Genomic DNA, 57327 nt, shown 5'->3' with positions numbered 1-57327 from the left:
CATGAAAGCGTCGCCCCTGAATGACGCCCCCGCATCCGATCCCATCGAGGAAGCGAACTGGCGCGAGCGAGCGCTCTTCGCCGAGCAGCAATTGCGCACATTCCGGGAAAAGAACAGTTCGTTGTCACGAACGGTTGCCGACCTGCTCGGTCAGCTCCGCGACCCTGATGGGACGTGGGTCGAAGATGACAGGGAACAACTGCGACAGCAGAACGAGACGTTGCGTGCCGCCCTGGCCGCAGAGCGGCTTGCTCGTTCTGAAGCTGAGCGACGACTCGAAGCGTCTCGGTCCAACGTCCGAAATCTGCGCCAGAGAGAAGCCGGCAAGCTCCTCAATGGAATCAACTAGAACTATCGGACCTGTTTGACCTGCTTGTTTGTAAGCTGGACCAGTACGGAGGTGAGGCAGCGGTGACGGAGACCAGCGAGGGTGTTGCCCCTACGCTTTTTCAAGCCGGCCCGGAGCAGATCAAGAACCGCAACCGCGTGCGGGATCTCGCCGAGGTCTACACCCACCACCGTGAGGTCACCGCGATGCTTGACCTCGTACCGGACATGTTCCCCAGCGAGGAAGCTCCCGACAACCTCGACAAAACCTTCCTCGAGCCGGCCGCAGGCCACGGCAACTTCCTGGTCGAGATCTTGCGCCGCAAACTGGCAGCGGTGGCTCCTGCCCGGTATCGCGGCGAGGAGTACGAGCACCGGATCCTTCGCTGTCTGGCCTCGATCTATGGCATCGATATCGACCCCGAAAACGTGACCGACTCCCGCCGGCATATGCGCTCCGTCATCGCCACTCACATTGGCGACCCGGCATCCCGAACCGCCGGATTCTGGTCGGCCGTCGACGCAATCCTCACCACCAACATCGTGCGCGCCGACACCCTCGCCGATGCCCAGGTGATCGAACTGGTCTCCTACCAGCCGGGCGCGGCCGGCACCTTCTTGCGGAAGTGGTCAACCCTGGAGGAGCCGGCGCTGGACTCGCAGCTCGATCTGTTCGATGTGCTGCCAGATGAGCCGCAACGTGACGAGATTCCGGTGCACTACGCGCAACTGGCTGCCAATCCGAAGCCGTTGGCGGCTAAGGGGAAGAGGCGATGACAGAGGTCCTGCACCGGCGATTCGGCAACCATGTGCCAGACATTCTCGACTGCCTGGCGCAACTGTCCAACGACGAGGTTCCCACCCCACCCAGGGTGGCGCGTGCGATGCTCGACATCCTTCCGGCCCACGTGTGGAGCGAGCCCAATTACCGCTGGCTCGACCCGTGCTGTAAGTCCGGGGTGTTCCTCCGCGAGATCGCCTCCCGCCTTCTCGCCGGGCTCGAGGAGTGGGAACCCGACTTCGACAAGCGTCGCAAGCACATCTACCGCGACATGCTTTTCGGTACGTCGATCACCCAGATGACCGGGATGATTTCGCGGCGCAGCGTGTACTGCGCTCGCGACGCCTCTAGCGAGCTGTCGGTGGTTCGTTTCGACGACCCGGACGGGAATTTGCCTTTCGTCGCGGCTCCGCACAGGTTCATCCGAGGCCGCTGCACCGTGTGCGGTGCGCCGGAAAGCCTTGAGCGCGAAGCTCGCGAGAACCATGCGTATTCGTTCATCCACGACGCGTACCCGACGAAAGAAATGAAGGACATGAAGTTCGACATCATCGTCACCAACCCCCCATACCAACTTTCCACCGAAGGCTACGGCGCAACCGCCTCGACGATTTACCACCGATTCGTTGAGATGGCCATCTCGATGAACCCCCGCTACCTGCTGATGATCACACCGTCGCGCTGGTTCGCCGGCGGCAAGGGGCTCGATGAGTTCCGCGACAAGATGATTGCCGATCGTCACCTCGCCAAGTTGGTCGACAACCCCAAGTTGTTTGACTGCTTTCCCGGCGTCGAGATCAAAGGCGGTGTTTCCTACTTTCTCTGGGACCGCGAGCACGACGGCGACTGCGAATTCTCCACGCGGATAGATGGCGTGATCCTCTCCACGCTGGTGCGTGATCTTCGTGCAGGTGATGGTGTTCTCGTCCGGGACAACCGCGCCATGTCCATCGTCGACAAGGTTCGGGCGAAGACGAGCAAAACCGTCGCCGAGGTGTGCTCGGTCCGAAAGCCTTTCGGGTTGAATATGTTCTCGAACTATGCGGGAAGCGTTCCCGAGCCTTTCCCCGGCGGTATCCCACTGATCTACAGCAACCGGGTCGGATACAGCAGGCCCGATCAGATTGAGCGTAACCACCAATGGATCGACCGCTGGAAAGTATTGATCCCCAAAGCGGGCGACGGCCACGGCCGTGATGTCTCCTACGTTCTGGGCGAGCCGATTGCAGTCGCTCCCGGGTCGGCGTGCACCCAGACATACTTGATCGCCGGGATGTTCGACACCGCCGACGAGACGGCGAACTTCGCCTACTACCTGGCGGGCAAGTTCGCGCGTTTCCTCGTGCTGCAGCGGAAAGTTACCCAGGACGTCACGCCGGACAGATTCAAGTTCGTCCCGATGCTTGATATGAAGCAGCGGTGGACCGACGAGGATCTGTACAACAATTTCGGGCTCACCGACGACGAGCGCGACTACATCGACCGAACCATCCACCCGCGGGAGCCGATTCTCTCCCTGGACTCCCCGATCCCCGCTTCCCACCGCCCTGGCGGCGTGAAGTATCGAATAGCTGACGAAGGCACCTCCGAGGACGAGGAGTGACCGCCGCCGAGGAGACGACGCTGCCGCCGGAAGAGGTCGAGACCGTCGGCTCGGGCAGTGTCGCCCGCCGGATCTACGCCTACACGCTGCCCGGTAAGGATGCCCAGCGGTGGGAACGCACGGTCGGCGGCACCCACTCCAGCGGAACGGGTCTGATCAAAGTCGGCGATACAACGAAAGCCGAAGTGCTACAGCGCATCAAGCAGCAGCTTGGCACCGCTTTCCCGCACCTTGAAGGGGTGACGCTGCTGCTGGACATAGAGGCCCGGCGCAACGATGGCAGCGCCTTCCGTGACCACGACGTCCACCGGGCCCTGGTCGCTAAAGGGATCCGCAAGGATGCCGAATGGTTCGAGGCAACCCCCGAAGAGGTCCAGGCCGCCATCGTCGCAGTGCGCAACGGCAAGCCCTATGACGGCACCCGCACCGCGGACTTCGGAATGCGGCCCGAGCAGGAGGAGGCCGTTGCCCAGACCGCCGGTTACTTCCGCTCACACGCCGAAGACGCCCACGCCCCGCGGTTCCTGTGGAATGCCAAGATGCGCTTCGGTAAGACCTTCACCACCTACCAACTCGCCCGTGAAATGGGTTGGAAGCGCATCCTGGTGCTCACTTACAAACCTGTGGTCCAGACCGCGTGGAAAGAGGACCTGCTCACCCACGTCGATTTCGAGGGCTGGCGATTCGTGGACCGGGAGTCCTCGCCGGAGGACCGCGACGGCGCGGCCGACGCCCCCGAGACGGTGGTCTGGTTCGCCTCGTTCCAGGACATGCGCGGCAGAACCGCGGACGGGAACATCAAGCAGCACAACGAGGTAATCCACCTCATCGACTGGGATGTCATCGTCCTTGACGAATATCACTTTGGAGCCTGGCGCGATTCGGCTCGCGAGCTGTACGACCCGACCGACGCCGAGATCGCCGAGGCCGAGGAGCCCGACGACTCGGTCACTGAGGACGATCTGGGTCTGTCTAGCCACCACTACCTGTACCTGTCGGGAACCCCGTTTCGCGCGATCACCAACGGTGAGTTCACCGAGGATCAGATCTTCAACTGGACCTACGTCGACGAGCAGCGCGAGAAGGAACGCTGGGACATTGCTGCCGAATCCAATCCCTACATCGACCTGCCGGGGATGCAGATCTTCAGCTACGACATCGGCGGGGACGCCGAAAGGTGGGCTGCCGACGGGGAATTCGACGGCTTCTCCCTCAACGAATACTTCAGGGCCAAGAAGGTCGTACCGAGATCCACCTCCACCGCTCCTGGGGCCTATTTGTTCGAGGATCCCAACCGGGTGTTCGAGTTCCTCGAGATGCTGCGCGGGACGCTGCCCGAGCAGATGAAGCTGCAGATCGTCGGCGGGCAGAAGCCGCCGTTCCCCTACCAGGCGCCGGTGTTTGCACGCGCCATCACGCATTCGGTCTGGTATCTCAACGACGTGGCCGCGTGCTTCGCCATGCGCGACGCCCTGCAGAAGCACCCGTATTTCTCTACTTTCGAGGTCGTGGTGGCCGCCGGCAGCGGGGTCGGAATGGGGAAGGAGGCCAAGCCCCCTGTGACCGACGCCATCAACCGTGCTGCCAAGACCGGCACTGGGTCGATCACCCTGACTTGCGGCAAGCTGATGACCGGGGTGACGGTGCGCGAATGGGGCGCGATCCTCATGCTGCGCTCGCTTAGGTCCCCGGAAACCTATTTCCAGGCCGCGTTCCGGGTGCAGTCGCCGTGGTCAAAGCGCCTCCCGGACGGCACCGTGGAGGTGCTCAAGGACCCGGTGTACGTCTTCGAGTTCGATCCGAACCGGGCCCTGACCCTGGTCGGCGAGTACGGCATGCGGTTGGGCGCCCTCGGGGATACGACACCGCAGGAAGCTATCGGCCAGCTGCTGAACTATCTGCCAATCTTCGCCTTCGCTGGCGGCATGATGACCGAACTCGACGCCGCCGACGTGCTGAACTGGGCCACCACCGGCATCGGCGCGACCGCGCTCGCGCAGCGGTGGAACTCGCCCCTGCTGGTCAACATCAACGAGCAGACCCTCACCAAGCTGCTCGACCACCCCGATCTGCTGGAGGCCCTCGGCCGGATCGAGGATTTCCGCAACCTGGCGCAGACCGCGGAGCAGGTCGTCACCTCCTCGAAGCTGCTTAAGAAGGCCAAACGGGAAAGCGACGACGGCAAGCTCAACCGTGAACAGAAACGGGAGCAGTCCGAGACCGCCAAGCGCCGCAAGGAGATCCGCGAGAAGCTTCAGAAGCTGCTCGCCAAGATCCCGGTGTTCATGTACGTCACCCAGGTCCGGGAGCAGGCACTCAAGGACATCATCCTCGGCGTGGACGGCCTGTTGTTCGAGCGGGTCACCGGCCTGAGCGTCGAGGACTTCAAGCTGCTCAACCAGATCGGGGTGTTCAATCCGATTCACATGAACGCCGCCATCTACCAGTTCAAAGCCTTCGAGGACTCCAGCCTCGAATACGCCGACAATCCCAACGTTGCGCGCGAAGAGCGCCCGATAGGGCTCTGGGACACCGTCATGCAGCCGCACGAGACGATCGAGGACGTCCTGGAGCGCGTCGCCGAAGAAGATGCTGCTGGATGACGCGATGCCCGACTAGCGAACTCGCCGCGATCAGATCAACGACGCTTCGCTCGTCGATAGTTGGCGTAACCAACTGCCCAGCAATAATTTTGGCGAATACTGAGAATGTCGTTACGTGACCGGCTAAAGGTCCGTGAACCGGAGACGTTCTCGCTGTACGTAGCGGGAATCCGCGGCTTCAATTCGTCGATGCTGTATCTGCCCACGAAAGGCAAGATCGGCGATTCTCACGGCGGCGGCGACTTCGGTTGAGCGGGTACAGGTGCGGGGGACGCCGGCACTGTGCTCACCACGGTCGTGGTCATCGTGGGTCCGTGCGGTAAAGGTATCGCAGCCTTATCGGCAGTGAACGCTGCGGTGACGGCCACTCCGACACCGAGTAACAGCATTGCGCTGTAAAAAGGGGCGATCGACCACGACGTCCACACCTCCCGAGGGGGGAGGTACTTGTCGCGCAACACCTTCCATTTCGCTGCGGCAGGCGCATCGCCGCATTGCGGCTCGTGGGCGTCCGTTGGGTCGAGCGTGAATCGCGGAACCATGCGTTCGGAGCGGCTTACCGCGTTGTAAAGAGCGCGGTAAGCCTTCTCGCTGCGGAGGTAATTCGCGTCGATGTAGGCGAACACGGCAATCAAGAACATTCCCAGCAGGGCGAGCAGCCACACGTGCTGGGTGAGTGCGAACCCGAAAAGTGCAGTGACAACAGGAAGCAGCCACCCCTTCGCGGACGCTGAGGCCGCCGACTGTCGAGTCACCACAGCTTGGATGTAGTCGAGGTGCTTGCGTCGGTCCTCCGGTGACACCTCCGGCTCGACGGGTTTGAGAGAAGACACCGCCGATTTGACCCGGTTGAGCACATCGTCCTTGCGGTCCTCGGAATAGTCCGTCTCTTGCGGCCAGATAGGCCCCATCGCGTCCGCATCGTTCCTAGGGACGAGATGGACGTGTAGGTGGGAAACCGTCTGTGTAGCGGCCGCTCCGTTGGACTGGATGATGTTGAAGCCCTCGGGGACGACCGCCGCCCGAATCGCTTCAGCGAGTCGTAGGACGGCCGCGGAGAGCTGCGCGGCCTCCTCGGTGCGCAAGCTCCAGATATCCGGAACGTGGCGACGCGGGATCACCAGTGTGTGGCCTAGTACTGCGGGGTCGGTCGGGAAGAAGGCGACCACATTCGCGTCGCGGTATACCTCGCGCACGTCAGGATCGCTGCGGTCGACGATCTCGCAGAACGGGCATTCCGCTGGAGGCACTACGCGCGTGCTCTCGCCTGGTCCACCCAGCTAGGCAAGTTGGCAGCGAGGTAGGCGTAGGTGGCCTTGGTGTCGATCCGGCCTAGATAGTCATGCTTGGTGGGGTCGAAGACCGGCACGCTCGTGACGCCAGCGACTGCGTCGAACGGGTTAGCCCCCTTGGTGTCGGTGAGCCCCATAGATGACAGCCCGTGGATGTGAACGCCGACGAGGGGCTTCTTGTTGTTCCATGCCTTCTCGATCTCGTACTTGACCCAGGGGCGGTTCGCAGTCTGCTGTCCGATAAGGACGACCACAGCTCGCTTGTACGCCATCTGCTTGTCGATCCAGCTGACTACCGCCTGCCGGCTGTTGCGCCGGACGGTTTCCCACTCTTGCGATCCGAGAGCGGGGCTTCCGTCTACGGCGCCGATATTCCTCACCAGCTGGACGCGGTGAACGTCACGGTCGTAGTGGAACGAATAGAACACCGTCCGTGTACCCAATGCCAAACTCCTGCCGTGATGCGGACCCTTTCTGGCCGCGGTTGAGGGTACCGGCCGGCTCCGACAGTCACTTGGTGTCATATCGAAGATCAACTTTTCGGATGCGCAGGCGAGCTCGACCAGCCCCTTGCGGTGGTCGGCACGCGCTCCCGTCATCACCAGCAAACACGGCGTTTTCTGCTCCAGTCGAACTTTGGGGTGGATTCCGTTGACCCACAGGTAGACGTTAGTCGCTGCCGGCCAGGTCACGGAGCCGGTGGGAGATCGGCTCGACTGGCACCATGTCGGTCAATACCCTAGCAAGCCAGCGGTCCGATCTAATCGGGTAGTTACGCCGTACCCGCGTCGTGTGGCTTACATGTGCGCGACGCATTCCCGCACGATCCGCGGCCCGGTTCCGTGAGTCCGATCAGTAAAGTCGACGAGGCGCACCGGACTGCGGGGCTCAAGGGCAAGCCGTTCGCCGCCGCGCTTGATGACAGGCTGATCCCCGCGGCGCATCGGCTGTTCTTCACCGCGACACCGAAGGTGCACAGTGGTCCGCGCACTCGCGGGGGCAAGCCGCGACGGCGTTCGGTGGCCTCCATGGATGACCCTGAGTTGTACGGACGGCAGGTCTTCACCTTGCCCACCCGGGCCGCTATCGAGCAAGGGATTCTGTCACCGTTCAAGGTCGCGGTCATTGCGGTGGCTGATAGCGCGGTGTCGTCAGCGCTCAAGGATCTGCGGATGATCAGTTTGGCGGCCGGCGAGGATGGTGCAGCCCGCGCCGATCATGTCGCCTCCTCGATCGCGCTGACCCAGGCTGCCGCTGATTACGGGTTGTCCAGCGTGCTGGCGTTTCACAATACGATTGCCGCAAGTTCAGAGTTTGCAGCCACTTTTCGCCGCACTCACGCGCTGTTGACGGCCAGGGGCCTTGTCCGTGACGGTCGCGCCGCGAAGGTCATCCATATCGACGGCTCCACCAAGCTCAGTGATCGGCTGGCCGCCACGCAGACGTTGGCTATTCACGACCCTGCGCGGTGGAACATGGTCACCAACGCCCGCTGTTTGACCGAGGGCATCAATATCCCGGCTCTGGATGCCGTGTTCTTCGCCGAGCCGCGATCGTCGGAGGTTGATGTGGCCCAAGCGGTCGGCAGAGCTATCCGCAAGAACCCCAATCATGACCGGCCCGCCCTCATCGTCCTGGCCGTCACAGTCGATGACAGCCAGGACGCCGAAACGGTCATCGACATAAGCGAATTCAAACGCGTGCGCCAGGTCCTTGCTGCGCTGCAGAGCCACGATCCGACACTGAACCGCGATCTCGGACTGGTCCGGCAGCGCCTGGCTGACGGTCCTAGCGCCGATGATGTCACCGACATCGAGACCGATATCCTAGATATCCACCTCCCCGCGAAATTGCCGAAGAAGCTTGCCGCACAGTTTTTTAGCGCTTTCAGCGTTCACACCGTCGACTCGCTGACTCGGCAGTGGGACCAGCATTACCAGGCCGCTCGGGCATTCGCCGCCGAACACGGTCACTCCAACGTGCCCCGCCGGCACCTGGCCCCGTCTGGCGCCGATCTCGGCACCTGGATTCAGCATCAGCGCACCCGGTATTCTCAGGGCCGTCTTCTTGCCCACCGCGTCGAACTTCTCGAGAGCCTGCCTGGATGGGCATGGAACCAGCATGAAGCCATTTGGAACCAGCGATTCAACGCGCTCACGGACTTCATCAAGGCCCATGGCCACCCGTACCCGGACTATAAGTACCGCACGCCCGCTGGGGATGCGCTGGGCATATGGGTCCAAAATCAGCGCGCCGCCTACAAATTGGGGCGTATGCCAGCGCGCCGCGTAGAACTGTTCGAGTCGCTGCCGGGTTGGACGTGGGATCCGCTCACAGATCAGCAGTGGGAGGCCAACTTCGCTGCGTTAGTCCAGTATGGGGCCGAGCACGGACACACCCGCCCACCCGCGGCGTACCGGGTTGGCGATTTCGCGGTCGGCAATTGGGTGGGGATGCAACGCAGACTTCACAACAACGGAAAGCTGCCCGCTGCACGCGCGAGGCGCCTTGCCGGGCTACCCGGGTGGTCGTGGAAGGCACTTGATGACCAATGGGACATCAATTTCGGGGACTTGGCCGTCTATGCCGCCCAGCACGGACATGCCCGGCCGCCGCAGGCCTACTATGCCGAGTCCGGACTTGCTCTGGGGCACTGGGTTTCCGATCAGCGTCGCCGACGAGCGAAGTTGTCCGATGAGCGCCGCGCGCGGCTGGAATCGCTGCCCGGCTGGGCGTGGAACCCCGCTGAGGCACAGTGGGAAGAGAACCTAGCCGCTCTGACGGCGTTCGCGGTCGAGCACGGGCACGCCTATCCGCCGCGTGACACAGGGGATCCCAGGTTGTTCAAGCTCAACAGTTGGGTGGTCACGCTGCGCCGTCCCGGGCGCCGGGACAGAATGGATCCGCAGCGACGCAAACAGCTCGAAGCGGTGCCAGGCTGGTCGTGGGATCTCCGCCAGGCATCAACGTGGGATGACTCTTTCGCTGCGCTAGCGGCATTCGCGGCCGAGCACGGCCACGCCGACCCACCCGCTGATTACCACTCGCCGGACGGCATTAATGTGAGCGACTGGGTGCGCCAGATGCGTCGGCCTTCGCGCCGCCGAAAGCTGCACCCTCGTCGGCGCGATCAGCTTGAAGCGTTACCAGGATGGCACTGGGGCATCGCCGAGACTGGACCTGCGCTCGGCGCGAACTCATCGGGGCTTGCGGCCGGGTCATCGGTCGAGTCCGAGGATGAGGGCCACGGACTTCTCGATGTGGCTCATCGTGGGTCTGTTGAGCGTTCCGAGGTGGCGCAGTAGTCGTCCTCGGGCGATGCCTCGGACTGCCCGGCAGACTGCGACGCTGTTGGTGTCGACGCCTTCATCGGGGGTGATCGGTGGCCGGAGGCTTGTCGGTGTGCGCGAACTCGACACCGGTATCACCACGACGAGTTCGGTGGGATCTGGATCGCCGGTGAGGAGTTCGTCAGCCGACACGATGACGGCGGGCCGGTGTTTGGCGGGTTCGCCGGGGCGGCCGGCGCCGAAGGCGACCAGCCACAGTTCGCCCCGGCGGGGATTAGTCGATTCCATCGGCGTCGGCCTGTTCCCAGTCGCGGTCCTCCTCGATGACGGCTGGGTTGGCGGCTTCTGCGCGGGTGGCGGCGCGTTCCTCGGCGAAGGCGGCGTCCCTTTCGGCGCGGTGGGACCATTCGTCGAGGAGTGCGACGACGGAGATGCCGCGGTCGCGGGCTTGTGCATTGAGGCGATCACGAGTGGTAACCGGTACGCGGATCGTTGTTGTAGGTGTAGACATGATCCCAGAATAAACTGTAGACAACTGTATCTACAGGGCTGTTTGGTCTCTTCGGTCCAGCGATCCCGGAACTTAGGGCATGGCGAGGATGGAGTTGCGTCGAACGCGGCATGGCTGGGAGGAGCCGCCGCCCCCTCTGTACTGCGTAAATGGGCATCCACTACGGGGTGGCGCCGGACGTGTGCTGATCGGAACGCAGCACTGCCAGACGTGTGGCATTCACCGTTCGATCTGCTGTCAGAAATGGGAAGAATTGCGTTTGATGCAACAACTGCGCGCCAGAGGAGTGTCAGCATCGCGGCATCTGGGAGGCCGCTGAATAATCGGCGTGCCTTCGTGGTGGGGTTGGTGTGAGCTGGGATAATAGGCTACGCGTCCAACAACTCCCGATCCGGCCGCTCCGCACCCTGCACAAACCAAAAACGCGAACATACTGCCCGGCGCCACCAAATGACCCACCAGGATCCTCGAGCTCACCGTCGCCGAACAAGTCCAGGCGATGATCAGCCATGTTTACTTCGGGTAGGGGACGGCCGTCGATCCCGGCGTCGGTGATGGCCTCGGTTCTGGTGTTGCAGACGTTGCAGGACCTGTCGGATCGCGAGACCGCTGAGGCGGTCCGGTGTGATCTGCGGTGGAAGGTCGCTACCGGGATGGCGTTGGACGACAAGGGGTTTGATCCGTCGACGCTGGTGTACTGGCGCAACGACTGGCGAAATCGGAGCGGCCGCAGCGGATCAACGACGCGGTACGCGCGGTGATCACACAGACCGGGGTGATGACTGGTCGGCGTAGGCGGGCGGTGGATTCCACGATTCTGGCTGACGCGGTGGCCACCCAGGACACCATCACCCAGCTGATTTTGGCGATCCGCCGGGTCGGGCGGGTGGTACCCGGGGGCAGCGAGGCCATCGCGGCGGTGTGCACCGGGCATGACTACAGCCGTGCGGGGAAGCCTCAGATCGACTGGGAGGAACCCGGCGCCAAGGACGCGTTGGTCTCGGCGCTGGTCAACGATGCGAACGCCCTGTTGGAGGCACTGGCCGGGATTGACGAGCAGATCGCTGCCGAGGAGATGGTGGCGGCGGCGTTGGCCAAGATGTCGAACCAGCTGAAGGCTCAGACGGCACCGACGGGCGGTGGCGTATCGGCCCGTCGGGTCGCCCCGGACGGGGTGATCTCCCAGGTCGACCCCGACGCCCGCCATACCCGTAAGTCACCTGAGGCACACCGGGATGGGTGTCGGGCGCATGTGGTGGCCGAACCCGAGACTGGGATCATCACCGATGAGGCGTTGACCATGGCCGCCGGAACCGAGAATTCCGATGCCGCGGTCGCCGAGCAGTTCCTGACCGAGGACACCACCACCAGTGGTGGTGGGCGTGAGTGGTATGGCGATTCTGCTTACGGCACAGTCGATTTGCGTGGCGCGATCCGCGATGCCGGCCACGATCTCGAATTCAGTGCGAGGTACATGGTGCAACTCATCATCACCGGCCAAGACGCACTCGAACCTTCGGCGGCCATCGAGGTGACGAGCCGACTCCGCCTCGTCGCGGGCGACAGCACAGCCCGGCCTCCCGAGGGCACGGTGCTGTCTACGCCGGAGGATTCGCGATAGTCACCCTTTCCGAGGGTCAGAATCGCAGCGTGGCTGGGAGCGATCTGGGACCTCGGTACGAGCCCGGGCCCCCGGTGAGGTACGGGCTACAAGCACTCGCTAGGCTCTCCAGCGCGATCTTGGCCCGTTCGCGATCTCTATACACAAGGAAATGCAGCACGATACCGTCCAGGGCAGCCAAGATCAGCCGAGCGGTCTGCTCGATGTCAATACCGCCCGCGGCGACCGTACCCTCGACCGCTGTCCTCAACGCATTGGCGACAAGAGCGCAGTTGCGGTCGTACTGCCGTTGCGCCATCCAGTGCGAGTCAGGGTGGCGCAAACAGTAGATCATGAGCTCAAATTGCATCAGCTGGAAGGACGGATCGTCTTCGACGAGGCTCCAGAAGACAAACAGCGCCTCGCGCACCGCGTTCTCGGGTGTCGAATGTTTCCGAGCCTGCGGGTGTTGCGCATCGCGCCGCAGCGCTTCGACTTGGTCGCCAACGAAATCTATGACTGCGCAGATCAATTCGTCTTTGTCCGTGAACGTGTGGTGCACCGAACTTAACGGGAGGCCGGATTGCTCGGCCACCTTGCGGGTGGTCGTCGCTTCCAACCCCACGTCGGCGATCACCTCTATCGCCGCGTTGATGAGCTGCTGACGACGTTCGAGGGCGCGCTGTGATCGGAGACTCTTTGACACCTGATCAGCCTACCTCTAAGTTGGGTCATGTGACCCCGGGTCACATGACCCAGATATTGTGGGTCGAAGTTGGATCCGCAATGAATCGAGAGGGACTTTCAAAATGGCAGATCACCGCGCGACAGCAGCGACCCAATCGCTGATTCGTCCGCTGGACCTGAGCGAGGAGGTGTACGCCAGCTTTGGCAGCTTCGTCGGATACTGCGTTCGTGCAACTGGGCATATCGATGTCGCGGCGATGACGCGCGCCCTTGCCCAACTGCGATCGTGTTATCCAGTGCTCGCCACCCGAATAGTCCCACTGGGCACCGGGCGGCACGCTATCACCGCAGAAAGAGACGATGCTGACCCCACCTACGTGACCGTCACCTCGGGGCGCGGCTCACCGCCTCTGCGTGGCTTGACGATGCGCCAGCAAGACCAAGTGTGCGCCGTGCACATCGCCGAAGGAGAAGGCGATACTACTGTCGCCTTCTTCACCCACCACAGCGTGGCTGACGGGCAGCATTCTCTGGTCCTTCTCACTCAGCTGTGGTCGATGTACACCGATATCGTTGCCGGACGCCCATCCCCGGCTGTAGCTCCCCACCCGTACCCTGAGTCGGCCGAGGCCCTGCTGCTGGCACGCGGTTATCTTGACGCTACATCGTCGGGCTCAGTTCCGTCGCCCTGCAGTGACATCAGCGACACCACCGTCGCGAACGACGCTGCGTCCGCCGAGTTCATCCGGCTGCGGCTGACGCCGGCGCAGACAACACAGCTCATCTCCAACGCCCGGTCGCAGCACACGACCGTGAATGGCGTCATCTCGGCCGCATTGATTCTCGCCGAAGCACAGGTACGTTCCGTCGACATGGGCGAGATCGCCTACATGTACACCGTCGACCTACGCTCACGTCTGAACCCGCCGGTGGGACTCACCGAGGGCACGAATGTGATAGCCCCGGTGTTTGCGACAGGGGCCGATGTCGCTGGGGACGGAATGTACGAGATGGCCCGCAAACTCAATACCAAGCTCGCAGCGGATCTGGACCGAGGCATGATCGCCGAGCTCTTGGGACTAGTGGCGGCACTATCCAATGACGAGTTCCCCGAACTGCCCGCAGTGCTGACTCCCGGGGAAACACTGAGCAGCACCAACTGGGGGCGGATACCCGAACTCGTTACCCCGCCGAGCGTTTCGCTCATCGATTTTCACCCAGCATCCTATCAACAATGGCAGTCGCCACAGGGACTCGACATCCCCGGCCTGCACATGACAGAAAGCGCGTACATCACCACCTTCAACGGATCCCTGGCCATCGATTTCGCCAGTTCCGACAATCCTGACCTGGCAGCAGCTCGCGCGGCCGCCACGCGACAACTCCTGACCCCAGAGGACGTGCAGAACGTCGTCGACGACGGCGGAGAGTGAGCCCGCTGCTTACCCTTGAGGTGCAGGCGCTCAGACCCTTGTCTCGGTTGCGGTAACCGCGATCACCAGCTGGCGCTCCGGGGTTGGCCGACGCCGACGCCAAGACCCTTCACAGCCCACCAATCCGATCGTGATGCCATGAATCATGCGCCGACCAACCGCAGTCTCGTGGCGCTCGCGATCCCCTCAGCTCACATTCGAACTCCCACTGGAGAACCAACATGCATGACACCCGCCTGAGGTCTGGACAACGTAGATTCCGATCGACTTCGCATCCCACCATCGCCGACAAAAAGGCCGGAACGTTGACGTACGCCGGACGACGCCGCCTACCCCTTCTGCTAACGGTAGCCCTGACGGCCCTCGCGTCGTCGTTGACACTCATCCCCGCGGCGTCCGCCGACCCCTGCCCAGGAGTCGAGGTGGTCTTCGCTCGCGGCACCTTCGAAGCGCCAGGACCCGGGCAAACAGGACAAGCGTTCGTCGACGCACTGCGCGCCCATCTGCCCGATGAGTCCGTAGATCTCTACCCCGTGAATTATCCTGCCTCCCTTGATTTTCCCCGGGCGGCCGACGGGGTTGCCGACGCGAGCACCAGAGTTGCGGCGATCGCCGCGCAATGCCCGGAAACGCAGATCGTGCTCGGCGGGTACTCACAGGGAGCCGCCGTGGCGGCCTACACCACCACCGACGTCGTTCCGCCGGGATACGCTCTGCCGCCCGGAATTACGGGCCCGCTACCACCCGAGATCGCCGATCATGTCGCCGCCGTAGTGTTGTTCGGCAAACCCACGCAAGGCTTTGTGCACATGCTCGTCCAAACAGCCCCACCCATTACCATCGGCTCGCGGTATGCCGACCGGACCATCGACCTCTGTATGGTTGGGGACCCGGTGTGCTCGCCAGACGGCTTTGAACGCTCCGCCCACAGCGCATATCGCACAGCTGGGATGACCACCGAAGCAGCGCAATTCGCTGCCGACAGAGTGCGTCTTCGCGCCTAAGCGGTCCGTTTCACTCCGAGAGTTAGGGCGGCGCAGGCGAAGGAATCTCGGGACGACAGCCACCACCTCGACCGGATTCGATGGTGATTGCCGGTCAGGATTCTCTTCGCCCCGGCTTTGCACCCACCGAACATTGTGGTGGCACTCACATCGCTGTACGGTACGGAGGGTACTGTTAAGTACCCGACGTCGAAAGGGAGAGAAGACATGAACTCGCTCACTACCCCCTCGGCGGCCCGCCTACCGGAGGCGACCAGGCTCCCCGGCCCGGTTTTGCTCGCCGGCTGGATCTATTTCCGCAGACGTCTTCTGACCGGACTTCAGTGCCGCCACGGGTCGACCTTCACCATGAAGATGGCGCCCTACGGGCGCTGCGTCGTGTTGACCACCGCCGATCTGACCAAGGAACTCTTCACCGCCAGTACTGAGATCGCCGGTAACGGGGTCCCCAACCTCGGCAACGTCCTCGGGCCCGGGTCGACGTTCGCACTGGAGGGCGAAGCGCACCGACGCCGACGCAAGCTCCTGGTACCGCCCTTCCACGGCAGACAGATGAGGGCCCACGAGCAGCTCATGATCGAGGAGACCCGCCGCGAGGCCACGACGTGGCGGATGGGCGAGGAGATGGAGTCCGCCGAGCCATTCATGCGCTTGACGCTCAACATCATCCTGCGCGCCGTCCTCGGCGCCGAAGGCGCACACCTGGAGCAGTTGCGACGCATCATGCCGCCGATGGTGGAACTCGGAGCCAAGCTGACCGCCTCACCGTTCGCCGACCCCGACCGCAGATGGGGGGCTTGGGCACGATTCCGCTCGATGCGTGCCGAGTATGACGCAGTGGTGCTCGACCTCATCGCGGCCACGCGCGCCGATCCGACGCTGTCCGAACGCGACGACGTCCTGGCCATGCTGGTGCAGAGCACCTACGAGGACGGCGAAGCGATGACCGACACCGAGATCGCCGATGAGCTTTTCACCCTGCTCGGCGCAGGGCACGAGACCACGGCCAACACACTTGCCTGGGCCGTCGAACGCCTGCGACGCCATCCTGCGCTCCTCGACCGACTCGTCGAGGAGATCGATCGAGGTGGAACCGAGCTGTTGGCAGCCACGGTGCTCGAGGTCCAGCGCACCCGGCCGGTTGTTACCGAGGTCGCGCGGATGATCGCCGGGGAGCCCCTGCAACTGGGCCAGTGGGTGATCCCGCCGGGCTACCAGATTGTGGTCGCGCTCGACCAGGTACAGCTCGACGAGAACGTTTTCCCTGACCCCATGACGTTCCACCCCGACCGGTTCATTGGCGCCAAACCCGGTATGTACTCCTGGATTCCGTTTGGTGGTGGCACCCGCCGGTGCATCGGTGCCGCCTTCGCCGACATGGAGATGAACGTCGTGTTGCGCACCTTGCTGCAGGACTATGAGCTGTCCCCCACGACAGCCCCGGACGAGAAGTGGCGCTCCCGGGGTGTGGCCTGGACCCCGGGCGACGGTGGCCGGGCCGTCTGGCATCGCCGCACTGTGCCGCAGGTCGTCGGCAGGGTCGACGCCGCGGTCGGCGAGGTCGTGGCGTGATGACCGACCCCCGTGAGGAGTTCGCCGATGTCGGCCAAGGGATCACGTTGTGCTTCGAGCAGATCGGTGACGCCGATGCGACGCCACTGCTGCTCGTCGCCGGACTGGGCCAGCAACTGCTGTCCTGGCCGTTACCGCTGTGCGAGGCACTGGCCGGGCGCGGTTTTCGGGTGATTCGCTTCGATAACCGCGACAGCGGCCGGTCGACTCACGCGAGCGCGAAGCCCCCCGGGCTGCTGGCCATGCTCACCGGTCGCTACCCCAGCGATACCTATGGTCTCCACCACCTGGCCCGCGACACCGTAGGGCTGCTGGACGCGCTGGCGATTGAACGGGCCCATGTCTTCGGCGCGTCGATGGGCGGCATGATCGCGCAGGTCGTTGCCAGCCGGTGGCCGCAGCGAGTGGCCAGCCTGACCTCCATGTTCTCCACCACCGGTGCGCCGCGCATCGGACGGCCCGCCTGGTCGACCTGGTTGAGGATGCTCGCCTCGCCACCGTCCTCGGCCCACGAGGCCGCCGACGCCGATGTCGCGACGTACGCTCACATCGGCTCCGTTGGCTTCCCGCAGGACGAAGCCTGGATACGCGACCACGCCGCTGCGGCCTGGCGCCGCGACCCGAGCCCCGACGGAGCCTCCCGGCAGCTTGCGGCGATACTGGCCACCGGCGACCGCACTGCCGAACTCGCTCGCATAATCGCGCCGACACTGGTGATCCACGGAGACCGCGACCGGATGGTCGCCACATCGGGCGGCCGGGCCACCCACCGGGCCATCGGGCATTCGCGACTGTGGGTCGTACCCGGACTGGGCCACGACTACCCTCCTGCGTTCTGGCCGCAGCTCGTTGACGCCGTCGCCGACCAGGCGGGCACCACCGACCTGCCGCCGCAAGTGCGCGGCGATGTCCAGGCTGCGGCCGCCCCAGGCACCTTCAGCTCGACCATCCAGAAACGGAGAAGCGGTGCACCATCAGAGGCCTGATCCGCTCGCCGCCACACTGCGGTCATCACCGGCGCGGCTTCGGGCATAGGGCGGACGATCGAGCAGCGGCTTGCTCGATACGGCTGCCGCCCGATAGGACGTGCGGCGAATCGCTCGGAGCTTCCCCGGGCCACTCGATAAGATCTCGCACGGCAGGCCGATGTTCCACGCCCCGAGAGCTTGGTCTGTAGGGCGACATTCCAAGCAGTCGGCGGGCGAGATGGTCCGCCACGGCCACTCCCCCTTGATCCGACCGAGCGGCCGCATGAGCCAGGACAGCAAGTTCCTCTGCCTGATGTACCCGAGTCCCTTTGTTGGTTGGGCCTGGATCTGCGGCGACGGCAGTGACTCGAACCCTGATCGGGAGGAGGTGGCGAAGCTGATCGACAGGTCATACCGGTTGTGGCCACCAAGAGAATTCATCGCCCAACTCGAGACCCAAGGAGCGTCGTGACATTTGCCAGCCCATACCCTGAGGTCGAGATTCCGGACACCGGTGTCTACGACTACCTGTTCGGCGAATTATCAGACGCCGATGCCAATCGAGTGGCGCTGGTGGACGCCCCGACGGGCACCGAGCTGACCTACCGGGGTCTGATCACCCGGATCGACGCCTTCGCCGCGGGTCTGGCGGACCGCGGAATCGGTGTCGGCAACGTCGTGGGCCTGCTCTCCCCCAACAGCTCGGGCTTCGCAGTCGCGTTCCACGGCATCCTGCGCGCCGGGGCGACGGCCACCACCATCAACGCGCTGTTCACCGCCAAGGACATTGCCACGCAGTTGACCGACGCGCACGCCACGATGCTCATCACCGTCTCCGCACTGCTGCCCCAGGCCGCCGAAGGCGCTGCGCACGCCGGCCTGTCCCCCAGCGAGGTAGTAGTGCTCGACGGCGCCGGCGAAGCCGCTGCGGCCAAGCATCTAAGTGTCGATGATCTGCTGGCCTGCGGCGCCGACGCCCCCATGGTCTCGTTCGACGCCGCGACACATCTGGCGGCCCTGCCCTACAGTTCCGGGACAACGGGCAATCCCAAGGGCGTCATGCTCACCCATCGCAACCTCGTGGCCAACGTCGCACAGTTCAGTTCCATCCAGGGGATCACCGCCGATGACGTGATCATCGCCGTGCTCCCGTTCTTCCACATCTACGGGATGACAGTTCTGCTCAACGCCGCGTTGCGCGCCCGGGCCCGGCTGGTCATCATGCCGTCCTTCGATCTGCAGAAGTTCCTGACCAACATCGAGAACCACCGATGCACCGTTGGCTACATCGCCCCGCCGGTCGCGGTCGCGTTGGCCAAGCACCCAGTCATCGACCAGTTCGATCTGTCGTCACTGAAGGTCGTCATGTCGGGCGCCGCACCCCTGGACGAGGATCTGGGCCATGCCGTCGCCAAGCGGATCAGCTGCCGGGTTGTGCAGGGCTACGGGATGAGTGAACTCTCCCCGGTGAGCCACTGCATGCCCTTCGACGGTGGTGAGCAAAGCGTCGGGGTGACCCCGCCCCTGAGCTCAGTGGGCTGGACCGTGCCGAATGCCGTCAGCAAGATCATCAACCCGGAAACCGGCGCCGAAATCGGCATTCCGGAGTCGGGTCGTAGCGAGGCCGGCGAATTGTGGTTCTCCGGCCCCAATGTGATGGCCGGCTATCTGGGCAACGACAAGGCGACTTCCGAGACCATCGACGGCGACGGGTTCCTGCACACCGGCGACATGGCGTGTGTGGACTCCACTGGTTGCGTGTACATCGTCGACCGGCTCAAGGAACTGATCAAGTACAAGGGGTATCAGGTGCCGCCCGCCGAACTCGAGGCCCTGCTGCTGACCCATCCCGGCATCGCCGATGCCGCCGTCATCGGTGTCACCGATGCTGACGGTGAGGAGATCCCGAAAGCGTTTGTCGTCAAGCAGTCCGGCGCCACCGTCGACGAAGAACAGGTCATGGCGTTCGTGGCCGACAACGTCGCGCCGTACAAGAAGGTGCGCCGGGTGGAGTTCATCGACGCCATACCGAAGTCGGCGTCCGGGAAAATACTGCGCAAGGACCTGCGGGGCTAGCTGCGGCGACCCTCGGTCTGATCACCGCGCCCACGATGACGATTGCACTGAGGCGAGTCTGCGCCGCCGAGCGGCGGCCCAGACTCGCTACAATCCGTCCATGGCTGGCGTCGTAGGGAAAAGGCGCGCAGCGATGAGTCATTCCGCTCCTCTGCCGGGCTCAGTCCCCGTCGACGCGCACGAGCGCCTAATCCGAGCCCTGGCGCAGTCCATCGAAGTCAAGGGCTACCGCAAGACCGCTGTTACCGACGTGGTCAGCCTGGCCAAGGCATCTCGTCGGACCTTCTACCGTGTCTTCGGGACCAAAGACGACGCCCTCTTGGCGCTGATGAAGGATGTCAACGCCAGTCTGATCGCGGATCTGCGTGCGGCGGTAGACCCGCGACTGTCGTGGAAGTCGCAGGTGGACAAGGCGATCCGCGTCTATTTCGCTCATGTCGAACGGTGGCCGGCGGTCCACCTGTGCTCCATTCGCGAACTCCCCTACCTGGGAGAGATCGCCGAGCCGGTGATCCGCCAGAGCAACGACGCCTTCGCCTCCCTCATCACCACCATGACCGACAACGAGCAGTTTCGGCGCGCCGGAATCGAACCCGCCACCCGGCTGCACGCGATGATGGTCCAAGGCGCGCTGAATGAACTCGTCGCCGACATCCTGCAGTCATCCGGCCGGATCGCCGACGGAGTGGATCTGGCGATAGCCAGCACGGCGGCACTGCTGTCACTTGACGTCGACACGCCGCAACCGACCTGAGACTCACACGGTCAGATGCGTCAGTGCCCCGCCTCCACGAGCCACACCCCCACAACGATCACCAAGATGCCGCATGCCATGGTCCGCGTCAGCGGCTCTCGCAGGAACAGCCGTGCGAAGATCGCTGTTAGCGCCACTCCGCACGCCGCCCACACGCCATAGGCGATCCCGATTGGCAGGCCGAGCGACAGGCTACGGGCCAGGCAGGAAAAGGCGATCACGTAACCGAGGATCACGACCAAGTACCACGACGGACGGCCGCGGTCCACGGCGATTTTGAGGCACAGAGTCGCGCTCACCTCGCTGAGGATCGCGAATCCTAGAATCCACCACTGCATCAGAGCTCCTGGCCGATCCGCCGGTGACCAGCCTGCGCGCCCCACTCGACCAGAACGACCCCCACGACGATCAGGGCAATGCCGCCCACCGACGTGCCGGAGAGTGTGTGGCCGAACAGCAGGGCGGCGCACAGGGCGGTCAGGGCGACGCCGCTGGCTGCCCAAATGCCGTACGCCACCCCGACCGCCGTGCCCGACTTCAGAATGCGCACCAGAAGTGCAAACCCGACGCCATACCCGAGGACGACCACCAGATACCACCAGGGGTGTTCCACTGCTGCCTGCATAGCCAGCGACGCCCCCACCTCGGCGGTAATCGCGCAGCTCAGCAAACCCAGAGGAGTTGTCCCCGCCCGCGCCCCCGTGGCCCGGCGCAAACGCCGGGCACCGGGGTTTCCCGGGTATCGCACCCCATCTTCATTCATCAACAAGCCTCTCCGTCCCCGAACAACGTCGCTTGACGCCCATGGGTACTCTAGAGTATCCATGGGGTAGGTACTCCGTAGTACCGACGATCGACTGGGGTCACGCGCCTCGCACGAGCGGAAAAGCGACACGTCACCGCGGCCCGCGTCCGCATCTGGAGAGGAACACCGATGTTCAATCGCAGAACGACACTGACCGGCAGGACCGTGGTCATCACCGGCGCCGGCTCCGGCATCGGCCGGGCGCTGGCGCACCGGCTCTCGACAGCGGGATGTCCCGTCGCAATCGCCGACGTCGACGAGGTCGGCCTCAAGGAGACCTTGTCGATGCTCTCTGGCGCGTGCCTGACCCACGTGGTGGACGTACGCGACGCCGCGGCGGTGGGTGAGTTCGCCGCGCAGGTGGCATCGTGGGCGCCCGCGCCGATCGGAGCGGTCTTCAACAACGCCGGCGTCGCCCTGAGCGCGAGCATCCGCAACGGTGTCAGCGACGACGAGGACTGGCTGCACGAGATCAACTACCGAGGCGTTGTGAACGGCACGCGCGCCTTCCTGCCACAGTTGCTAGGTCAGTCCGCCGGCGCGATCGTCAACACCTCCAGCGTCTACGGTCTCATCGGAGTCGGCAACGAGAGCGCCTACTGCGCCTCGAAGTTCGCCGTGCGTGGATTCACGGAGTCACTGCGTCACGAGTTGCGCGGCACGGGCGTCCGGGCGGTCACCATCCACCCCGGTGGGGTCAAAACCAACATCGCCCGCAACGGCCGTCTCCGTGAGGACACGGAAGGGTGGGGACGAACACCGGATGACATCGCCGAAGAGTTCGAAGCGCTTGCGATGACGACGCCGGAGGCGGCGGCGGACATCATCGTCGAAGGGGTCGAGCGAGGACAGTCGCGGATCCTCGTCGGCATCGACGCCAAGGTCATCGACGCGCTGGTCCGGCTGGCACCGACCCGCTACCCCATCGGCATTGCCGCGGTGCAAGCGGCTCTCAGCTCGCGTGCGGCGAAGCGGCTGGGCACGGTGATGGCCCGATGAGCACCGCGGAGCGACTCGACATCTTGATTGTCGGTGCCGGCCTGTCAGGCATCGGCACCGCCCACCACCTGAAGTCTGCGCATCCGGATCGTAGCTTCGCCATTCTGGAATCACGCCCGCAGATCGGCGGTACGTGGGATCTGTTCCGGTATCCCGGCATCCGCTCGGACTCCGATATGCACACCCTGGGCTACCGGTTCCGGCCGTGGACCGCCGCCAAGTCCATCGCCGACGGCGCTTCCATTCTGGACTACATCAGATCCACGGCAACCGAGAGCGGCATCGACGCCCACATCCGGTTCGGGCACAGGGTCGTGGCCGCCGACTGGTCCGCAGCCACCTCGACCTGGCGGGTCAAGGTGATTGCGGGGGAAACCACCCGGTTCTTCGAGTGCTCATTCCTGGTCATGTGCTCGGGCTACTACTCCTACGATGCCGGCTACACCCCTGAACTGAAGGGCATCGATACCTTTGAGGGTCGGGTAGTCCATCCGCAGCAGTGGCCTGAGGACCTCGATCACTCTGGCCGGGACATCGTGGTCATCGGCAGCGGCGCGACCGCCGTGACGCTGGTGCCCGCCCTCGCGAAGTCCGCGGCTCACGTGACGATGCTGCAACGCTCGCCCACCTACATCATGTCCGTCCCCTCCCAGGACGTCATCGCCAACACCCTGCGTCGGCTCGTGGGTTCACAGTTGTCCTATCGGCTCACGCGATGGAAGAACGTGGCCACGGCCTGGGCCGTGTATGAGTTGAGCCGCCGGTGCCCGAGCATCATCAAAGCAATGGTGCGCAAGAACGTCGCTGAACACTTGCCGGCAGCCGACGTCGATGCGCACTTCACCCCCAGCTACCAGCCGTGGGATCAGCGGCTGTGCGCGGCCCCAGACGGCGACCTGTTCCGATCGCTGAAGTCCGGACGGGCGTCAGTGGTGACCGACACCATCGACACCTTCACCGACGTAGGCATACGGCTGACGTCAGGCACAACACTGCGAGCCGACATCGTGGTCACCGCAACAGGACTGGACCTACTCTTCTTCGGCGGCATCGACCTCCGCGTCAACGGAAATCGGGTGAACGTAGCCGAGGCCTTCGCTTACAAGGGCATGATGCTCAGCGACGTCCCCAACTTCGTGTACACGCTGGGCTACACCAACTCCTCGTGGACCTTGAAGGCCGATCTGGTCAGCCAGTACCTGTGTCGGCTCATCGATTTCATGGACAGCCACGGCTACACCAGCTGCGTGCCGCACCCCGATGACCTGACGATGCCGCGCCGGCCGCTGTTCGACTTCGAGGCCGGCTACGTCAAACGGGCGCTCGACCGCATGCCCAGCAGCGGGCCCCGCGCACCATGGCGACAAGGCATGAACTACATCGAAGACGTCATCACGATGCGACACCGCGCCATCGACGACGGAGTGCTGCAGTTCCACAGGACCGAACACGCGCAGCCCGGACAGGACCCGTCCACTGCGGAAAACCATCGCCCCGACCCCAGCCACTGCGAAACGGGGGGGTCACGTCGTTCGTGAGTATTCGTCCAGGGATGAAATCCACAGCGAGACCCCGCAGCGGGGAGCAAGCCCCTTGAGCAGGCATCGCGCTGACACGTGGAAGAGGCCCGCTTGGGATGTCGCTGAGGACATGGAAAGCCCCGCCAGCATCCTCGACTGCCCGCCGCACCACGGCCTGAGGGCTGCAGCTGCTTCGAAGAACAGCGAGGTCATCGACACCATCGAGGCGCACAACGTCTGGTGCCCGTCGGCCTTCAATCCGCACGAGTTGGGGCATCAGTTGGGTGTGCGGGTCATACCGTCGACAGCCACAGCAGCGGGCGGGCGATGTCATCGACCGGGGTCATGCCATCGTGCCACTCGAAGCACCGCCGTCGTCCGGACCGCTTACTGCAAGGCTCCTTCCACATGTAAAGGCGAGCTGAAATGACAACGACGCGCGACGCATACGAGAGCTCAACGAAGTCCGTTGTCCGAGAGGCTCTTTCCCCGACTCGTGCTGTGAGCGATCATCCGCACCGGAGAACGGCCGACGAGGCCGCCGGCACTGTGGGGGCGTCTGCGCGCTTCGCTGAAGCGGTCCTTCCGCTGGTCAACGACCTTCTCCGCGTGGCCCGCAGGCTGACTCGGAACCACGCCGACGCCGAGGACCTGGTGCAAGAAACCATGCTCAAGGCTTTCGCCGGCTTCTCCACGTTTCAGCCCGGAACAAACATCAAAGCCTGGCTGCTGAGAATCCAGTCCAACACCTGGATCAGTTTTTACCGCGCACGTGCGCGTCGGCCCGAGGAACTGCTCACCGGTGGCCTCAACGATGTGGAATCAACTCGCGGTCAACGCCTCGGGCCATCGGCCCGGTCCGCCGAACAGGCCGCCCTCGACACCGTCGCTGACGACGACGTCAAGAACGCACTAGAAGGACTCACAGAACCGCAACGCCTCGTTCTCTACCTCGCAGACATCGAGGGCTTCCGCTACAAAGAGATAGCCCGAATCGCGGGAGTGCCTCTGGGAACGGTCATGTCGCGACTCCATCGTGCACGCGTCGCTGTCCGCAAACACCTGCTCAGTCTCGGCGACGGCCGTTACGCAGACGGGCGCGGACTCTGAGTATCTCGAGCGCGTCCACCCAACGACGACTCGCTGTCGTCCATCAACTCAGCTACGACAAGGACACGTTATGAACGATTCAATGCGCGCGCAGCGCTTCTACGCCGACACCGGCACAGTGGTCATCGAAGACGTCGCCATCCCCATCGCGGGCCCCGGCGAGGTTTTGGTGAAAGTCGCGTTCTGCGGAATCTGCCATTCTGACCTCAGCCTGCTAGACGGCACGTTCCCCGCCGAACTCCCCGTCATCACCCAGGGGCACGAAGCGTCGGGCACCATCGCTGCCCTCGGACCCGACGTATCGGGCTGGGCGGTGGGCGACCGCGTGGTGGTGGCCGCGGGCCGCACCTGCGGGACATGCGCGAAATGCGCGCGGGGCGACGCCGCGAACTGCCTGAGCCCCAGCATCATGGCCTTCGGCTACGACGGCGGCTGGGCCGAATACACTGTCGCACAAGCTATCGGGCTCACACGAATTCCTGACAACGTCTCGCTCGAGCACGCCGCGATCCTCGCCGATGCAGTGTCAACACCATTCGGCGCCGTAGTACGGACCGCCAACGTGCGCGTCGGGGAGTCCGTCGGCGTCTGGGGTGTCGGCGGGGTCGGTACACACATCGTGCAACTAGCCCGCCTGGTCGGCGCCGCACCCATCATCGCCGTCGACATCAAACCGGCTGTGCTCGACCGCGCGCTGGATCTCGGTGCCGACTATGCCTTCGATGCCCGCGATCCTGAACTGATCTCCAAGATCGCCGCCGCCACTGACGGCGAAAACCTCAACGTCAGCTTCGACGCAGTGGGGGTGACCACGACGTTCGAGCAGGCACTTGCCGCCGTAGCTGTGGGAGGCAAACTCGTGGGTGTCGGTATGAGCGCCGACACTCCCTCCCTCGGGTCGACGTCAGACTTCAACTTCGGGCACCGACAGGTACTCGGACACCTCGGCTACCACAACGAGGACATCGGCACTCTGGCGACACTCGTCTCACGCGGACGCCTCGACCTTTCTCGCTCGATCAGTCAGATCGTGCCGCTGGACGACGTGCAACGAGGCATCGACATGCTCAAGGAACCCGAAGGCAACCCGATCCGCATCCTGGTCAAACCCTGACAGACCCGCAGCGGGCCACAAAGAACGTCTGGCGCGGTACTTCCCCGCGATAGCTCTCACATTATCGACCCGTCGCCACGCCTGAGCCCCCCGCCACGGAAAGGAACCCATCTTGACCACCTCACCTGTTGCTCACTTCGGCTCTATCCCCGAGCCACCAGGACTACCGCTGGTTGGGCACACCTTCAGCGTCCCGCGCGAGAACCCCATGCAGTGGATGATGGCCCAGGCCAAGGAACTGGGACCGATCATGCGGCTGAGGATCGCGAACACCAACACGATCGTCGTCTCGGACGGAGACCTGGTGGCCGAACTCTCGGACACCGCCAGGTTCTGTAAGAGCGTCTACACCGAGCTAGTTCAGCTGCGCGACATCGGCGGCGACGGCCTGTTCACCGCTTTCAACGATGAACCCAACTGGCGCAAGGCCCACAACATTCTGCTCCCCGCGTTCTCGCTCGAGGCTATGAGCCAGTACCACACCACAATGGTCGATGTCGCGCGAAAGCTCCTCGATCGGTGGGACCGTTACGCAGCCGCTGCCTCAGTAGTAGAGATACCGGAGGACATGACGCGGTTGACCTTCGACACCATCGGCCTGTGCGGATTCGGTTTCGACCTGGAATCGTTCCAGCGAGAGACCCCTCATCCCTTTGTCGAAGCCATGAGCCGAGCGCTGCACCACGCGCAAGGTCTGGCGGCGACCCTGCCGATCATGAACGCGTTCAAACGCACAAGCGGCGAGCAGTACGAGCGCGACATCGCTTTGATGCACAACGTGGTGGACGACGTTGTGCGCCAGCGCCTCGAATCTGGCGACAACCACACCGACGACCTGCTCGGCCGCATGCTCAACACTGCTGACAAAGACACCGGGCAACGCCTGGACCCGGAGAACGTCCGCAACCAAGTCATCACCTTCCTGGTCGCCGGACACGAAACCACCAGCGGTGCCATGTCTTTTGCTCTCTACTACCTCGCCAAGAACCCAACGGTGCTGGCCCGCGCCCAAGCTGAAGTCGATACCTTGTGGGGAACCTCGGACGACATCGATCCGTCCTACACCGACATCGGACGGTTGACCTACGTCCAGCAGATCCTCAATGAAACTCTTCGGCTGTGGCCAACAGCTCCCGGCTACGCTGTCGAACCCTTCGAAGACACTGTCATCGGCGGACGCTACGCAGTCAAACGCGGCGACGTTATAACGATCCTCACCCCGCCTCTGCATCGTTCACCCGAATGGGGCGACAGCGTTGAAGCATTCGATCCCGAGCGCTTCAACACCGAAAACGTCAGCACACGACCCATGCACCTCTACAAGCCCTTCGGCAACGGTGAACGCGCCTGTATTGGACGGCAATTCGCGCTCCACGAAGCAACCCTTGTCCTGGCCATGATCATTCACCGGTACCGCCTCAACGACTACTCCAACTATCAACTCAAGATCACCGAAGCCTTGACGATCAAACCGGGCGGCCTGACGCTGAAGCTGGCCCGCCGCCTACCCGCTGATCGCAGCGTTCAGCCGGCCGACACCGGGCGCCACGCCAGCACTGTGGTGGCGCAGCCCGGCAACGCAGTCGAGCTGGGAACCACGCTCACGGTGCTGCACGGGTCCAATTTGGGCACATCGGCACGACTGGCCCGGGATATCACCGACCGCGCCACACAAGCCGGCTACAACGCAACGCTGGGTTCCTTGAACGATGCGGTCGGGCAATTGCGTTCGGACTCGGTGGTACTGGTGGTGGCATCGTCCTACAACGGCAAGCCCACCGACGACGCCGATGAATTCCTGCCCTGGCTGGAATTCGTGACCCCTGGCTCCCTCGACGGACTGCGATACGCAGTCCTCGGAGTCGGTGACCGCAACTGGGCTGCCACGTACCAACACGTCCCCGCCACGATCGACGCACGCTTATCAGCCGCCGGCGGGCACCGGCTCATCGACCGCGGCGCCGCAGACGTCGCCGGCGACTTCACCGGAGAAGTCGAACGCTGGAACACCGACCTGTGGGCGACGATCCTGCCTCGTGACGGCATCACCGCCGAGCCGCCGGATGAACACGACGCCGGCCTCACCATCGAGTCAGCAGTGTGGTCGTTGGACCAGGACCTGCAGAGCAGGCACGGTCTCGAACCGATGACGGTCGTCTCGGCCCATGAACTGGTCGACACCACGCACCCACTGGGGCGATCGAAGATGTTTCTTCGCCTCGAACTACCAGCAGGGACGACGTATCGCACCGCCGATCACCTTGCACTGCTTCCACAGAACCCGGCCGAACTGATCGCACGAGTGCAACGCCGCTTCGGCACCGACCTCACCGAGCTGGTGATCCTCCACCGTCACGGTCGGGTCCCGGATCACATCCCCACCGAACGACCCATCACCTTGGGCGAGGTCTTCAGTCGATACGTGGAACTGCAGAGCCCAGCCACGATCGAGCAGATCGAGACAATGATCGCGCGGTGCTCATGCCCGCCCGAGCGCACCGCGCTACAGAAGCTCGTCGACGACGCCGACGAGTTCGCTGCCAGAATCACGACCGCTCGAGTGTCGCTGCTGGATCTACTCGAAAGCTATCGGTCCGTCGAGCTCGGCGTTGACACCTTCCTCGCTATGCTGCCGGCACTGGCTCCGCGGCGGTACTCCGTGTCGTCGTCACCGGCCGCGCAGCCAGGCCACATCGACTTGATGGTGGCCGCTGTCGATGCCCCTCACCTGTCAGGCGAGGGAACATATCGCGGAACTGCCTCCACCTATGTGCGCCAACTGCAACAAGGAGACACGGTGCTGGGCCGCGTGCTGCCGTGCTCAGATGACTTCCGTCTGGAGAATGATCAACCGGCAATCGTCATCAGCGCTGGCACCGGACTGGCACCGTTTCGTGGCGTGATCCAGGACCGGGCCCACAGCGCAGACGCCGCGCCGCTACTCTGCTACTTCGGTTGCGACCACCCGGACGTCGACTTCCTTCACCGAGAGGAACTTGAGGAAGCAGAATCCAACGGGGTAGTTGATCTACGGCCCACATACTTCGCTGCACCCGAAGACAACTGCGCCTTCGTTCAGGATCGCATCAGGAAGGACGCCCGCGAAGTCTGGCGCATGATCGAAGAAGAACAGAGGCACCTGCGAGTGTGCGGAGACGGGGCCCGATTAGTTCCCGGGGTCAACCGAGCCCTGCTTGATGTCTACCGCACCCAATCGGGTAACGACGACGAAGATCAAGCCCTCGCCTGGCTCGAAGAGCTCACTGCCAGCGGCAGACTCGTCATTGATGCCTGGTCTTCCAAGTAGTGCCACAGTGTGCCCGTCGGACTCGCCGCGCCAACGTGGCCGCGCGAGTCTGACGGATACACTCCCAGACGCTCCTAGCGGAGCGACGACACAACCAGCGCCTCGACCAACTCCGGCAAACACCCCAACCGTGACAACCGAAAAGGAATGCGCAACGCATGCCCGCTCACCCGCACGCCGAAGCGTCAATGAAACCGCATTTCGAAGACATTCAGGCCCACTACGACCTTTCTGATGACTTCTTCGGCGTCTTCCAGGACCCCACCCGCAAGTACAGCTGCGGCTTCTTCACCGGACCGAACTGCACACTGTCCGAGGCGCAAGTCGCCAACGTCGATCAGCATCTGCAACGGCTTAACCTCAGGCCAGGTATGACCTTGCTTGATATCGGCTGCGGCTGGGGCCTGACCCTGCAGCGCGCCATGGAGAATTACGACGTCAACGTGATCGGTCTGACATTGAGCAGAAATCAGCAGGCCTACTGCACACAACTGCTGTCCGACATCAATTCCGAGCGCAGCTTCGACATCCGTCTCCAAGGCTGGGAGCAGTTCTGCGAACCGGTTGATCGGATCGTGTCAATCGAGGCGTTCGAGCACTTTGGGTTCGAGCGCTACGACGACTTCTTCACGATGTGCCGGACCGTGCTCCCTGACGATGGCCGGATGACTATCCAAAGCAGCGTCGGCTATCACCCCCACGACCTGCGGGCCCGCGGCAAGAAGCTGACCTTCGAACTTGCCCGATTCGTCAGGTTCATGATCACCGAGATTTTCCCCGGAGGCCGGATCCCGACCACCGCAATGATGGTCGAGCACGGTGAACGTGCCGGCTTCACCGTGCTCGAAACACTGTCTCTGCGTAACCACTACATCAAGACCCTCGGTATCTGGGCTGAACGACTCGAGCGCAACCGAGCCGCCGCAGTGGCCGCCACGGATGAGGAGAACTTCGACCGATACATGCGGTATCTCACCGGTGCCCAGTACTACTTCGTCGACGAGTCGATCGACTCGAGTCTGATCGTCTACCAGACCGCAGGCGCTCAGAACGCCGCCGATCCAAGTCCTGATACCGTCAGTCATGAGGCGCGAGGGTAGCCGCAGCAACCCGCAGAGGCACAACTCGTCGATAGAGTCGATGATCGCCCTGTGTGGGGCGGCTTCCAGGGCAAAGCGGCTGTGCGCCACCGGTGATCCTATAGCTGTTGATGACACCAGCGCGGTGAGCAGCCATAAGGTTGTTGGTGGTGTCACCCACGGTGAGCACGTCACGGATATCGACTGTGCTGGCGCGCAAGAACGCCGTCAGAATCAGATCTGGTGCGGGTCGACCCCGGGGTACGTCGTCACCGCTGAGGGTGAAATCCGCAATGTCTGTCCACCCGAGGCTGCGTAGCAATAGGTCGAACGTCTCGCGGTCCAGACCTGTGGTCAGTACGGTGGTGATCCTGCGTCGGCGAAATGCGGAAAGGACTCTCAATGAAGATGTCAAGCCGCCGATTCGGTGATTTGGGGTGAATCGGGTTGCCAGGTGCGGTTGTCGCGGATAAGTGCGTAGAGGACGTTTGTGCGGCGTCTGGCCAGGCAGATCGTGGCTTGGATGGGCCGTTTACCCTCATCTCGTTTGCGCTGGTAGTAGGCCCGAGATTGCGGGTCGCAGCGGATTGCGGTCAGGGCGGACATGTACATCACCCGACGCAGTCGTCGGCTGTGGCGCTGCGGAGTGTGCAGCCGTCCGGTGCGTTTCCCCGAATCGCGGGGAACGGGGGCCAGTCCGGCCCAGGCGGCGAGTTGGTCGGCCGAGCCGATCAGTGTCGGGTCGCCGAAGGCGGCGAGGAATTCGGCGCCGAGTCGGAAGCCGATGCCAGGCATGCTGGTAATCACCTCGGCGAATGGATGTCGGCGAAATCGGCCCTCGATGTCAGCGTCAGTAGATTGGATGCGTTCATCGAGGGAGATCACCCCCTGCGCCAGTTCGGCGACCAGCGCGGCGGCGACCTCTTCGCCGGGCAGCCGCACGGTCTGGGTCTTCGCAGCGGCGACGGCGGCTTCGGCGATGGAGGATGCATTGCGTACCCCCCGGCCTCGGTCAGGTTCTTCGTGATGCGCGAAAGTCCGCTCTGCCGAATGGATTTCGTGCGCTAGTAGCGCGACAGCAGAACCACCCATCCACGGTCCTGGGTCAGTTGGGCGACTCGCTCGAGGGGGCGGGGCACACCGCCATGAGTTGCTGGTGCAGTCGGTTGATGGTGCGGGTGCGATCGGCCACCAGGCCCGCCCGACGAGCGGTCAGCATCCGCAGTTCGGTGATCAGGTCATCGTGGGTGTGCAGAACCGGCAGATCGGTGCCGCGCATCCGCGATTGATCGGCGATCACTCGCGGCGTCCTTGGCGTCGGTCTTGGCTTCGCCACCGCGGTAGGTCCCCGAGGCCTGCCACACCGCACGGCCAGCCAGGTACCGCACCGACTTGCCGGCGTCGGCCAACACCGTCAACAACAGGCTGGCATACACCGTGGTCAGGTCGACCGCCCAGGACACCCGCTCCGCCATGGCGCCGATCTCGGCCACCAGCGCCCGGATGGGTTGCTCGTCGTTGACCAGCTTGCGCGAGAGCTTCACCGTACCGGTGTCGTCGACGACTACGACCCCCAGTGATGCTCCTTGCCGACGTCCACGCCAGCCCACAACTGGCTCATTGTCATCGATCCTCTTTTCGCTTGTCTACCACCATGATCCCCACGGACAACCCCGCCGGCATTTCCTTAAACAAGCGATCACATCGCAGATCTCAATCAGCGGCCAGAGAAGTCCAGGCAAGTCGGGCGGCCAGTCCCTTTCAAGCCGCACCCGAAGGCCGGCAAGAACCCACATCAGCCTCACCCGACCCACCCGGGTCGCAGCACAACGTAACAAGACGAAGTAACTGCACCTACGAACTTAATGACAACCTCAGTTTGCTTTGACGGCACCAGGTGGCCGTAGCTGATGGCTTCCTCGACATTTCGGACGAAGGCAGAGAATCCGTTGTCTGCCGATTGTTCATCGCCGGTCAAACCGCGGAACAGATCACGCTTGCTACGGCTGCGGTATTGCGGCAGATCCGTTGCGGTGGACTCGATGCCCCGACGGCGGCAAGTGCGTCCACTATCGGCCGTTTTAAAGCTTGCCATTGTCGTGCACAGTCCGTGCCGACGACATCGAAGATGGCGGAGATGGCGGAGATGGCCGGAGTGTAGGTATCGGGGACGAGACAGCCCCTCCTCTTCCCGTCCATCGGTAAGCCACATTTCGTTTTGTTACGTTACGTTTCGTCTTTTGTTTTGTTATCACCTTCAGGCGACGAAAGTGATAGTCTGGAGCCATGTCAGAAGAGAGCGCTACCGTGGTGACGGCCGTGGACCGCTGCCACTACCCGGGCTGTTCTCGTCCCCGCCGCCCAGACCCGGCCACTGGCCGCCCTTCCCGCTACTGCGAACGGGCCGACGACGGTGGCGGACCAGTTCACAACCGCGCGAACGCCTGGAAGGCACGCCGCGCGCAGACACCATCGGCTGATGCGCGGCCCGACGCCGAGCAGGCGGATGCACCTGTCTCGATGGCACGAGCGACCCTGGAGCAACGTCTGGACGAGCTGCCGCAGAGGGTGTCTGAGTTCCGCCAGTACTTCGATGACGTGCTGGCCGGAATCCGCGCGGCCGGAGACGTCGAAGCCGCCGGCGCGGAGGTCGAGGACGCCCACCGCGACGCCCTGGCCAAAGTCAACGAAGCCGAACGCCGGGCCAGCGCCGCCGAGCGCTCCGCACGGGCCGCCGACGATCGAGCAGCACAGGCACGCCAGGAACGCGAGGAAGCCGACGCACTCGCCGAAGAAGCTCTTACCGAGGTGGAGCGGCTGCGCACCACCACCGAGGCGGACATGGCCGAACTGCGCGCTCGGACCGACGCTGCCGTCGCGGCGGCGGAAGCCAGCCTTGCCGATGCGCGTACCCGGTTCGGTGAGCAACTCGCCGAACGGGACCGTCAGGTCGAGGCCGCGCGCGAGGCCGCCAATGCCGCACACATCGAGGCCAGTGCCGCCCAAGCCGCGCTGGCCGCGGCGAATGACTCTGCCGAGCGTGAACGGCAGACCACGGCGCAGTTGCGCAACCAACTCGACCACGCCCGAACGGATTCCGAAGAAAAGCAGGCCGCGCTGCACAACCAGATCGACACCGCACGCGAGGAAGCCCGCGCCGCCACGGCCGACGCCGCGGCGCTTCGCGTCGACCTCGCCACAGCGCACGCGCGAGCCGAGTCGGCGCAACGAGCAGCCGACACCGAGCGTGCCACCGTGTCCACCCTCACCGCCGAGCTTGAGCGTGTACGCACCGAGCAACGATCAGAACGTGAACGCCTGGAAACCACCCACGCGCAGCAACTCGCACTCGTGCAGCGCAACGCAGACGAACGCGTGCAAGCCCTCAACGACGCGCTCACCCACGCCCGACAGACGGCCGGGACCGCCCACAGCGATAGCCCCGCCGCCACCAAGAAGGCGACCAGGAAACGTCCTGCGAGCAAGAAGGCCGCCACCGCCCCGAAGCCCCCGAGCGAGTAGCAACCGCCCCGGCCGCCCCTACCGCAGGAAGGTGCGTGAACCGGCACATGATCCCGAATCAGCTACCCAGCATTTGGCTTGGCGAGGCCCGCGCACACCTGCATGCGGCGGTGCGAGCGATGGATCAACCGCGGCTGCGGATCATCCATGCCCGTAAAACCTGGACCTTCGCCATGGGCGTCCTGATCAACGAGGCCGACGACGCCCAACCCTCGGAACTCGACGCAGCCGCCATCTTTGCCGACGAAGCGGTCGGCCACATCACCGCCGCACGCACAGAACTCGACGGTCCGCAGCCCTGCATCCCGCAGTGACGGCCTCCGGTCCCACAGGCGTGTCAGCGAGCTCTCCTCGGCTACGCCTGCGCGGGGGTTGATGTTGTAACAGCTAACCGGCTTCTGGCCGACCCCGAGACCGCCTGCGGGCCGCGGCAAGTGCCCGATCACGAACCCAGGCCGACACGGCCTGTCCATCAGCCTCGGCCGCGGCCTCAATGATGTCGCGCTCATCCTCGGTGAACCGGACCGGCACCGCGGCGCTGCGGCGCTGCCCCGCCTTGAAAGGCGGTCTCCCGGGAGGCATACCGATGATGATAATCGACTACACAATTCCTGATCCGACAACTCAATTAATCGACTACACTAAAAGCTATGAACGCAGCCGATCAAGACGACCGTGCCGTGGGTCGACTCACCGTGACCGACCTTGCTGGCGTGGTCTATTCGTCGGGCAGAGTGTTCGACGGCCTATCCACCGGCCGACTGGACACCGAGAACTTCCTGCGGACCGGCAGCCTGGAAGGAGTTTCATCGCGGGCCGACCTGGCGCTACTGGAAGATCTGCGCGACGCGGCGCAATTCGTGATCGACCACGCCGCCCATCGCATCGACGCAGGCTTCGTGCGGGCCATCAACGCCACCATCACCCGCAGCGGAGCCCTACATCCCGGGCAGCTGCGGACTCAGGACCAGGCCATAGGCGTCACGACACCGTACGGGCGCCACTCTCCCGATGCCCTGACCGAAGACCAGCTCCAACTCCTGCTCGACAACGCGACCCGCAGCCCCGAGGCTGAAGAAAACGCACTCGACCTGTTCATCAACCTCGCCAAAGCGCAACCGTTCGAGGACGGCAACAAGCGCACCGCCGTATTCGTCGCCAACAGCCTGCTCATCGGCGCTGATGCCGGTGTCTTGCTTACCATCCCGGTCGATGACAACGATCCCGGTGTAGCGAAAACGTTCAACGACCTGCTGGCCAGGGCCTACCTCTACAACGAACACGAGGCAGTGAAAACGCTGCTACGCCGCGCCGGGCTCACCCGGATCGGCCGGTAACTCCAAGCATGGTTTTCCTTCCTCATGTCGATGACCCGACGCGGCGACTCACACACCAACGGATACAAGGGAAACTGAGGACCATGCGAACTGATGAAGCTACGTCACTATGGACCTTCGAAATCGAGGGCCCGGGATACCCCGGCGGCTACTACACACCGGCCGAGGAATGGGTGCAAGCAGAGCACGCCGCACGGTGGCTCGCCCTCGCACTACACGACTTCGGTGCCATCACCGGTGACCGCCAGACGCAGACCAAGCAACGCGCACACGAGTTCGCCTCGCTCATCGAGCAGGTGAGCACAACCCATTCCTGGGTTGAGGGTGGCCACACGGTCACCGTGATCCGCATGGATGCCGCAGCGAGCGACCCCACCCACATGGGGACCATGGACGTTCGCCGGCGGATTCGTCAGCGACAACGAGATCTGACCAGCGCAACCGCCACAGGAAAGGGTGCCGACAATGGCTAGTACTGCGATCACGCGCGGGTTGGACCACGCAGAACAATGGACGCAGCGCTGGCTCTATACCCGCATCGGAATGCTCGTTCTCGTCGCGATCGTTACGGCATGGGCGATAGCGTATGCAGGCACACTCAAAGGCAACTGGAGTCCAGGGGTCATGATCGCCGCGACGCTGATCCTGGTCGCGCTGGGGTGGATAGCCATCGTGCGGCGCATCTGGCGCTCCACGCGGTCGAAGCCCGAACCGCACGAACGTCGATCGTAGGTTCGCACCCCCAGGCTCCCGCATGATCGAACCCATAGTCGAAGCCTCGTCGCGCCCGCTGGGCGAGCTGATTGAGGACTTCGACGGGATCGCTGACCAACTGATCCCGTACAGCCAGCTCCCACCACGCCTGGCCGCCTACAGCGAGGTATATCCCTACTGGCGAGATATCGGCGCGCACACCTCGAAAAGCCTTACCGCACAACCAGGCATCGGCCTCAGCGCCCTCACCGCGATCATCGACACGGCCCGTCGCGCAATCCGTAGCACAACAGCGAGCCACCCAGACACCACCGCCGCCGGCGCCGCCGCCAAGCTACTCGACCAGCTCGACGCCGAGACCCGCACCATCCTCACTACCCGCGTCCTCCCGCTAGACCCGAAGCCCACCGCCCAGGTGGCAGCGATGCTCGGCTGCGCCAAAGCCAGCGTGTCGCGCGGGACCCGCCGCGCCGAGCGCAAACTGGTTGGCCTGCTCGCCCACCCCGAACACGAGGCCCTGCACCGTCACGCCCAGCGGATCGCCCAGCGCCTGGGCCCCTATCTACCGGCCCAGGTGGCCGCCGCTGAACTCGCCCAGACCGGTCAGACACTGACCTGCGACACCGCAGCGTTACTGCTGCATACCGCCGGTCCCTACCGTCGCCGCCTCCACTGGCTCGAAAACACCGGGACACGCGGCCGCGAACACGTCGACACCACCGCCGAACACGCACTGACCGCGGGTGCGGGAGCGCTGCGGACGACCGAACTCACGACGGTCTTGGCGGCCGCGGGGATGCACCCTGACGCGATCGACACCTACCTCACCGAGACCTACCGCCACACCACCATCGCGGACCAACGCATCACCCACACCGCCGCAACCACAGCCACGATGGCGGCGGCGGTCCTGCACGCACACCAACGGCCACTGACCATCGAAGAGGTTCGCGCCGATATCGGCCTTGCCGTCTCACCCGGATCGGTGGCCACCGCGCTCTCAGACCACAAGGAGTTCGCACGGGCCAGCCGCACCACCTGGGCGCTGCGTACATGGAAGCTGCCCGAGTACACCAGCATCAACGATGCCATCGCCACCTACATCGATGACCATGGAGGGAGCGTCCGCACCACTGAGCTCCTCAAAGACCTTCACACCCCATACCCCGACATCAGCGCACGATCGCTGCGCACCTACCTCGCCACACCTCGATACATCACCCGAAATGGCTACAGCCGCCGGCGCACCGCCGCCGACCCCGCCCCGGCAAGCAGACCCCTCAACCAGGCCCGGGGTATGTATCGCACCAATACCCACGTCATCCGGCTTGCCCTCCCCGTCACCCCGGAACTGCAACGCGGATCCGGACGCAGCATTGCCGTGTCCGTCGCGCGGGCCGCGCACATCACCCTCGGTGGACACCAGAGCTTCACCAACCCCGACCACAGCCCTATCACCGTCACCTGGGTGACCAACGCGAGCAACAACGCACGCATCGGCTCGCTGCGCACCCACGCCCAACAGCTCAACGCCGCCGTCGGGGGCACGCTGATCATCGCCTTCAACACACACCGCCGCACGTACACGATCGCCACGCTCGACACGAGCGCACCGGCCACCGAACAGCTCGCCCAATTCACCGGCCGCGATACCCGAGACCCGAACGCTGCCATGACCGCCGCACTGGACAACCCGAAGTCAAGCCCCGAGGACATCCTTGGTCGGCGCGGCGACACGGACGTGGCCGATCTCCTCAAGCGAGCATGCGTGGAAGCTGGCACTCACGCCCACCGAATCGAGCCCTCATGACACCCACCTCCGACGACCCGCCCACAGGTCCACTTCCCGAACTCACGGGGTTCTTCACCTGGTCTGCCGCCGATGCCCCACACCCGTATCCGCCGCCGGCCACGGACCTGGCTGCCAGCGGTGCCGCCCGCGACCAGTCCGTCAGCTCCCAGAAATCGGACCTGGGCGCGAGCGTCGACCAAACAATCGCGATCACACCGATCCGGCGCCCACCGCGTATGCAGCGGCCCCTGGTGATTCTGTGGTCCATCTTCGCCGTTGTCGCGACCATCGCGGTCGTGCTGTGGGCGATCCTGCTGTGGCCCTCACCAGACCCGCCGGAGGCCACGAACTCCCCGGCCGCCGCCGCCGACACCACGACGGCCGCGGCGGAACTGCTGCGCCACAACCTGCCACCTGGATATCGACCCTCGGACTGCACTGCGACCACTGAGCCGCCACCGGCCATCGCTGGCGTGCGTTGCGGGCCACACCCCGCCATCGCCGAGGCAACGACCGCGCACTACACGCTCTATGACGCCACCGCGGACCTCGATGCCGCATTTGCCGACGTCACCGCCTCCACCACCGCGAAGGTGTGCCCAGGGGCCGACGGCGGCTACCAGTCCCCGGGTGCGTGGCGCCGCAACGCCAACCCCGAAACCGTCGCCGGAACCCTGCTGTGCGGCACCAACCAGGACAGTCAACCGATGGTCGCCTGGACCACCACATCGACGCTCCTCCTGGCAACAATCCGAGCCGACACACCCCAAAAACCAAGCCTGGAACAGCTCTACACCTGGTGGTCAAGCCACTCCTGACCAGCGGCAGCGTTACCTCAGACCCGAGTTGGCACCCGTGCCGCGTCGTCCAACAGTCCGCACCCGAGGTAACCGACCTGCGCGGCGTTGAACACCCCTGACTCGCCCACAACAGGGTCGAGGACCGCCGCAGCGTGCACCGCAAGGTTCTCAATCCCGGACTGTAGAACCTGATTACTGGCCGCTGGAGTCACCACCAGTGCGCTCACGCGCAACGAACTCCCATCCTCGGATAAGAGGGCTTCACAGATATGGCTCCGCTCCGTGGATTCGTCCAGCCTGCACCACATCTCGGCCGCTACTCGACACAACCAAAACCGACCCGGCAGATCCGAGCGCAACCGTCCGGCCACCGACAGCTCCAGCGGTAGCCGCGCAGCGATATCAGTATGGGGAAATCCCCGCAAACTATGAAGCACCACGGCCACGCTTGTGAGCATACCTCCTGAAAGCGTCAGCGGAAGTGGCGTCAGCGCAAACGTATCGGGCTGCGCGAGTTTCTTGCCCTTCCCTTGGAAGTAGTGTCGAAAAGTGTTCCCACGCCACTATTAACCGACTACACTAATTGCTATGAGCACAACGGATGTAGTGGCCCTGCAATTGATTTCCCCTGAACAAGCCGACGACTGGGCAGGTTTCCGGCTCACGTCAGGTCAGCTCGAACGCCTTTCTGCGGCGATCCCTCATTCATCGATACCTGATGCCATAGCAACGATCTTCGACGGATTCGACATAAGTGACGACGATGCTGCGTGCCGCGACCCGTTCGATGAAGGGTGTCGCGAATCCCTTGATGACGGGCAGGGCTGGGCCGGGTGTTGCGGGGGATGCGCAGACCGCATGGAGGGGTTGCACAACGAGGGCGAGTGGGGCGATGACTGCCAGCCATCCGAGGACCACCGCCGGTGTATCACGTGCCGCTGAAGGCCCGAGATCCCCGTGCCCGATAGAACACACTAGGAGAGAACATGATTGACCGACCTGCCTATCTGTTGGAATCCGTCGTGAGAAACGGTCACCATGCCCTCATGACCGCTCTGTCTGCCGCTGGCCGCGCACTGGCTGCACTCCTGGGTGCAGCCGCGATACTGCTCGCCGGATGCCACAGCCCATCATCGTGGACGGCGCACACCGCCACTACCGCCACCTATCCACCGATGCCGGCCACGGCTGTGATCGACGGCCCTTTTCCAGTGGTACGTGTCATCGACGGTGATACCATTGTGGTCGAAATCGACGGTACGCCAACGACTATCCGTTTGATCGGTGTCGACACACCTGAACTCGTTGATCCGCGCAAGCCGGTTCAGTGTTTCTCGCGTGAGGCATCCGAGTACACCAAGGCGATGCTCACCGGCCAGTCGGTCTACCTCGAATACGATCTCAGCCAGGACCGCATCGACCGCTACGGGCGCGGCCTGGCGTATGTCTGGACGACCGCCGGGCAACTGGTCAATCTGGACCTCATCGCCGGCGGCTACGCCAACGAGTACACCTTCAACACACCGCACCGCTACCAGGCGGAATTCCAGGCCGCCGAGTTCGCCGCCGCCGACGAGGCGCGCGGCTTGTGGTCGCCTGAGACCTGCCCCGCCTAACCCTCACCGACACGATATTGGACGGCTATAACCATCCACATTTGTGGTAGGCTATAGCAATCCGCATAGCGAAAGCTGTCGATACCCCACAGCATCCGAGGAAAGGACTGCGCTCCATGGACACTCAGCCGCCCCCGGCCGAACACGCGGATGCCCGCCACGCCCGCCTCCGCGCCAGCCAGCTCGACGCGTTCGAAAGGTCGCTGCGAGACCACCTGGACAACCTGCCCACGACGTGGACCGTAGCCAAGAAGTCCGACCGCTGCTGGGCCATAGTCGACGTGCACGGGACACCACGAACCGCTACCCGCTACACCACGAAACGCGCAGCCATCGAGGCCCACGGTGACCGTCAGCATGACCGGCAATTGCAGGACCGCACTCACTGGTATCTCGGAGAGGCTGACGCCCGGTCCAGGCCGCTGGAGGCCGACGAGACAGCCCTCGTTAACTGGGTGATCTCCGAGACCAGCCCTGACCTCGAATGGGTCGATCGCAACGGCTTGGCCTGCCGCGCCGAAATGACGTGCGCTGGTGCGGCGGCAATCCACCGATTTGACGAGCACGGATTCGATGTCTGGGGCTACGACCGTGACGGTCGATACGCACCAGCGTATGACCGAGCACCGTTGCAAGCCAGCCCATTCCCGGTCCGTGACGACACAGCACCCGCGGTAGAACCCGCCAGCCAAGGATAAGTCAGCACGGTGACCCACCCGCGCCCGTTGGTAGCCTTTCACCCACCACCGCGAGTACGCTATCGGCAAGAAGTCGCGGTGGTGATACCGCACGTGAAAGGACCGCCGCCCATGTCCCCGACCAAAGCCGTGACCACCACTGCTGAGGAACGCAAGCGCGCCGGTCTGGCCGCCCGTGAGCTGCAAGCGCAGGCCGACCGCGCGCTGCTGGCACGCATCATGCCGGTCGTCGGCCGCAACATCGCCCAGCGCCGCGAGACCCTGGGCTTGTCTCAACGCGCCCTCAGCGACCAGGCCAGCGTCGACCGTATCTTCCTGCGTGGCGTGGAAGCCGGCGAACGTACACCCACCGTGGTCTTTCTGGCAAAGATCGCGCCCCCATTGCAGACCACCGTCGCTGCGCTCACCAGAGGCATCGAGCAGGCCATGGCCACGCCAGCGCAAGACTCCTAACCCGCCCGCGACTCCAGGGAGGGCACCACTGCAATGGACCCGTTCGACTCTCCCCCACCAGACCGAAACGCCCAGTCACCCACCACCCCAGCCCCCTACGTGGCGGCCGTCCGACCGTTCCACGCCGTCAGCGTCGACGATCGACACCCCGTCGCACGCGTACGACTCACCAACGGTCTGACCTACCTGAGCTGGCACCACGTGCGACACGACGACCTGGCTGCTGTCACCCATCGCCCGGCGACCTACTGGCTCCACATCGACCGCCACGCCCACGACGTGGTAGCCCGTATCCGCACCCTCAGCGCTACTGGAGCGCTGCCCCAGATCGCCTGCTTCACCGAGCTGCGCCATCACATCGACCCCAATGCCGGATGGACCGCGGGCATCGCCGCGCTCCCACCCGAGGACTGGACCGCTGTGCAACACCGCGTCACCGACATTCTGCGCAGCAACTAACCACCACGACTTCGTAGAATCTGAATTCCCGCTCGCCGCCACTACGCCGCTGCGCCACTATCTCCGGTCAGTTCGACAGGGGGATAGCAGTGCGCCCGCGATCTCTGGCCGACGGGGGACTCGACCGCGCAGGCACACTGCTACCTGCTCAGAATAGCGAAGGGCTATTGGCGTTAGCCCATATGCGATCAAATCCTTTGCGCTGCTTATCCTCTACCACGGCGGGGGCAACCACCCGGAAATGCTCGCACCCCGGCCCAGCAGGTAGGTGATGCCGGACAATGCGGTCAGCCCCCACCGCCCTCTGCCCTGGGCTACCCGCAAGGTATGCGTCCATGGCGCCCTCGGACCCAGTAGCGAGCCTGCGGACAGACCGCGCCGTCACACCCCGCCGACCGCCCACGCCCGCCGGTGTGACACGACGGACGTCGTACACTGCGAAACCCGACTCGGCGAAGACCCGCCGGAACTCGTCTTCAACCGCGGTCAAGCCCGCCTCTCGGACCATCTGCGCCACACTGCTACCCGCTATCAACGTCTGACGTGCGTTGAGCCGCCGAGCTGTCGCTTCGATGAGCATCGCCCGCGCCCCGGCCGCCGGCTCCTGACGGTACCGCTCCACCATCCCGGCGCGCCCACGTGCACTCGTCAGGGCGAAAACGCAGTACGAACAGCACGACTTTTCCCACGCCACACCAAGGTTCGCGGACACGTAGTCATGACAGGCTTGTCGGTCAAAGCCAGCCTCTATCAACGGATACCAACCGGTGCGCTGTGTGGTGTTGTACCGGCGGTCCTTTTCAGCCCGGCCCTGCTCACCCAATTCGAACCCAATGGCATGCCGATATGGTTGCCCTGCCGTGAGTTTGGCAATCACCGGGTCCAAAGCCCACCCTTTGGCATGCATGCTGCACTTCCGTGCTCCCCCGAGCTGTGGCAGCGTGCCAGCAGACAGCATCTCGTCGGACAGCCGGTATGCGCCCTCCGCGTACAGTTTCTGCGGATACGTCGAGTCATCCAGCACGACAACACCTTCGCCAGCCGCCGTCGTAACCCGCTGACCGCGGGCGCACTGGACGTAGCGAACGCCAAACTCTCGGAACAGCGGCAGCATCAGTGACTCCACCGCAACCGTAGTAGAGCTGAACTCGTCTCCCACCATCGCCGTGACCACCACCATGTCCTCCACGGCGAAGTCGCGGGTTGAGGGTTCCCGCAGCCACCGCAGCAGCAGGCACGTTGTTATGTAAACAGTCAAGCTGTCGCAGAAGGAACGGTGTCGCAGGGCGGCGGCGCCTCGGTGGAACCTACCTCGGGATTCTCCAAGGGCGGGCCTGGTGTGAATGGCGATTTTCCAGCCGGCCCCTGGTGATCGCTGCGGAGTCGGAGCTCTGTTCGTCGGACTGATGCCAGTGGCCGAGCGTCGTCGCCGGCGCCGAAGTCCTCGCGTCAGCGCCTCTTCTCTTGGTGGTGGCGATGGTCGGTCAGACCGGCTCGGCCGATCAGAGCGGCAGCGACGAGCAGTGCAGCCCCTGCGGCGTAGACGGCGGTGATCCCTGCCGCATCAGCCAGCCACCCACCCAGCCCGAGGGAGGCCAGGCGGCCGAGTTGCCAGATCAGATCGAAGGCGGCGAAGACCCGGCCGCGTGCGGCGGGTGGGGTTTCGGCCTGCAGCAGCGAGTTGAAGGTGACTGCGCCGGCAGAGGTGCCCCCGCCGTAGCCGGCCAGGCTGCCCAACGCCACCACCGGGACGCGGACACTCGCAAGGACGGCATCTACGGCGGCGCGCAACAGATAGGGTCCGAAAATGAACGCGGGTTTGCGAGGATCGGTGATCAGCCGGGTCAGCAGTAACGGGCCTGCTGCGGCGCCCACGCCGATGCAGGCCAGCGCGATTCCGTATCCGGCGGGGCCCCTGCCCAGGCGCTCGCGGATCAACACAACCAGCAGGGCACTGGTCGCTCCGGCCGACAACGCCGCCAGGGCCTGACCAGCGGCCAAGGCTCGCAGCACCCGGTGCCCGGCCAGCACCCTGATGCCGTCTCGGGCCTGATGCCACCAGGCGGCACGGGCCGCATCGGCTGCCGGGCGCAGCAGGTGCAGGCGGGACAGCAGCAGCGCCGAGACGGCGAAGCTCGCTGCGTTCACCCAGAACGCCAGGCCATAGCCGACGGTCGCGACCACGGCACCCGCAGCCGGGGCGAGCACGATCTGGGAGAGCACCGCGGCGGTCCAGATCCCCGAGTTCCCGGCGATCAACTCCTCCTCGTTCACCAGCGCGGGCAGCGCGGCACTGGCGGCCGGATTGAACAACGCCGACGCTGCGGACATGGCGAACGCCACCGCGTAGATGCCCGGCACCGAGCCGGCGACCAGCGGTAGCCCCGCAGCCACCAGCACGCGCGCCAAGTCGGCAACCACCATGACCCGCACCGGCGAGAACCAGTCGACTGCCACCCCAGCGAACGGTGCCAGCAGCAGCACCGGGACGATCTCCGCGACGATCACCCCGGCCACACCGAGCCCGGAGCCGGTGCGGTCCCACACCAGCAGGCCCAACGCCACGGTGGCGAACGCGTCACCCCAGGCAGAAGCGGTGCGCGCCGCCCACAACCGGCGGTAACCAGGATGGGAGAACACCTGGCGCAGCCCGGTGCCCGCACGTCCTGGCTGGCCGCGGCTCAGCGGACTTTCTCCATGGTGTGCCCGCAGCAACAGGTGGGGTTGCGGTCGCGACCGTGGCCTGGGACGGCGCCCTTGGTGACGGTCATCTCACATCCGCGCTCCGGGTCCGGGCGCCGGTACACCTCGCACTCGACTATTGCCATGACCTGCGCCTCCCTTCGGTTTCCGGTCCTACACTGGAGACGCTAAAACCTTCACCCCAGGTGAAGGTCAAGGCGAGCGGCCGGGACGCGAAGGAGGCAGACGATGGCCCAGGCGATGACCGTCGGGCGGGCCGCCCAGGCGGCCGGGCTCACCCGTAAGGCCGTGCGCTTGTATGAGGAGCGCGGCCTGCTGCCGCCCGCCCAGCGCACTGCGGCCGGGTACCGCCTTTACAACCAGGACGACGTCGACACCCTCACCTTCATCCGCCGCGCCCGCGCCCTGGACCTCCCCCTGGACGACATCGGCACCATCCTCACCCTCCGCCGCGCCGGTCCCACCCCGTGCGGAGCCGTACGGGATCTACTCGACGCCCGGATCGCGGAGATCGACAACACCATTACCGAATTGCTGGCGCTGCGTGCGAGCCTCACCGCCAGTCGGGACACCGCCGTGGCAGCCGATACCGAGTCGGAACCGAACAGATCGATCTGCCCGATCATCGAACGGTGAAGTAGCCGCTCAAGGACCCTCATGTCTCACTGAACTCTTGATGGCCGCGTTGCGAACTGGCGGTAGCCGAGCCTTTGCGGAATGGCCACTCGTTGCGGCAAATGTCCAGTCAGACTGGGCCGACCGATCATCGGACGGCTGAGCGGCGTTCGATAAAAGACTGTGTTGTGCCAGACGCCGCCCCGCTGGGCGATGCGTTCGCGGATGCCGACGGTTCAGCAACCGGCGGCGTGGTGCGGGGCGATGCTTGCGCGATTCTCCGTGAAGATGGAGGCATGCAGAGTCCGCAGCCCTGCGTCGTCGACTGTGGTGGTTTGCTTCTACAGCAAGGCTTTGCCGCCTGCCGGACTCCCATGGGGACAATCCGGCCGCCTCGGGCTCGCATCGTAGAGGCCCGCGTGCCAGTTGGATCCCGGCAGGCAGGTCACCTGCTACCGGGTCCTCCTACCTGGTCCGCATTTTCTTCGGGCTGTGGCCTGGGTGCGCAGCAGTCGTCGGCGGTGTCGGTGGTGGTGTGGCGGCGTTCGCGGCGGGTGAGGGTGGCGATCGCGGTGACGAGGATGAGGCCGAGTGCGGTGATGGCGATCGCAAGTTGGTGTCCGGTGATCCAGGCTGACACGGTGCCGACGACGCCGGTGAGTGCGCCGATGCCGGGGTGCCCGCCGAGTAGTTGTGGCAGCCAGTAAAGGAGTAGGTAGCCGCCGGAAAGGGCAAGCACGGCGCCGGTGATGCGGTTCATGTGGGGCAGCAGCCGTCGGAGGAACCGGTTGATCAGGCCGCTGGCGAATGCGGCGAATAGCGCGAGGGACAGCAGCAGGGTGGCGGAGCCGGCGGCGTAGGCGGCGAATACGACCAGGACGCCGGAGATGTTGGTGCTGGCCAGGGCTTGGGTGACGACCGCGAGCAGCACCGCGAGCGTGCAGGAGGCGGAGGCCAGTGCGTACCCGGCGCCGAAGGCCACCATGCCTCTGGGCCCCTGCCGCGGGGTGCCGGAACGGCGGGTGGGTAGCCGCAGCGGCAGGTGTCCGCCGGCGACCATGGCCAGGCCGCCCACGGCCAGGATCGCGCCGAGCGCGGCGGCCAGCCACGGGATGACACCGGTCAGGGAACGCAAGCCGAGGGCGAGTAGTAGTCCGATGGCGGTGAAGGTGCCGGCGAACCCGGCGGTCAGCGCGAGCCCGGCGCGCAGGCCACCGGCCAGCCGGGACAAAGCGCCGGGCCGCGCGTCCGCCTGGCCGTCGCCGGTGTCGACGGCGTAGGCGAGGAAGGCGGGCAGTACGGCGAAGCCGCAGGGGTTGACCGGGGCGAGCATCCCGGCGCCGAAGGCGAGCGCCAACAGCGGGCCGATCACGCGCTCACCTTGGCCAGTTCGGCACGGATCTGATCGGCGGTGGGCTCGACAGCGCGGAACACCGGTTTGCCGGAGGCGTCCAGCACGACGGCGGTGGACAGCTGAGTGACCTGGTAGGCGCTGATCAGGGTGGCGTTGCTGTCGCTGGCGTAGGCAAGGCTGGTGGCCTGGTTGGCGGTGAGGAAGTCTGTGATGTCCTGCTCGGTTTCGCCGGGGCCGATGTCGACGGCGACGAAGTTCGCCTTCGTGCCGACCGCCTGCTGGACCTGGGCGAGGGTGTGGGTGGCCGGACCGCAACCGCCGCACCCGACGGAGAAGAAGAACAGCACGCTGGGCCGCGAGCCGGGCACCGCGACCTGCACGCCCTGCAGGGTTCGGGCGGTGAACGCTCCCGCAGCGGCAGTGGTCCCGGCCTTTGCGCTGCCGTCGGCAGCGGGTGGGGACGCGGTCTGCTTGCTCGACGGGGAAAACGCCGAATACAGCACGACGGAGATCCCGACGACGGCGATAACGGTCAGCGCGATCGTGACGAGTCGTCGACGAGAGCGAAGCGCGGCAGGTCCGGTCGGGGCGGGTGCGTCAGGCATGGGTCAGGACTCCTGGTTGGGGTGGGAGGACTCGTGTGGCCGATCGGGCTGGTCGCGGGCGGGTGGCACGGGCGGGCAGCACGAGTTGTCTCGGGTGGCACCGTGTCGGGTGACGCGCCGGCGCGCGAACCGCGTCACCGCGGCGAGGACCACCACGACGGCGGTGCCGATGACCCAGGGGTTGCCCAGTACCGAGCCCACCGCGCCAAGGGCTCCGGCGGCGATCAGCACCGGCAGGCCGCAACACACGATGGGGACCAGGAGGAAACCGGCGGCGGCGAGCGCGGTGCGCTTGCTCTCGGAGCCGGGGTTGGTCGACATGGAGGCGGTCTCCTCGGCTGGTCAGGCGTTCGGGGCGGTGATGCGCATGCACGCGGCGAGGGCGGCGGCGTTGTCCGCGGCCAGCGAGCGCGCCAGCAGCACCAGTTCCGCGACGCGGGGGTCGGTGACCCGGTAGTAGGCGAAGCGGCCTTGGCGGCGCAGCTGCACGTAGCCGCAGTCGGACAGGCAGGCCAAGTGACTGGACACCCGGCCCTGGGACAGGCCGATGTGCGTGACGCATTCGCCCACGGCGTGTTCCTCGTGCAGCAGGAACTCCAGCAGCCGCAGCCGGGCGGGGTCGCCGAGGGCGCGGAAGAATTTCGCCATCATCTCCACCCCGTTCGGCTCGGTGGGCAGCAGCGTGCTGCTGCGTTCGGAAGCGTCGGCCACGGTCGCCGTCCTCACATCGAGTGTCTGTCGTATCCGGATGTACGAATCTTAGGTTAGCATCTATGCATCCGGGAAGACGAATATGTCAGTGGGAGGAGATCGCTGGTGCGGTACGACTTGGCGGTGATCGGTTCGGGTGGGGGTGCGTTCGCGGCGGCGATCGCGGCCCGCGGCAAGGGCAAGAGCGTGGTGATGATCGAGCGCGGCACCGTTGGCGGGACGTGCGTCAACGTCGGCTGTGTGCCGTCGAAGGCACTGCTGGCCGCGGCCGAGGCCCGCCATGTGGCGCTGGACCAGCACTTTCCGGGGATTTCCACCAGCGCGGGCCCGGTGGACGCCGCCGCGCTGATCGGTGGCAAGGACACACTGGTGGCAGGGTTGCGGGCGGAGAAGTACGTCGACCTGGCCGCCGAGTACGGGTGGGAGATCCTGCCCGGCGAGGCCCGGTTCATCGAGGGACCGGCGCTGGAGGTGAACCTGCATGACGGCGGCCACGTCCGGGTCGAGGCCGAGCACTACCTGATCGCCACCGGCTCCACCCCGCGTACCGACGGCCTCGACGGAGCCGACCGGGTGGACTACCTGACCTCGACCACCGCGATGGAGCAGACCGAACTGCCCGAGTCGTTGGTCGTCGTCGGCGGCGGCTACGTCGGGCTGGAGCAGGCGCAACTGTTCGCCCACCTCGGCGTCCGAGTGAGCATCGTGGGCCGATTCGCCCCGCACACCGAACCGGAACTCGCCGGCCTGCTGGCCGGGGTGTTCGCTGACGACGGCATCGCCGTGATCGCCGAGCGCGCCACTGAGGTTGAGGCCGATGGTTCGGGCGTCGTCGTCACCGCCGGTGGGCAGCGGGTGACTGGGCAGCGGCTGCTGCTCGCGACTGGGCGGAACCCGGTCACCGCCGGGCTCAATCTCGACGCGGTGGGCGTGAAGACCGGGCATCGCGGGGAGGTGGTCGTCGACGAGTATCTGCGCACCGACAACCCGCGCGTCTGGGCGGCCGGGGACGTCACCGGGCACCCGCAGTACGTCTACGTCGCCGGGGCCCATGGCAGCGTCGTGGTCGACAACGCCTTCGGCGACGCCGGGCGCACCCTGGACTACCATCACCTGCCCGCGGTCACCTTCACCACGCCCAGTCTCGCCTCCGCCGGGCTGACCGACGTCCAAGCGGTGGAGCAGGGCTACGCCTGTAAGTGCCGGGTGCTGCCGCTGGAGTACGTGCCGCGGGCGCTGGTCAACCGCGACACCCGCGGCGCGATCAAGCTCGTCGCCGAACAAGGCTCCGGGCGGCTGCTCGGCGCGCACGTGCTCGCCGCGGGCGCCGGGGACGTCATCGCCACCGCTGTCTATGCGCTGGCAAACCAGATGACGGTGCACGAGATGGCCGACCTGTGGTGCCCCTATCTGACGATGGCGGAGGGCATCAAACTCGCCGCCCAAACCTTCACCCGCGACGTGTCCAAACTCTCCTGCTGCGCCTCCTGAAACCCTGCTCTCGGAAGGACAATCCCGATGACGAATGACCTGGACACCGTGGTGTCCACTATGGATAGTGTCTTCTCCCGCCAGGACAGCCCGGCCGGATGGCTATGGCAGCCGCTGTTGCGGCAACTGGCCCGCGGCGAACCCCTCACGATTGCCGACCTCGCGGCCGCCACCGGCCGCGCCGGTGACGAGGTTGCGCAGGCGGTGGGCCGACTGCGCGACACCGAATACGACGACGCCGGACGGATCGTCGGCTACGGCATCACGCTGCGCCCGACCCCGCACCGTTTCACCGTCGACGGCCACCAGCTCTACACCTGGTGTGCCCTGGACACCCTCATCTTCCCCGCCACCCTCGGCCAATCCGCCCAGGTTGAATCCCCCTGCCACAGCACCGGTGCCCCGATACGGCTCACCGTCGAGCCCGACCGAGTCAGGGATGTCGAGCCCCAGACCGCGATGGTCTCCATCGTCACGCCTGACGACTTGGTCTCCGTACGGGCTTCCTTCTGCAACCACGTGCACTTCTTCGCCGACGCCGACGCCGCGGCGCCCTGGCTCGCTGAGCACCCCGGCGGATCGGTCCTCCCAGTCGCCGACGCTTATCAACTCGGCCGGCAGCTGGACGCCGCTCAATCCGAGGAGCCCGAGCCCGGCGGGTGCTGCTGACGCCCACCTGCGCCGCCCGAACCGCCATCACCGAGAAGGGACAGCCACTGTGAGTACGGACTTCGATGTAATCGTGATCGGCGCCGGACCGGGCGGCGAGACCGCCGCCTCGCGCCTGCACGCGGGCGGACGGCGGGTCGCGTTGATCGAGCAGGAACTGATCGGCGGGGAGTGCGCCTACTGGGCGTGTATCCCGTCCAAAACCTTGCTGCGCCCACCCGAGGCCCGCGCCGAAGCCGCCCACGCGGCCGGCCTGTCCACTCCGGCGCAGAACTGGGCGGCACTGCGAGACTACCGCGACTACATGATCCGCCACCTCGACGACACAGAGCAGGTCACCGGATACGAGAAGCAGGGCGTCACGGTTATCAAGGCCACCGCAGCCCTGGTGGGCCGGGACCCGTGGCGGGTACGGGCCGGTGGCCGGGAACTCACCGCCGAGCACGTGGTGATCGCCACCGGCTCCGACGCGATCCACCCACCCATCGAGGGCCTGGACGAGGTCAGCGTATGGACCAACCGGGAAGCTACCACCCTGCGCGAGATCCCCGAGCGGATCGTGATGATCGGCGGCAGCGCCGTCGGGATCGAACTCGGCCAATTCCTCGCTCGCATGGGCGCTCGGGTCACCCTGATCCAGCGCGGCGACCGGCTGCTGGACCGGGAAGACCCCCGTGTCGGGGACATCGTCGCCACCCACCTGCGCGCCGACGGCATCGACGTCCGTCTCGGCCGGCAGGCCACCGCCGCGCGCCGCGACGGCGCCGATACGGTGATCGACCTCGACGACGGCACCACCGTGCGCACCGACGTCGTCGTGCTCGGCACCGGACGCCGCCCCCGCACCCACGGGCTCGGCCTGGAGACTGTCGGGGTCACACCGGACCCGCGCGGCGCGCTGGAGGTCGACGAGCACTGCCGCGTCACCGCCGGCCTCTGGGCGCTCGGCGACGTCACCGGGGTCGCGCTGTTCACCCACGTCGCCATGTACCAAGGACGGGTCGTGGCCGACAACATCCTCGGCACACCCCGCCAAACCACCTACAGCGGCATCCCCCGCGTCGTGTTCGCCCAACCCGAGATCGCCGCTGTCGGCCTGACCACCGACCAAGCCCGCCAGCGTGGCCTCGACATCGCCACCACCGAACTCGACCTCGCCGACTCGATCGCGCGACCCTGGACTTACGAAACCGACCCCGACGGCACCCTCGGTCTCATCGCCGACCGCACCCAGCGGACGCTCATCGGGGCCTGGGCCATCGCACCCCAAGCCGGGGAATCGATCCACACCGCCGCCCTCGCCATCCGCGCCCAGATCTCCATCGACACCCTGCTCGACGGCGTCGCCCAATTCCCGACCTACACCGAGGCGTACCTCGCCGCCCTCGAACAGCTCGCCATCTAGAAACCGCCCGGCCGCTCTCGGTGTCACAGCGTCGGTGGACGGGGGTCACCTCCGGGTGTGAAGCGAGATCACGTCGGGATCGTGGTGCGCCAGATGTCGGATCTGGTCCTCCAACTCCGAGTTGCGCAGGGCGAGGACCTGGATCTGGTTGGCGTAGACCCTGATCGTCTCCTCCAGTTCCCGCACGGTGGCGGCGTGGTCGCTGGCGGTCTGTTTGCGTTCCCGCTTGAGGGCGGTGATCTCCTCGCGCAGCGCGACGAGTTCAGGTTGCTGGGCTTCTCGATTCGCTTGTGCCGCAACAACGGCGTCCTTGAACTCCGGAGGCGAGCGGTAGAACGAGTCGCGGCCCACACCGGCTTCCCGGCACAGGTTGGAGACCGTCAGCTCGCCGTCGGTCACAGTCGGCTGACCGGCGAGCAGCCGGGTCAGCGCCTGCTCCAGGCGGACTTGGGTAGCGACGCGGGTCACGCCTGCGCCTCCTCGCTGTCGAGATCACCGATGAGCTGGTCGAGCTCGGTGATGTAGCCGGTGAGCGCGACCTGCTGGAGTTTCGGGACCGGACCGGCTTTCTCGCAGGACGCCTGGAGATCCAGGGCCTGATTGCGGGCGGCGGCCAGCCGGGGCCGGTGCACTGTGGACCGTCGGGCGTTCGGACAGCGCAGGCACATGTTGTGCTGCGGAACGGGCTGCCCGACGACCTTGGCTCGCTTGACACAGACCGCGGTCGCCGCGTTGAAGAAGCAGTCGTTGAGCACGCCGGGATGCAGCGTCTTGGTGAGATGCCGAAGCATCGTCCGCAGCCGCAGCTCGTCGGACACGACGCCGGGGAGATCACCCAGCTCGCGCCGAATGCGCTGGAACTCGGCGTTGATCCGCTCGGCCGCCCCACCGCCGGACTGGGCGCCGGTGTTCCAATCCCGGTAAAGATCCTCCACGTAGTCGAGCATGGCGACCGCCTCCTCGGCGGCGACCTCGGCGGCGAACCCAGAGGCTGAGGTCCCGGCATAGCCCTCGAACATGGTCACCTTGGCGTGGTGGTACTGCCGGGCACCGGCGACCACACCGAAGGGCTGGTGTGCGATATGCCAGGCCAGACTCCGCCGGAACTGCCGGGTGGTGAACACCCACTGCTGTTCCCCGTCGGCGGGGACGAACGGTTCGGCCACCCCGTCGGACGATTGGGTACCGAACAGCTCGTTGACGTGGTCCCGGAAACCACCGAGGCGCTCGGTGAGCTTGTTCGCCAGCCGTGGCTTGCTGGCGGGCCAGAGCCGGTAACCGAACAGATGCGTGGGGTCGTCGTTGATCTGCAGCAGGACGTCGATCGCCTCGTGAACGGCGTCGAGCACGACCCACTCGGCCTCGTCACCGGTGAGCTTGCGGCCCTTGAAGACCCGGCCGCGCAGCTTGTAGCGGGTCCGGCCGTCAACGGCGGTGGTGGTGGTGACAGCGCAGTCCCGCGCCAGCTCCAGGACTTCCATGTCCCGAAGTCCTGACAAGTAAGCCACCAGCACCCAGCAGGCGGTGCGCAGGTGGTGCAGTTCGTCATGCAGGCTGCGGTGATTCAGCCGCCCTCGCCAGGGTCGCCCGGTGTCCGGCCACGTCGAGATCGGCGTGTCCAGACCACCCTCTTCGTAGCCGATCTCGGCGCCGATCTGCTCCATCAGCCGTGTCGGATGCCCCTGGAAGCTGTTGGTTCCGCTCATCAGGGCGACGAGAGCGGCGTTCGGGGCTTGCACGACGCCGTCGACAACCGGCGCGGTCGGGCGCTGGGCCAGGCAGTACAGCGGCAGTGCGGGAACACCTCGCCCCTCCTGACGGCGGCGGTCCAGGAACGCCTCGATCTTGGTGACAGCCTCGCCATGCCGGCACCGGCCGCCTGCTCGGGCCTGCTCCAGGTCGGCGATTTCCCGCTGGGCGGCCAGGAGGTCCCGGCTGGCGGTCTGGACGTAGAACAGGGCGGCGCGCAGCAGTGGAGCCATGATCGGCTCGGGGATGCGCGGGGTGCTGTTCTCCTCGTCCGGTCGCCGCCCGGCGACCTGGGTGGCCGGGCGGCCCTTCCAGGGCACGACGGTGAGGCGGTCCGCGGTCAGGTACGGGCTGTGCGCCTCCAGGTGCTGGATGACGCCGATCCGGACAGCCAGCGTGTTTGGCACACAGGTCTCACGCCAGACGCGTGCGGTCGCGTCCAGGTGGGATTGGCGGGCCTGCGCCAAGCGCGTCACGCCCTGCTTGCCGAGCTCGGTAAACAGTTGACGCACGATGATGAAGTCCTTGTAGGTGTTGGTGATTTTCATCGGTCGGGCGGTCCGCGATCCGTAGGACAGCGGGACCACGCGGTGGATGCGGGAGTAGATGAACTCCTTGGCCGTGAGCATCGCGATCTCGTCGGGCAGCTCGGTGAAGTCCAGCCGGAGGTAGCCGTTGCTGCGGGGCGCGAACGGTCGGAAATCCCAGATGTCGTCGCTGAACCGGGGGCCGCGGCCAGTTGTCTCGGTGGTCAAGGACTCGGGCAGCACCCAGGGATCGGCCGATGGCTCCGGCGCGGCGGACGGGCGCGGTGCGGGGGCGCGGGTCACGCGACGGCCTCCCAGAACTCGGGCGGCAGCAGCAACCGTGCCCCACCGCTTTCGGCGATCGTCTGGGCGGTGGTGATCTGCTCGTCTCGGAACTTGGCCCGGATGCCGCGCACGATCCGGTCCCACGCCAGGCCGTAGCGCACGTTCCACTCGCTGACGGGGTACTCCTCCCGCTGGCGCTCGATGAAGTCCAGGAAGGTCAGAACCTGCGGCAGGTGCCGGGTGGTGAACACCGCGTTCGGGCACTCCAGGCAGCCCCACAACGACACCGGGCACGGCTTGCCCTTCGCCCCGAAAGGCGAGTCGTAGAAGTCGCGGCAGGAGGCCAGGAACACGTCGCTCTCGCGCGACAGCAGCGCCTGCACCTGCTCGGGTGGCAGGTCCCCTTCTCCGGCATCGAGGCGGGTGCCGTCCTCGTCGAGTACCACCGGCGGCGGCAGCGCGACGTCCAGCGCTTCGCGCAGGCCGTTCTCCACGGCTTGGTCGTGCAGCTCGTCGTGGGCGGGGATGTTTGCGTAGTGGTTTGCGGCGACGTCGGCGGTGTGGCCCTGGGTGAAGTCGGCGAGCACGCCGGTGGCTTTGAGGTATTGCTGGGACTTGTAGGTCTTGCGCAGCCGCCGCAGATCCAGCCGCACCGGCGTTCCGTCAGCGTCGGTCATCTGGTCGATGCCGTGTCGTTTCTGCCAGTTGTCCACGTGACCCCAAGGACCCTGCCCGCCGAGCGGGAAGGAGTCCCGCAGGCCCTTGTCTCCGTAGTCGACCCACAAATCGGTGCTGCCACTAAACTCGCGGGCTCGCGCGGTGAGCCGCAGCGCCAGTCGGATCAGACCGCCGGGATGGTGCAGGGCACCGCCATCGCTGACCCGCATGGACTTAGAGATCCGGCGACCGTGCGCGCGCCGCTTGACATAGTTGACACTCACGAACCCGCGGGCCGGGTTGGTCAAGCAGTCGGCCTGCAACCGCTTGGCGCACTCCGGCTCAAGCCCGGTCATGCAGATCAGCAGGATCAGGAACACGACGTTGTCCTCCCGAGTGAGGATGAGCGCCGCGTTGAGCGGGCGCCCGTTGCCCAGCCTCTTGCCGACCAGGGGCCGCAGGAACTGCATCGTGACAGGCCCGTGACGGGCGATGTGCCACAGCACGTTCTCGATCACATCCCAACCGCCGACGTTCGGGTCCTGGCCCGTCGCGGCTCGGGCTTCGCCATCCTGTATTCGGCGCGCGATCGCGCGGACATCCGCCAGCGCGGCGTTCCTGATCGCCTCGAACACGTTCTGCGGGTAGGCATCCAAGGGTCTCGTCTGACGGGCACGGGTTTCCCGTCCGAGGAACCTCAGCCGGATAGCCAGGTCGGGATCGAACGTCGTGGGGCTGGCGTCGAACGCCACGCGGAGCAGCCGGACCACCACACCGATGCTGATGCGCGGCTGGTCACTGTCCGGTCCGTACTCGGCGATCAGCGCCTGCTCGAACGCGTCGATGTGCTCGGCCTCCAGGTCACTGAACTCGACCTCGGTGGCGTTCTGCGGTTCGGCTCCAGTGATGAACCGCACGAACTTCCGCACCGAGAACAGGTTCACCTTGAACGCCTGGTAACTCGATTCGGGTCCGTCGGCGGCCACCGTGCGCAGCGTCGCGGCAAGCTGGCGGGTCAACCGCGGGCATGGCCACGCGGACATGTCGAACGTGCGGTCGGCGCCATCCAGGTGCAGCCGGAGCACCAGCGGACCGATGTCCGGGACAGGAGCGGGTTGCGCGGGCATCTGCTCCTCGGTCGGGAAAGCCGCCCAGCGGCCACGGCGACCGGAGCCGGCACCCTCGGTGCGGTTCACGCGGCAGCACCATCCTCAAGCCGGACCCTGCTCAGCGCTTCGGCTTGTTCATCCCATTCGCGCAGCGCGGACAGCACGATCTCCTGCGCCTCGTCCAGGACGTCGAGGTAGACGAAGACCGTCTCGCGCTGGCGATGGCCGAGCAGTAGCTGCAACTTGCGCAGCGGGTCGCCGACCAGCAGCCGTTTCACCTGCTGGCTCATCAGGGTCTCGCCGGGCTCCATGCGCAACGCGCGGACGGTCTGGCGCAGCAGCAGCCCGAGCATGTGCACGGCGAATGTGTGACGCAGGGCGTGCGGATGGACCACCAGGTCCAGGCCGAACCGGGCGCACCGTTCGTTGGCTCGCCGAAACACCGCCTGCCACGTCGACCGCGACAGCGGCAAGCCGTCCTCACCGAGCCACAGCCACAACGGACCACCCGGACCGTCGTCGCCGACCCGGCACAGTCGCTGCCGTTCCTCGATCGTCACCCGCGAGTACGGCCGCGAGCGGCCATCCTCGACGAGCGTCAGCGCAGTCTTGCCGGCGGAGCGAACTCCCATCCAGGCGTCCGTACACCCGTAAGCCCCGGCCGCCCGGCGGCGCTCGACCAGTTCGTCGCGTTCGATGTCGACGTAGTGGTGCAGGTCGCGCAGCACGCGGCGCGACACGAAAACCGTCCTCGGCCGGCTGCGCTTGGTGATCGTCGCGGGCAGGTTCAGGTCTCCGGTCAGCCGCCGCTGCGCCAGCGGCGGTACCTCGGTGACCAGGAGGCTCGACGCCTCTCTCAGCCGCATCCCGGTGCAGACCAACAGGTCGGCGAACACCGCGTTGCGCTCGCCGTGCCGACCGCGCCAACTCGGGTCCGGCGAGCCGTCGGGTAGTTGGCCACGCAACCCGACGTCCCGCCACACCAGGTAGTCCTCGTAGGCCAGGAACCGCACCGGCCCGGCGCTGTCCTCGACCTCGCGCTCGGCATTGAACAGCACCCGTACCAGCCCGCGGGGCGTCAACACCGTCTTCTCCACCATGCGGAACGGCTGGGCCTCGATCAGCTCCTCGTGTATCGCCCACTTGACCCACTTGTCTAGCGCCGCGATGAACCTGTTCCAGGTCGACGCGGACACCGTGAAGCCCTTGGTCCGCCGCCGCGCCCGCTTGTAGGCGCGCAGATCGTCCTGGCCGGCGTCCCAGATGGACCGTCCACCACGGTGCTCGTGGAGGAAGCGGCCGAACAACATCAGATCACGCGCGTACGCCTCTCTCGTGTGTTCCGAGCGCACACCCCACCCGTCCAACTCGCGCACGAACCGGTTCAACTCCAGGTCGTACGAGCCGTCGGGGCCGAGTAGGAACGGCAGCCCGTCGCCTACACCGGCACGACGCAGCACCTGGGCTTCGTCACCGCCGAGCCCAGGTGCGCCGAGCGCTCTCACCGGTGACGTCTTGTACATGAGCAAGGTTGAGATCCTCCGGGATCTGAACACGCCAAACACAGCGAAGCTGGCGTTGGCTAGGGACCTCTGCGACAGCAGTGAAGTGTCACCATAAA

56 protein-coding genes and 2 pseudogenes (1 of these 58 only partly in view) are annotated in these 57327 nt (G+C 65.3%); 35 read left to right on the top strand and 23 right to left on the bottom strand.

The features are described 5' to 3' along the window. The 4 genes from ACZ50N_RS27545 to ACZ50N_RS27530 form a co-directional block, all read left to right on the top strand. Nucleotides 1-349 carry the 3' portion of a DUF6262 family protein gene (locus tag ACZ50N_RS27545; RefSeq protein ID WP_048424522.1) on the top strand. It extends 218 nt beyond the left edge of the window, so 349 of the gene's 567 nt are visible here — the last part of the coding sequence; its start codon lies off the left edge, out of view; it ends in the stop codon at nt 347-349. A gap of 62 nt (nt 350-411) precedes the next feature. Further along, a complete protein-coding gene (locus ACZ50N_RS27540; protein WP_275092590.1) occupies nt 412-1104 on the top strand; it encodes a type III restriction endonuclease subunit M in 693 nt (230 codons plus the stop codon). Then, the gene (locus ACZ50N_RS27535) at nt 1101-2711 is read left to right on the top strand and encodes an Eco57I restriction-modification methylase domain-containing protein (RefSeq protein WP_275092589.1); all 1611 of its coding nucleotides are present in this window, start codon (nt 1101-1103) and stop codon (nt 2709-2711) included. Before ACZ50N_RS27540 ends, ACZ50N_RS27535 begins: the two co-directional genes overlap by 4 nt. Then, nucleotides 2708-5314, top strand: coding sequence for a GIY-YIG nuclease family protein (locus ACZ50N_RS27530; RefSeq protein ID WP_275092588.1), 2607 nt, complete (start codon nt 2708-2710; stop codon nt 5312-5314). The genes ACZ50N_RS27535 and ACZ50N_RS27530 overlap by 4 nt, the downstream gene beginning before the upstream one ends. A 227-nt stretch (nt 5315-5541) precedes the next feature. Here the strand turns inward: ACZ50N_RS27530 and ACZ50N_RS27525 are convergent, their stop codons facing one another. The 3 genes and pseudogenes from ACZ50N_RS27525 to ACZ50N_RS27515 all read right to left on the bottom strand — a co-directional run. Further along, on the bottom strand, nt 5542-6564 hold the full coding sequence (locus ACZ50N_RS27525) for an HIT family protein (RefSeq protein ID WP_082164298.1): 1023 nt from the start codon (nt 6562-6564) through the stop codon (nt 5542-5544). Further along, a complete protein-coding gene (locus ACZ50N_RS27520; protein WP_407939210.1) occupies nt 6564-7130 on the bottom strand; it encodes a TIR domain-containing protein in 567 nt (188 codons plus the stop codon). The genes ACZ50N_RS27525 and ACZ50N_RS27520 overlap by 1 nt, the downstream gene beginning before the upstream one ends. Before the next feature lie 30 nt (nt 7131-7160). Next, nucleotides 7161-7299 (bottom strand): annotated as a pseudogene (locus ACZ50N_RS27515) (IS256 family transposase); the annotation flags it as partial. 149 nt (nt 7300-7448) lie between these two features. On the opposite strand from ACZ50N_RS27515, the gene ACZ50N_RS27510 reads away from it, so the two are divergent. Further along, the gene (locus ACZ50N_RS27510; RefSeq protein WP_437126980.1) at nt 7449-9911 is read left to right on the top strand and encodes a helicase associated domain-containing protein; all 2463 of its coding nucleotides are present in this window, start codon (nt 7449-7451) and stop codon (nt 9909-9911) included. On the opposite strand, the gene ACZ50N_RS27505 is transcribed toward ACZ50N_RS27510, so the two are convergent. Then, nucleotides 9825-10184 (bottom strand): type II toxin-antitoxin system PemK/MazF family toxin, encoded by a 360-nt coding sequence (locus ACZ50N_RS27505; RefSeq protein ID WP_079632919.1) that lies wholly within the window; start codon nt 10182-10184, stop codon nt 9825-9827. The two genes, ACZ50N_RS27510 and ACZ50N_RS27505, sit on opposite strands and share 87 nt — an antisense overlap. Beyond that, nucleotides 10171-10407, bottom strand: coding sequence for a hypothetical protein (locus ACZ50N_RS27500; protein WP_046361779.1), 237 nt, complete (start codon nt 10405-10407; stop codon nt 10171-10173). Before ACZ50N_RS27500 ends, ACZ50N_RS27505 begins: the two co-directional genes overlap by 14 nt. A gap of 509 nt (nt 10408-10916) precedes the next feature. On the opposite strand from ACZ50N_RS27500, the gene ACZ50N_RS27495 reads away from it, so the two are divergent. Together ACZ50N_RS27495 and ACZ50N_RS27490 are read left to right on the top strand one after the other, a co-directional pair. Beyond that, entirely contained in the window at nt 10917-11168 is a 252-nt protein-coding gene (locus tag ACZ50N_RS27495) for a transposase (RefSeq protein WP_079632918.1), read from the top strand. 41 nt (nt 11169-11209) lie between these two features. Further along, entirely contained in the window at nt 11210-12028 is an 819-nt protein-coding gene (locus tag ACZ50N_RS27490) for a hypothetical protein (protein ID WP_052765110.1), read from the top strand. A 16-nt stretch (nt 12029-12044) separates the two neighbouring features. Here ACZ50N_RS27490 and ACZ50N_RS27485 read toward each other — a convergent pair whose 3' ends face one another. After that, entirely contained in the window at nt 12045-12713 is a 669-nt protein-coding gene (locus ACZ50N_RS27485; RefSeq protein WP_046361780.1) for a TetR/AcrR family transcriptional regulator, read from the bottom strand. Between the two features lie 103 nt (nt 12714-12816). On the opposite strand from ACZ50N_RS27485, the gene ACZ50N_RS27480 reads away from it, so the two are divergent. The 6 genes from ACZ50N_RS27480 (at nt 12817) to ACZ50N_RS27455 (ending at nt 20501) form a co-directional block, all read left to right on the top strand. Then, on the top strand, nt 12817-14127 hold the full coding sequence (locus tag ACZ50N_RS27480; RefSeq protein ID WP_064282753.1) for a phthiocerol/phthiodiolone dimycocerosyl transferase family protein: 1311 nt from the start codon (nt 12817-12819) through the stop codon (nt 14125-14127). Between the two features lie 353 nt (nt 14128-14480). Next, nucleotides 14481-15131 carry a cutinase family protein gene (locus tag ACZ50N_RS27475; RefSeq protein WP_064282769.1) on the top strand — a complete coding sequence of 217 codons (651 nt, stop codon included), beginning with the start codon at nt 14481-14483 and terminating at the stop codon, nt 15129-15131. Nucleotides 15132-15338: 207 nt separating this feature from the next. Continuing rightward, nucleotides 15339-16703 (top strand): cytochrome P450, encoded by a 1365-nt coding sequence (locus ACZ50N_RS27470; RefSeq protein WP_064282754.1) that lies wholly within the window; start codon nt 15339-15341, stop codon nt 16701-16703. After that, complete coding sequence (locus ACZ50N_RS27465; RefSeq protein WP_064282755.1) at nt 16703-17689, top strand: alpha/beta fold hydrolase; 987 nt, start codon at nt 16703-16705, stop codon at nt 17687-17689. Before ACZ50N_RS27470 ends, ACZ50N_RS27465 begins: the two co-directional genes overlap by 1 nt. Nucleotides 17690-18139: 450 nt before the next feature. Beyond that, entirely contained in the window at nt 18140-19747 is a 1608-nt protein-coding gene (locus ACZ50N_RS27460) for a 4-coumarate--CoA ligase family protein (protein ID WP_464475760.1), read from the top strand. Nucleotides 19748-19847: 100 nt separating this feature from the next. Continuing rightward, on the top strand, nt 19848-20501 hold the full coding sequence (locus tag ACZ50N_RS27455; RefSeq protein ID WP_464470846.1) for a TetR/AcrR family transcriptional regulator: 654 nt from the start codon (nt 19848-19850) through the stop codon (nt 20499-20501). A 20-nt stretch (nt 20502-20521) separates the two neighbouring features. Here ACZ50N_RS27455 and ACZ50N_RS27450 read toward each other — a convergent pair whose 3' ends face one another. Further along, nucleotides 20522-20839, bottom strand: a complete 318-nt coding sequence (locus tag ACZ50N_RS27450; RefSeq protein ID WP_046361785.1) for a DMT family transporter — start codon at nt 20837-20839, stop codon at nt 20522-20524. Continuing rightward, on the bottom strand, nt 20839-21171 hold the full coding sequence (locus tag ACZ50N_RS27445) for a DMT family transporter (RefSeq protein WP_432806136.1): 333 nt from the start codon (nt 21169-21171) through the stop codon (nt 20839-20841). Before ACZ50N_RS27445 ends, ACZ50N_RS27450 begins: the two co-directional genes overlap by 1 nt. A gap of 264 nt (nt 21172-21435) precedes the next feature. On the opposite strand from ACZ50N_RS27445, the gene ACZ50N_RS27440 reads away from it, so the two are divergent. From ACZ50N_RS27440 to ACZ50N_RS27415, 6 genes are all read left to right on the top strand, one after another. Continuing rightward, nucleotides 21436-22305 carry an SDR family NAD(P)-dependent oxidoreductase gene (locus ACZ50N_RS27440; protein WP_046361787.1) on the top strand — a complete coding sequence of 290 codons (870 nt, stop codon included), beginning with the start codon at nt 21436-21438 and terminating at the stop codon, nt 22303-22305. Beyond that, on the top strand, nt 22302-23843 hold the full coding sequence (locus ACZ50N_RS27435) for a flavin-containing monooxygenase (RefSeq protein WP_064282759.1): 1542 nt from the start codon (nt 22302-22304) through the stop codon (nt 23841-23843). Before ACZ50N_RS27440 ends, ACZ50N_RS27435 begins: the two co-directional genes overlap by 4 nt. Before the next feature lie 483 nt (nt 23844-24326). Further along, nucleotides 24327-24935, top strand: a complete 609-nt coding sequence (locus ACZ50N_RS27430) for a sigma-70 family RNA polymerase sigma factor (RefSeq protein WP_234788822.1) — start codon at nt 24327-24329, stop codon at nt 24933-24935. A 70-nt stretch (nt 24936-25005) separates the two neighbouring features. Further along, entirely contained in the window at nt 25006-26049 is a 1044-nt protein-coding gene (locus ACZ50N_RS27425; protein WP_064282760.1) for a zinc-binding dehydrogenase, read from the top strand. A gap of 112 nt (nt 26050-26161) precedes the next feature. Then, nucleotides 26162-29356, top strand: coding sequence for a cytochrome P450 (locus tag ACZ50N_RS27420; protein ID WP_064282761.1), 3195 nt, complete (start codon nt 26162-26164; stop codon nt 29354-29356). 188 nt (nt 29357-29544) lie between these two features. Beyond that, entirely contained in the window at nt 29545-30456 is a 912-nt protein-coding gene (locus tag ACZ50N_RS27415) for a cyclopropane mycolic acid synthase family methyltransferase (RefSeq protein ID WP_082909344.1), read from the top strand. On the opposite strand, the gene ACZ50N_RS27410 is transcribed toward ACZ50N_RS27415, so the two are convergent. Both ACZ50N_RS27410 and ACZ50N_RS27405 read right to left on the bottom strand, forming a co-directional pair. Beyond that, the gene (locus tag ACZ50N_RS27410) at nt 30434-30838 is read right to left on the bottom strand and encodes an HAD family hydrolase (protein WP_420874085.1); all 405 of its coding nucleotides are present in this window, start codon (nt 30836-30838) and stop codon (nt 30434-30436) included. The two genes, ACZ50N_RS27415 and ACZ50N_RS27410, sit on opposite strands and share 23 nt — an antisense overlap. Before the next feature lie 8 nt (nt 30839-30846). Further along, nucleotides 30847-32062, bottom strand: a pseudogene (locus ACZ50N_RS27405) (IS110 family RNA-guided transposase). Nucleotides 32063-32955: 893 nt separating this feature from the next. Here ACZ50N_RS27405 and ACZ50N_RS27400 point away from each other — a divergent pair. Beyond that, nucleotides 32956-33957 (top strand): coiled-coil domain-containing protein, encoded by a 1002-nt coding sequence (locus ACZ50N_RS27400; protein ID WP_064282763.1) that lies wholly within the window; start codon nt 32956-32958, stop codon nt 33955-33957. Nucleotides 33958-33992: 35 nt separating this feature from the next. After that, nucleotides 33993-34271 carry a hypothetical protein gene (locus ACZ50N_RS27395; RefSeq protein WP_131705476.1) on the top strand — a complete coding sequence of 93 codons (279 nt, stop codon included), beginning with the start codon at nt 33993-33995 and terminating at the stop codon, nt 34269-34271. A 73-nt stretch (nt 34272-34344) separates the two neighbouring features. Here ACZ50N_RS27395 and ACZ50N_RS27390 read toward each other — a convergent pair whose 3' ends face one another. Further along, nucleotides 34345-34539, bottom strand: a complete 195-nt coding sequence (locus ACZ50N_RS27390) for a plasmid mobilization protein (RefSeq protein ID WP_110797895.1) — start codon at nt 34537-34539, stop codon at nt 34345-34347. 68 nt (nt 34540-34607) lie between these two features. On the opposite strand from ACZ50N_RS27390, the gene ACZ50N_RS27385 reads away from it, so the two are divergent. The 5 genes from ACZ50N_RS27385 to ACZ50N_RS27365 all read left to right on the top strand — a co-directional run bounded on the left by ACZ50N_RS27385 (nt 34608) and on the right by ACZ50N_RS27365 (nt 38618). Next, entirely contained in the window at nt 34608-35294 is a 687-nt protein-coding gene (locus ACZ50N_RS27385) for a Fic family protein (protein WP_046361794.1), read from the top strand. A gap of 83 nt (nt 35295-35377) precedes the next feature. Further along, on the top strand, nt 35378-35767 hold the full coding sequence (locus ACZ50N_RS27380) for a hypothetical protein (RefSeq protein ID WP_046361795.1): 390 nt from the start codon (nt 35378-35380) through the stop codon (nt 35765-35767). Next, the gene (locus tag ACZ50N_RS27375; RefSeq protein ID WP_064282764.1) at nt 35760-36026 is read left to right on the top strand and encodes a hypothetical protein; all 267 of its coding nucleotides are present in this window, start codon (nt 35760-35762) and stop codon (nt 36024-36026) included. The genes ACZ50N_RS27380 and ACZ50N_RS27375 overlap by 8 nt, the downstream gene beginning before the upstream one ends. Before the next feature lie 22 nt (nt 36027-36048). After that, entirely contained in the window at nt 36049-37818 is a 1770-nt protein-coding gene (locus tag ACZ50N_RS27370; RefSeq protein WP_046361796.1) for a hypothetical protein, read from the top strand. Next, a complete protein-coding gene (locus tag ACZ50N_RS27365) occupies nt 37815-38618 on the top strand; it encodes a hypothetical protein (RefSeq protein WP_052765112.1) in 804 nt (267 codons plus the stop codon). Before ACZ50N_RS27370 ends, ACZ50N_RS27365 begins: the two co-directional genes overlap by 4 nt. A gap of 17 nt (nt 38619-38635) precedes the next feature. Here ACZ50N_RS27365 and ACZ50N_RS27360 read toward each other — a convergent pair whose 3' ends face one another. After that, nucleotides 38636-39046, bottom strand: a complete 411-nt coding sequence (locus tag ACZ50N_RS27360) for a hypothetical protein (RefSeq protein ID WP_131705477.1) — start codon at nt 39044-39046, stop codon at nt 38636-38638. A 142-nt stretch (nt 39047-39188) separates the two neighbouring features. On the opposite strand from ACZ50N_RS27360, the gene ACZ50N_RS27355 reads away from it, so the two are divergent. The 5 genes from ACZ50N_RS27355 to ACZ50N_RS27335 all read left to right on the top strand — a co-directional run bounded on the left by ACZ50N_RS27355 (nt 39189) and on the right by ACZ50N_RS27335 (nt 41826). Then, a complete protein-coding gene (locus ACZ50N_RS27355; protein ID WP_131705478.1) occupies nt 39189-39542 on the top strand; it encodes a hypothetical protein in 354 nt (117 codons plus the stop codon). 104 nt (nt 39543-39646) lie between these two features. Then, on the top strand, nt 39647-40216 hold the full coding sequence (locus ACZ50N_RS27350; protein WP_046361798.1) for a thermonuclease family protein: 570 nt from the start codon (nt 39647-39649) through the stop codon (nt 40214-40216). A 116-nt stretch (nt 40217-40332) separates the two neighbouring features. After that, on the top strand, nt 40333-40914 hold the full coding sequence (locus ACZ50N_RS27345) for a hypothetical protein (protein WP_046361799.1): 582 nt from the start codon (nt 40333-40335) through the stop codon (nt 40912-40914). A gap of 111 nt (nt 40915-41025) precedes the next feature. Further along, nucleotides 41026-41367, top strand: coding sequence for a helix-turn-helix domain-containing protein (locus ACZ50N_RS27340; RefSeq protein WP_110797896.1), 342 nt, complete (start codon nt 41026-41028; stop codon nt 41365-41367). Between the two features lie 33 nt (nt 41368-41400). After that, nucleotides 41401-41826 carry a hypothetical protein gene (locus ACZ50N_RS27335; protein WP_046361800.1) on the top strand — a complete coding sequence of 142 codons (426 nt, stop codon included), beginning with the start codon at nt 41401-41403 and terminating at the stop codon, nt 41824-41826. A 148-nt stretch (nt 41827-41974) separates the two neighbouring features. On the opposite strand, the gene ACZ50N_RS27330 is transcribed toward ACZ50N_RS27335, so the two are convergent. From ACZ50N_RS27330 to ACZ50N_RS27320, 3 genes are all read right to left on the bottom strand, one after another. Then, a complete protein-coding gene (locus tag ACZ50N_RS27330) occupies nt 41975-43006 on the bottom strand; it encodes a hypothetical protein (RefSeq protein WP_234788824.1) in 1032 nt (343 codons plus the stop codon). Nucleotides 43007-43275: 269 nt separating this feature from the next. Then, entirely contained in the window at nt 43276-44466 is a 1191-nt protein-coding gene (locus tag ACZ50N_RS27325; RefSeq protein ID WP_014805440.1) for an MFS transporter, read from the bottom strand. A gap of 41 nt (nt 44467-44507) precedes the next feature. Continuing rightward, on the bottom strand, nt 44508-44654 hold the full coding sequence (locus ACZ50N_RS27320) for a hypothetical protein (RefSeq protein ID WP_014805441.1): 147 nt from the start codon (nt 44652-44654) through the stop codon (nt 44508-44510). Between the two features lie 103 nt (nt 44655-44757). Here ACZ50N_RS27320 and ACZ50N_RS27315 point away from each other — a divergent pair, with 103 nt between their 5' ends. Continuing rightward, entirely contained in the window at nt 44758-45165 is a 408-nt protein-coding gene (locus tag ACZ50N_RS27315) for a heavy metal-responsive transcriptional regulator (RefSeq protein ID WP_014805442.1), read from the top strand. Between the two features lie 424 nt (nt 45166-45589). On the opposite strand, the gene ACZ50N_RS27310 is transcribed toward ACZ50N_RS27315, so the two are convergent. The 4 genes from ACZ50N_RS27310 to ACZ50N_RS27295 are packed head-to-tail and all read right to left on the bottom strand — an operon-like array spanning nt 45590 to nt 47754. After that, nucleotides 45590-46516 (bottom strand): cytochrome c biogenesis CcdA family protein, encoded by a 927-nt coding sequence (locus ACZ50N_RS27310; RefSeq protein ID WP_014805443.1) that lies wholly within the window; start codon nt 46514-46516, stop codon nt 45590-45592. Next, a complete protein-coding gene (locus ACZ50N_RS27305; RefSeq protein ID WP_052765176.1) occupies nt 46513-47103 on the bottom strand; it encodes a TlpA family protein disulfide reductase in 591 nt (196 codons plus the stop codon). Before ACZ50N_RS27305 ends, ACZ50N_RS27310 begins: the two co-directional genes overlap by 4 nt. A 3-nt stretch (nt 47104-47106) precedes the next feature. Beyond that, nucleotides 47107-47424, bottom strand: coding sequence for a mercuric ion transporter MerT (locus ACZ50N_RS27300; protein ID WP_014805445.1), 318 nt, complete (start codon nt 47422-47424; stop codon nt 47107-47109). Nucleotides 47425-47445: 21 nt separating this feature from the next. Further along, a complete protein-coding gene (locus tag ACZ50N_RS27295) occupies nt 47446-47754 on the bottom strand; it encodes an ArsR/SmtB family transcription factor (protein ID WP_079633045.1) in 309 nt (102 codons plus the stop codon). A gap of 165 nt (nt 47755-47919) precedes the next feature. On the opposite strand from ACZ50N_RS27295, the gene merA reads away from it, so the two are divergent. The 3 genes from merA to ACZ50N_RS27280 are packed head-to-tail and all read left to right on the top strand — an operon-like array spanning nt 47920 to nt 51379. Beyond that, nucleotides 47920-49305, top strand: coding sequence for a mercury(II) reductase (gene merA, locus ACZ50N_RS27290; protein ID WP_014805447.1), 1386 nt, complete (start codon nt 47920-47922; stop codon nt 49303-49305). A gap of 60 nt (nt 49306-49365) precedes the next feature. Further along, on the top strand, nt 49366-49974 hold the full coding sequence (merB, locus tag ACZ50N_RS27285) for an organomercurial lyase MerB (protein ID WP_238994857.1): 609 nt from the start codon (nt 49366-49368) through the stop codon (nt 49972-49974). 49 nt (nt 49975-50023) lie between these two features. Then, nucleotides 50024-51379, top strand: coding sequence for a dihydrolipoyl dehydrogenase family protein (locus tag ACZ50N_RS27280; protein ID WP_464475759.1), 1356 nt, complete (start codon nt 50024-50026; stop codon nt 51377-51379). A 45-nt stretch (nt 51380-51424) separates the two neighbouring features. Here the strand turns inward: ACZ50N_RS27280 and ACZ50N_RS27275 are convergent, their stop codons facing one another. The 4 genes from ACZ50N_RS27275 to ACZ50N_RS27260 are packed head-to-tail and all read right to left on the bottom strand — an operon-like array spanning nt 51425 to nt 57211. Further along, a complete protein-coding gene (locus ACZ50N_RS27275) occupies nt 51425-51847 on the bottom strand; it encodes a hypothetical protein (protein ID WP_014805450.1) in 423 nt (140 codons plus the stop codon). After that, on the bottom strand, nt 51844-53958 hold the full coding sequence (locus tag ACZ50N_RS27270; RefSeq protein ID WP_014805451.1) for a hypothetical protein: 2115 nt from the start codon (nt 53956-53958) through the stop codon (nt 51844-51846). The genes ACZ50N_RS27275 and ACZ50N_RS27270 overlap by 4 nt, the downstream gene beginning before the upstream one ends. Next, nucleotides 53955-55793, bottom strand: coding sequence for a hypothetical protein (locus tag ACZ50N_RS27265; protein WP_041783812.1), 1839 nt, complete (start codon nt 55791-55793; stop codon nt 53955-53957). The genes ACZ50N_RS27270 and ACZ50N_RS27265 overlap by 4 nt, the downstream gene beginning before the upstream one ends. Further along, nucleotides 55790-57211, bottom strand: coding sequence for a tyrosine-type recombinase/integrase (locus ACZ50N_RS27260; RefSeq protein ID WP_205879576.1), 1422 nt, complete (start codon nt 57209-57211; stop codon nt 55790-55792). The genes ACZ50N_RS27265 and ACZ50N_RS27260 overlap by 4 nt, the downstream gene beginning before the upstream one ends. Between the last annotated feature and the right edge of the window lie 116 nt (nt 57212-57327).

This window comes from Mycolicibacterium obuense, from assembly GCF_055397605.1.
This window is presented reverse-complemented; position numbering and strand designations above follow the sequence as displayed.

Coding starts and splice junctions, on each gene's coding strand:
- ACZ50N_RS27300 (WP_014805445.1), bottom strand. CDS start 47,424: ATGTCGACCAACCCCGGCTCCGAGAGCAAGCGCACCGCGCTCGCCGCC.
- ACZ50N_RS27415 (WP_082909344.1), top strand. CDS start 29,545: ATGAAACCGCATTTCGAAGACATTCAGGCCCACTACGACCTTTCTGAT.
- ACZ50N_RS27495 (WP_079632918.1), top strand. CDS start 10,917: ATGTTTACTTCGGGTAGGGGACGGCCGTCGATCCCGGCGTCGGTGATG.
- ACZ50N_RS27370 (WP_046361796.1), top strand. CDS start 36,049: ATGATCGAACCCATAGTCGAAGCCTCGTCGCGCCCGCTGGGCGAGCTG.
- ACZ50N_RS27400 (WP_064282763.1), top strand. CDS start 32,956: ATGGCACGAGCGACCCTGGAGCAACGTCTGGACGAGCTGCCGCAGAGG.
- merB (WP_238994857.1), top strand. CDS start 49,366: ATGGATAGTGTCTTCTCCCGCCAGGACAGCCCGGCCGGATGGCTATGG.
- ACZ50N_RS27505 (WP_079632919.1), bottom strand. CDS start 10,184: ATGGAATCGACTAATCCCCGCCGGGGCGAACTGTGGCTGGTCGCCTTC.
- ACZ50N_RS27455 (WP_464470846.1), top strand. CDS start 19,848: ATGGCTGGCGTCGTAGGGAAAAGGCGCGCAGCGATGAGTCATTCCGCT.
- ACZ50N_RS27295 (WP_079633045.1), bottom strand. CDS start 47,754: ATGATGGCGAAATTCTTCCGCGCCCTCGGCGACCCCGCCCGGCTGCGG.
- ACZ50N_RS27340 (WP_110797896.1), top strand. CDS start 41,026: ATGTCCCCGACCAAAGCCGTGACCACCACTGCTGAGGAACGCAAGCGC.
- ACZ50N_RS27465 (WP_064282755.1), top strand. CDS start 16,703: ATGACCGACCCCCGTGAGGAGTTCGCCGATGTCGGCCAAGGGATCACG.
- ACZ50N_RS27500 (WP_046361779.1), bottom strand. CDS start 10,407: ATGTCTACACCTACAACAACGATCCGCGTACCGGTTACCACTCGTGAT.
- ACZ50N_RS27520 (WP_407939210.1), bottom strand. CDS start 7,130: ATGACACCAAGTGACTGTCGGAGCCGGCCGGTACCCTCAACCGCGGCC.
- ACZ50N_RS27535 (WP_275092589.1), top strand. CDS start 1,101: ATGACAGAGGTCCTGCACCGGCGATTCGGCAACCATGTGCCAGACATT.
- ACZ50N_RS27320 (WP_014805441.1), bottom strand. CDS start 44,654: ATGGCAATAGTCGAGTGCGAGGTGTACCGGCGCCCGGACCCGGAGCGC.
- ACZ50N_RS27450 (WP_046361785.1), bottom strand. CDS start 20,839: ATGCAGTGGTGGATTCTAGGATTCGCGATCCTCAGCGAGGTGAGCGCG.
- ACZ50N_RS27345 (WP_046361799.1), top strand. CDS start 40,333: ATGGACACTCAGCCGCCCCCGGCCGAACACGCGGATGCCCGCCACGCC.
- ACZ50N_RS27315 (WP_014805442.1), top strand. CDS start 44,758: ATGGCCCAGGCGATGACCGTCGGGCGGGCCGCCCAGGCGGCCGGGCTC.
- ACZ50N_RS27350 (WP_046361798.1), top strand. CDS start 39,647: ATGACCGCTCTGTCTGCCGCTGGCCGCGCACTGGCTGCACTCCTGGGT.
- ACZ50N_RS27440 (WP_046361787.1), top strand. CDS start 21,436: ATGTTCAATCGCAGAACGACACTGACCGGCAGGACCGTGGTCATCACC.
- ACZ50N_RS27425 (WP_064282760.1), top strand. CDS start 25,006: ATGAACGATTCAATGCGCGCGCAGCGCTTCTACGCCGACACCGGCACA.
- ACZ50N_RS27480 (WP_064282753.1), top strand. CDS start 12,817: ATGGCAGATCACCGCGCGACAGCAGCGACCCAATCGCTGATTCGTCCG.
- ACZ50N_RS27335 (WP_046361800.1), top strand. CDS start 41,401: ATGGACCCGTTCGACTCTCCCCCACCAGACCGAAACGCCCAGTCACCC.
- ACZ50N_RS27380 (WP_046361795.1), top strand. CDS start 35,378: ATGCGAACTGATGAAGCTACGTCACTATGGACCTTCGAAATCGAGGGC.
- ACZ50N_RS27390 (WP_110797895.1), bottom strand. CDS start 34,539: ATGCCTCCCGGGAGACCGCCTTTCAAGGCGGGGCAGCGCCGCAGCGCC.
- ACZ50N_RS27435 (WP_064282759.1), top strand. CDS start 22,302: ATGAGCACCGCGGAGCGACTCGACATCTTGATTGTCGGTGCCGGCCTG.
- ACZ50N_RS27365 (WP_052765112.1), top strand. CDS start 37,815: ATGACACCCACCTCCGACGACCCGCCCACAGGTCCACTTCCCGAACTC.
- ACZ50N_RS27305 (WP_052765176.1), bottom strand. CDS start 47,103: ATGCCTGACGCACCCGCCCCGACCGGACCTGCCGCGCTTCGCTCTCGT.
- ACZ50N_RS27470 (WP_064282754.1), top strand. CDS start 15,339: ATGAACTCGCTCACTACCCCCTCGGCGGCCCGCCTACCGGAGGCGACC.
- ACZ50N_RS27355 (WP_131705478.1), top strand. CDS start 39,189: ATGAGCACAACGGATGTAGTGGCCCTGCAATTGATTTCCCCTGAACAA.
- ACZ50N_RS27330 (WP_234788824.1), bottom strand. CDS start 43,006: ATGGTGGTGGTCACGGCGATGGTGGGAGACGAGTTCAGCTCTACTACG.
- ACZ50N_RS27375 (WP_064282764.1), top strand. CDS start 35,760: ATGGCTAGTACTGCGATCACGCGCGGGTTGGACCACGCAGAACAATGG.
- ACZ50N_RS27385 (WP_046361794.1), top strand. CDS start 34,608: ATGAACGCAGCCGATCAAGACGACCGTGCCGTGGGTCGACTCACCGTG.